Source organism: Pantoea sp. R13S299 (assembly GCF_048515925.1).
In the GTDB taxonomy this organism is placed as follows: Bacteria; Pseudomonadota; Gammaproteobacteria; order Enterobacterales; family Enterobacteriaceae; genus Pantoea.
In genome coordinates, this window is sequence record NZ_JBLYEF010000003.1 from 113,336 (window position 1) to 170,377 (window position 57,042).

At 54.8% G+C, this 57,042-nt stretch carries 51 protein-coding genes, 2 pseudogenes and 1 riboswitch (1 of these 54 running past the window's edge); of the genes and pseudogenes, 24 read left to right on the forward strand and 29 right to left on the reverse strand.

Translation table 11 applies throughout. From position 1 onward, the window contains the following. The 4 genes in view from ACN1CO_RS14925 to ACN1CO_RS14940 are tightly spaced (at most 9 nt apart) and all read right to left on the reverse strand, a layout consistent with a single transcriptional unit that may run on beyond the window. A protein-coding gene (locus tag ACN1CO_RS14925; protein ID WP_419139607.1) for a carbohydrate kinase family protein crosses the window boundary here: on the reverse strand, window positions 1-433 show its 5' end (the start). It extends 515 nt beyond the left edge of the window; the window shows 433 of its 948 coding nt (coding positions 1-433); it begins with the start codon at window positions 431-433; its stop codon lies off the left edge, out of view. Between the two features lie 2 nt (window positions 434-435). After that, window positions 436-1,275 carry a carbohydrate ABC transporter permease gene (locus ACN1CO_RS14930; RefSeq protein ID WP_135910781.1) on the reverse strand — a complete coding sequence of 280 codons (840 nt, stop codon included), beginning with the start codon at window positions 1,273-1,275 and terminating at the stop codon, window positions 436-438. Further along, the gene (locus tag ACN1CO_RS14935; protein WP_419139980.1) at window positions 1,265-2,173 is read right to left on the reverse strand and encodes a carbohydrate ABC transporter permease; all 909 of its coding nucleotides are present in this window, start codon (window positions 2,171-2,173) and stop codon (window positions 1,265-1,267) included. The genes ACN1CO_RS14930 and ACN1CO_RS14935 overlap by 11 nt, the downstream gene beginning before the upstream one ends. A gap of 9 nt (window positions 2,174-2,182) precedes the next feature. After that, window positions 2,183-3,430: an extracellular solute-binding protein gene (locus ACN1CO_RS14940; protein ID WP_419139608.1), complete on the reverse strand. Its 1,248-nt coding sequence runs from the start codon at window positions 3,428-3,430 to the stop codon at window positions 2,183-2,185. A 295-nt stretch (window positions 3,431-3,725) separates the two neighbouring features. On the opposite strand from ACN1CO_RS14940, the gene ACN1CO_RS14945 reads away from it, so the two are divergent. Continuing rightward, a complete protein-coding gene (locus ACN1CO_RS14945; RefSeq protein WP_419139609.1) occupies window positions 3,726-4,895 on the forward strand; it encodes an ROK family transcriptional regulator in 1,170 nt (389 codons plus the stop codon). Window positions 4,896-4,937: 42 nt separating this feature from the next. On the opposite strand, the gene ACN1CO_RS14950 is transcribed toward ACN1CO_RS14945, so the two are convergent. The 3 genes from ACN1CO_RS14950 to ACN1CO_RS14960 form a co-directional block, all read right to left on the reverse strand. After that, window positions 4,938-6,212: a Glu/Leu/Phe/Val family dehydrogenase gene (locus ACN1CO_RS14950; protein ID WP_419139610.1), complete on the reverse strand. Its 1,275-nt coding sequence runs from the start codon at window positions 6,210-6,212 to the stop codon at window positions 4,938-4,940. Window positions 6,213-6,677: 465 nt separating this feature from the next. Beyond that, window positions 6,678-7,067 carry a DUF1090 domain-containing protein gene (locus ACN1CO_RS14955; RefSeq protein WP_419139611.1) on the reverse strand — a complete coding sequence of 130 codons (390 nt, stop codon included), beginning with the start codon at window positions 7,065-7,067 and terminating at the stop codon, window positions 6,678-6,680. A 122-nt stretch (window positions 7,068-7,189) separates the two neighbouring features. Next, the gene (locus ACN1CO_RS14960; protein ID WP_419139612.1) at window positions 7,190-7,960 is read right to left on the reverse strand and encodes a MerR family transcriptional regulator; all 771 of its coding nucleotides are present in this window, start codon (window positions 7,958-7,960) and stop codon (window positions 7,190-7,192) included. 359 nt (window positions 7,961-8,319) lie between these two features. On the opposite strand from ACN1CO_RS14960, the gene ACN1CO_RS14965 reads away from it, so the two are divergent. Then, window positions 8,320-8,718, forward strand: a complete 399-nt coding sequence (locus tag ACN1CO_RS14965) for a hypothetical protein (protein ID WP_419139613.1) — start codon at window positions 8,320-8,322, stop codon at window positions 8,716-8,718. 45 nt (window positions 8,719-8,763) lie between these two features. Here the strand turns inward: ACN1CO_RS14965 and ACN1CO_RS14970 are convergent, their stop codons facing one another. Together ACN1CO_RS14970 and ACN1CO_RS14975 are read right to left on the reverse strand one after the other, a co-directional pair. After that, a complete protein-coding gene (locus ACN1CO_RS14970; RefSeq protein WP_419139614.1) occupies window positions 8,764-9,237 on the reverse strand; it encodes a DUF1348 family protein in 474 nt (157 codons plus the stop codon). Window positions 9,238-9,288: 51 nt separating this feature from the next. Continuing rightward, window positions 9,289-9,723, reverse strand: coding sequence for a 6,7-dimethyl-8-ribityllumazine synthase (locus ACN1CO_RS14975; protein WP_419139615.1), 435 nt, complete (start codon window positions 9,721-9,723; stop codon window positions 9,289-9,291). Between the two features lie 390 nt (window positions 9,724-10,113). Here ACN1CO_RS14975 and ACN1CO_RS14980 point away from each other — a divergent pair, with 390 nt between their 5' ends. After that, complete coding sequence (locus tag ACN1CO_RS14980; RefSeq protein ID WP_419139616.1) at window positions 10,114-10,821, forward strand: phage antirepressor KilAC domain-containing protein; 708 nt, start codon at window positions 10,114-10,116, stop codon at window positions 10,819-10,821. Between the two features lie 120 nt (window positions 10,822-10,941). Here ACN1CO_RS14980 and ACN1CO_RS14985 read toward each other — a convergent pair whose 3' ends face one another. Then, a complete protein-coding gene (locus ACN1CO_RS14985; RefSeq protein ID WP_419139617.1) occupies window positions 10,942-11,739 on the reverse strand; it encodes a MetQ/NlpA family ABC transporter substrate-binding protein in 798 nt (265 codons plus the stop codon). 272 nt (window positions 11,740-12,011) lie between these two features. On the opposite strand from ACN1CO_RS14985, the gene ACN1CO_RS14990 reads away from it, so the two are divergent. After that, entirely contained in the window at window positions 12,012-12,395 is a 384-nt protein-coding gene (locus ACN1CO_RS14990) for a cupin domain-containing protein (RefSeq protein ID WP_419139618.1), read from the forward strand. A gap of 153 nt (window positions 12,396-12,548) precedes the next feature. Next, window positions 12,549-13,130, forward strand: a complete 582-nt coding sequence (locus ACN1CO_RS14995; protein WP_419139619.1) for a DJ-1/PfpI family protein — start codon at window positions 12,549-12,551, stop codon at window positions 13,128-13,130. A 46-nt stretch (window positions 13,131-13,176) separates the two neighbouring features. Here the strand turns inward: ACN1CO_RS14995 and ACN1CO_RS15000 are convergent, their stop codons facing one another. Both ACN1CO_RS15000 and ACN1CO_RS15005 read right to left on the reverse strand, forming a co-directional pair. Continuing rightward, window positions 13,177-13,866: a molybdate ABC transporter substrate-binding protein gene (locus ACN1CO_RS15000; RefSeq protein WP_419139981.1), complete on the reverse strand. Its 690-nt coding sequence runs from the start codon at window positions 13,864-13,866 to the stop codon at window positions 13,177-13,179. Next, window positions 13,866-14,915: an ABC transporter substrate-binding protein gene (locus ACN1CO_RS15005; protein ID WP_419139620.1), complete on the reverse strand. Its 1,050-nt coding sequence runs from the start codon at window positions 14,913-14,915 to the stop codon at window positions 13,866-13,868. The genes ACN1CO_RS15000 and ACN1CO_RS15005 overlap by 1 nt, the downstream gene beginning before the upstream one ends. Window positions 14,916-15,190: 275 nt before the next feature. Here ACN1CO_RS15005 and ACN1CO_RS15010 point away from each other — a divergent pair. From ACN1CO_RS15010 to uca, 9 genes and pseudogenes are all read left to right on the forward strand, one after another. After that, window positions 15,191-17,404: pseudogene (locus tag ACN1CO_RS15010) on the forward strand (M23 family peptidase). Next, entirely contained in the window at window positions 17,404-18,507 is a 1,104-nt protein-coding gene (locus ACN1CO_RS15015) for a hypothetical protein (protein WP_419139621.1), read from the forward strand. The pseudogene ACN1CO_RS15010 and the gene ACN1CO_RS15015 overlap by 1 nt, the downstream one beginning before the upstream one ends. 615 nt (window positions 18,508-19,122) lie before the next feature. After that, complete coding sequence (locus ACN1CO_RS15020) at window positions 19,123-19,542, forward strand: hypothetical protein (protein WP_419139622.1); 420 nt, start codon at window positions 19,123-19,125, stop codon at window positions 19,540-19,542. A gap of 557 nt (window positions 19,543-20,099) precedes the next feature. Next, window positions 20,100-20,198: riboswitch (guanidine-I (ykkC/yxkD leader) on the forward strand. Between the two features lie 60 nt (window positions 20,199-20,258). After that, window positions 20,259-21,314: a putative urea ABC transporter substrate-binding protein gene (locus tag ACN1CO_RS15025; protein ID WP_419139623.1), complete on the forward strand. Its 1,056-nt coding sequence runs from the start codon at window positions 20,259-20,261 to the stop codon at window positions 21,312-21,314. A gap of 24 nt (window positions 21,315-21,338) precedes the next feature. Further along, window positions 21,339-22,154, forward strand: a complete 816-nt coding sequence (locus ACN1CO_RS15030; RefSeq protein WP_419139624.1) for an ABC transporter permease — start codon at window positions 21,339-21,341, stop codon at window positions 22,152-22,154. Next, window positions 22,151-22,936, forward strand: coding sequence for an ABC transporter ATP-binding protein (locus ACN1CO_RS15035; RefSeq protein WP_419139625.1), 786 nt, complete (start codon window positions 22,151-22,153; stop codon window positions 22,934-22,936). The genes ACN1CO_RS15030 and ACN1CO_RS15035 overlap by 4 nt, the downstream gene beginning before the upstream one ends. After that, window positions 22,933-23,661: an urea amidolyase associated protein UAAP1 gene (locus ACN1CO_RS15040; protein WP_419139626.1), complete on the forward strand. Its 729-nt coding sequence runs from the start codon at window positions 22,933-22,935 to the stop codon at window positions 23,659-23,661. Before ACN1CO_RS15035 ends, ACN1CO_RS15040 begins: the two co-directional genes overlap by 4 nt. Window positions 23,662-23,671: 10 nt before the next feature. Then, window positions 23,672-24,307, forward strand: a complete 636-nt coding sequence (locus ACN1CO_RS15045; protein WP_419139627.1) for an urea amidolyase associated protein UAAP2 — start codon at window positions 23,672-23,674, stop codon at window positions 24,305-24,307. 110 nt (window positions 24,308-24,417) lie between these two features. Next, the gene (gene uca, locus ACN1CO_RS15050; RefSeq protein ID WP_419139628.1) at window positions 24,418-28,023 is read left to right on the forward strand and encodes an urea carboxylase; all 3,606 of its coding nucleotides are present in this window, start codon (window positions 24,418-24,420) and stop codon (window positions 28,021-28,023) included. 71 nt (window positions 28,024-28,094) lie between these two features. Here uca and ACN1CO_RS15055 read toward each other — a convergent pair whose 3' ends face one another. Further along, window positions 28,095-29,000, reverse strand: a complete 906-nt coding sequence (locus tag ACN1CO_RS15055) for a LysR substrate-binding domain-containing protein (RefSeq protein ID WP_419139629.1) — start codon at window positions 28,998-29,000, stop codon at window positions 28,095-28,097. 99 nt (window positions 29,001-29,099) lie between these two features. Between ACN1CO_RS15055 and ACN1CO_RS15060 the strand changes: the two genes are divergently transcribed. Further along, on the forward strand, window positions 29,100-29,873 hold the full coding sequence (locus tag ACN1CO_RS15060; RefSeq protein WP_419139630.1) for a 2OG-Fe(II) oxygenase: 774 nt from the start codon (window positions 29,100-29,102) through the stop codon (window positions 29,871-29,873). A gap of 2 nt (window positions 29,874-29,875) precedes the next feature. Here the strand turns inward: ACN1CO_RS15060 and ACN1CO_RS15065 are convergent. From ACN1CO_RS15065 to ACN1CO_RS15075, 3 genes and pseudogenes are all read right to left on the reverse strand, one after another. Continuing rightward, window positions 29,876-30,948: pseudogene (locus ACN1CO_RS15065) on the reverse strand (DUF2817 domain-containing protein). A gap of 37 nt (window positions 30,949-30,985) precedes the next feature. Further along, a complete protein-coding gene (locus tag ACN1CO_RS15070; protein WP_419139631.1) occupies window positions 30,986-31,756 on the reverse strand; it encodes an ABC transporter substrate-binding protein in 771 nt (256 codons plus the stop codon). Between the two features lie 362 nt (window positions 31,757-32,118). Continuing rightward, window positions 32,119-33,030, reverse strand: coding sequence for a LysR family transcriptional regulator (locus ACN1CO_RS15075; RefSeq protein ID WP_419139632.1), 912 nt, complete (start codon window positions 33,028-33,030; stop codon window positions 32,119-32,121). A gap of 125 nt (window positions 33,031-33,155) precedes the next feature. On the opposite strand from ACN1CO_RS15075, the gene ACN1CO_RS15080 reads away from it, so the two are divergent. Together ACN1CO_RS15080 and ACN1CO_RS15085 are read left to right on the forward strand one after the other, a co-directional pair. Continuing rightward, entirely contained in the window at window positions 33,156-34,532 is a 1,377-nt protein-coding gene (locus ACN1CO_RS15080) for an MFS transporter (protein WP_419139633.1), read from the forward strand. Beyond that, window positions 34,532-34,927 (forward strand): DUF4440 domain-containing protein, encoded by a 396-nt coding sequence (locus ACN1CO_RS15085; RefSeq protein WP_419139634.1) that lies wholly within the window; start codon window positions 34,532-34,534, stop codon window positions 34,925-34,927. The genes ACN1CO_RS15080 and ACN1CO_RS15085 overlap by 1 nt, the downstream gene beginning before the upstream one ends. A 331-nt stretch (window positions 34,928-35,258) precedes the next feature. Here ACN1CO_RS15085 and ACN1CO_RS15090 read toward each other — a convergent pair whose 3' ends face one another. The 3 genes from ACN1CO_RS15090 to ACN1CO_RS15100 form a co-directional block, all read right to left on the reverse strand. Continuing rightward, on the reverse strand, window positions 35,259-35,573 hold the full coding sequence (locus ACN1CO_RS15090) for a type II toxin-antitoxin system RelE/ParE family toxin (protein ID WP_419139635.1): 315 nt from the start codon (window positions 35,571-35,573) through the stop codon (window positions 35,259-35,261). Beyond that, complete coding sequence (locus ACN1CO_RS15095; protein WP_419139636.1) at window positions 35,573-35,833, reverse strand: type II toxin-antitoxin system ParD family antitoxin; 261 nt, start codon at window positions 35,831-35,833, stop codon at window positions 35,573-35,575. The genes ACN1CO_RS15090 and ACN1CO_RS15095 overlap by 1 nt, the downstream gene beginning before the upstream one ends. A gap of 180 nt (window positions 35,834-36,013) precedes the next feature. Beyond that, the gene (locus tag ACN1CO_RS15100) at window positions 36,014-37,222 is read right to left on the reverse strand and encodes an aldose 1-epimerase family protein (protein WP_419139982.1); all 1,209 of its coding nucleotides are present in this window, start codon (window positions 37,220-37,222) and stop codon (window positions 36,014-36,016) included. Window positions 37,223-37,583: 361 nt separating this feature from the next. On the opposite strand from ACN1CO_RS15100, the gene ACN1CO_RS15105 reads away from it, so the two are divergent. The 4 genes from ACN1CO_RS15105 (at window position 37,584) to ACN1CO_RS15120 (ending at window position 40,667) form a co-directional block, all read left to right on the forward strand. Further along, window positions 37,584-38,147, forward strand: coding sequence for a peroxiredoxin (locus ACN1CO_RS15105; protein ID WP_283544788.1), 564 nt, complete (start codon window positions 37,584-37,586; stop codon window positions 38,145-38,147). 24 nt (window positions 38,148-38,171) lie between these two features. After that, entirely contained in the window at window positions 38,172-39,413 is a 1,242-nt protein-coding gene (locus tag ACN1CO_RS15110) for a protein-disulfide reductase DsbD family protein (protein WP_419139637.1), read from the forward strand. 71 nt (window positions 39,414-39,484) lie between these two features. Beyond that, entirely contained in the window at window positions 39,485-40,039 is a 555-nt protein-coding gene (locus ACN1CO_RS15115; RefSeq protein ID WP_419139638.1) for a sigma-70 family RNA polymerase sigma factor, read from the forward strand. Beyond that, the gene (locus ACN1CO_RS15120) at window positions 40,026-40,667 is read left to right on the forward strand and encodes a DUF1109 domain-containing protein (protein ID WP_419139639.1); all 642 of its coding nucleotides are present in this window, start codon (window positions 40,026-40,028) and stop codon (window positions 40,665-40,667) included. The genes ACN1CO_RS15115 and ACN1CO_RS15120 overlap by 14 nt, the downstream gene beginning before the upstream one ends. A 12-nt stretch (window positions 40,668-40,679) precedes the next feature. Here ACN1CO_RS15120 and ACN1CO_RS15125 read toward each other — a convergent pair whose 3' ends face one another. Both ACN1CO_RS15125 and ACN1CO_RS15130 read right to left on the reverse strand, forming a co-directional pair. Continuing rightward, window positions 40,680-41,066 carry a VOC family protein gene (locus tag ACN1CO_RS15125; RefSeq protein ID WP_419139640.1) on the reverse strand — a complete coding sequence of 129 codons (387 nt, stop codon included), beginning with the start codon at window positions 41,064-41,066 and terminating at the stop codon, window positions 40,680-40,682. Then, window positions 41,063-42,217 (reverse strand): MFS transporter, encoded by a 1,155-nt coding sequence (locus tag ACN1CO_RS15130; RefSeq protein WP_419139641.1) that lies wholly within the window; start codon window positions 42,215-42,217, stop codon window positions 41,063-41,065. The genes ACN1CO_RS15125 and ACN1CO_RS15130 overlap by 4 nt, the downstream gene beginning before the upstream one ends. A 119-nt stretch (window positions 42,218-42,336) precedes the next feature. On the opposite strand from ACN1CO_RS15130, the gene ACN1CO_RS15135 reads away from it, so the two are divergent. After that, window positions 42,337-43,107, forward strand: a complete 771-nt coding sequence (locus tag ACN1CO_RS15135; protein ID WP_419139642.1) for a DeoR/GlpR family DNA-binding transcription regulator — start codon at window positions 42,337-42,339, stop codon at window positions 43,105-43,107. A 108-nt stretch (window positions 43,108-43,215) separates the two neighbouring features. Here the strand turns inward: ACN1CO_RS15135 and uilS are convergent, their stop codons facing one another. Further along, window positions 43,216-44,076: a UilS family quorum-quenching N-acyl-homoserine lactonase gene (gene uilS / locus ACN1CO_RS15140; protein ID WP_419139643.1), complete on the reverse strand. Its 861-nt coding sequence runs from the start codon at window positions 44,074-44,076 to the stop codon at window positions 43,216-43,218. Between the two features lie 201 nt (window positions 44,077-44,277). On the opposite strand from uilS, the gene ACN1CO_RS15145 reads away from it, so the two are divergent. Then, a complete protein-coding gene (locus tag ACN1CO_RS15145; protein WP_419139644.1) occupies window positions 44,278-44,688 on the forward strand; it encodes a GFA family protein in 411 nt (136 codons plus the stop codon). 16 nt (window positions 44,689-44,704) lie between these two features. On the opposite strand, the gene ACN1CO_RS15150 is transcribed toward ACN1CO_RS15145, so the two are convergent. Together ACN1CO_RS15150 and fdhF are read right to left on the reverse strand one after the other, a co-directional pair. Then, window positions 44,705-45,190: a DUF1641 domain-containing protein gene (locus ACN1CO_RS15150; protein WP_419139645.1), complete on the reverse strand. Its 486-nt coding sequence runs from the start codon at window positions 45,188-45,190 to the stop codon at window positions 44,705-44,707. After that, window positions 45,190-48,162 (reverse strand): formate dehydrogenase subunit alpha, encoded by a 2,973-nt coding sequence (gene fdhF, locus ACN1CO_RS15155; protein ID WP_419139646.1) that lies wholly within the window; start codon window positions 48,160-48,162, stop codon window positions 45,190-45,192. The genes ACN1CO_RS15150 and fdhF overlap by 1 nt, the downstream gene beginning before the upstream one ends. Window positions 48,163-48,987: 825 nt before the next feature. Here fdhF and ACN1CO_RS15160 point away from each other — a divergent pair. Then, window positions 48,988-49,608, forward strand: coding sequence for a response regulator transcription factor (locus ACN1CO_RS15160; protein ID WP_419139647.1), 621 nt, complete (start codon window positions 48,988-48,990; stop codon window positions 49,606-49,608). Between the two features lie 28 nt (window positions 49,609-49,636). Here the strand turns inward: ACN1CO_RS15160 and ACN1CO_RS15165 are convergent, their stop codons facing one another. The 5 genes from ACN1CO_RS15165 to ACN1CO_RS15185 all read right to left on the reverse strand — a co-directional run bounded on the left by ACN1CO_RS15165 (window position 49,637) and on the right by ACN1CO_RS15185 (window position 56,838). Next, complete coding sequence (locus tag ACN1CO_RS15165; RefSeq protein WP_419139648.1) at window positions 49,637-55,177, reverse strand: AAA family ATPase; 5,541 nt, start codon at window positions 55,175-55,177, stop codon at window positions 49,637-49,639. After that, the gene (locus tag ACN1CO_RS15170; protein WP_419139649.1) at window positions 55,177-55,560 is read right to left on the reverse strand and encodes a response regulator transcription factor; all 384 of its coding nucleotides are present in this window, start codon (window positions 55,558-55,560) and stop codon (window positions 55,177-55,179) included. Before ACN1CO_RS15170 ends, ACN1CO_RS15165 begins: the two co-directional genes overlap by 1 nt. 42 nt (window positions 55,561-55,602) lie before the next feature. Continuing rightward, window positions 55,603-55,857, reverse strand: coding sequence for a XapX domain-containing protein (locus ACN1CO_RS15175; RefSeq protein WP_419139650.1), 255 nt, complete (start codon window positions 55,855-55,857; stop codon window positions 55,603-55,605). A 2-nt stretch (window positions 55,858-55,859) separates the two neighbouring features. After that, on the reverse strand, window positions 55,860-56,084 hold the full coding sequence (locus ACN1CO_RS15180; protein ID WP_419139651.1) for a XapX domain-containing protein: 225 nt from the start codon (window positions 56,082-56,084) through the stop codon (window positions 55,860-55,862). 61 nt (window positions 56,085-56,145) lie between these two features. Beyond that, a complete protein-coding gene (locus ACN1CO_RS15185) occupies window positions 56,146-56,838 on the reverse strand; it encodes a hydrolase (RefSeq protein WP_031374440.1) in 693 nt (230 codons plus the stop codon). Window positions 56,839-57,042 lie beyond the last annotated feature (204 nt).

Genomic DNA, 57,042 nt, shown 5'->3' on the forward strand with positions numbered 1-57,042 from the left:
GAAAGGTGCCGCACAGCAGCACAATGTCGCCCGGCGTCGCCTGCAATGGCAGCTGCGCCAGCACATCGTCAGCGGTCAGCACGGTGATATGGCCATGATTGCTGAGAAACGATCGTTCGTTGTCGGGATGAGTCACGCCCACCGTCAGTGAGGTTTCACAGGCATAGCGCGGCCAGTGTGCGGCACTGTGAGGAAAATGACTGGCGAGCCAGTGGCTGAAGCCGTCGTCGCCCTGATTAGCGATGGCCCGATGCGGCACCTGCATCGCCTCCAGCGCCAGCGCGCAGTTACCCGCCGATCCGCCGGGACGTAACTCGCTGTGCTGCAGCATCACTTCTGTGCCGCGCTTCGGCCAGTCGCTGAGCGTACTCATGATTAAATCGACATTAATATTGCCCACCACATAAAGCGTGGACGCGATGGTCTTGTCCATAATTATCCCTTACTTCCGCCGCTGGTGAGACCGCTGACCAGCGTCTTCTGCAACCAGATGGCAATAAACAGAGGCGGCACCGAAGCCAGAATGCCAATCGCCGCGATCAGCCCGTCATCGGTCGCGCGCCCGGCGGTAAAACCGGCAATCGCGACCGGCAGGGTCTGAGCCGAAATATTGCTGGTGAACAGCAGCGCGTAGAAAAACTCATCCCAGGCGAGCAGCCAGCCAAACAGGGCAGCAGCGCCCAGTACCGGTTTCGCCAGCGGCAGTGTGATGCGCAGCAGGACCTGCCAGAAGCGCAGGCCATCCAGTCGCGCCGCCTGTTCGATATCGCGCGGCAGCGAGTCGAACTGATTTTTGAGCATCCAGGTCAGGAACGGCAGGATCAGCGAGCAGTAGACCATCACCAGGCCGGGACGGGTGTTGAGCAGCCCCAGTTGTTGCAGCAGGAAATAGAGCGGCAGCACAAACGCCACCGGCGGCACCATGTAGATCGCCAGTGCGCCGGAAAGCCAGGCATCGCGACCGCTGTAGCGTGAGAAGCTGAACGCCGCCGGTATCGCCAGCAGCAGCGAGATTGCCGTGGCCACCGTCGCGACCAGCAAGCTGTTACCCAGCGCATGCAGGAAAATGTTGCCCGGCTGGTTCGGTGCCAGCGAAACCAGCCCCTGATAGCGGCTGAAATCCCACTGGCGCGGCAACCACTCAAGCGGCACGCGTGAAAGATCGCTGGCAGAGCTGACGCTCATCAGAAACAGCCAGCCCATCGGGGCCAGAATGCTGATGGCGACCAGCAGTGCAGCCCCATAGCGCAGCACCCGTCGTAGTTTAGTTTTCATAAGCGGAACTCCGGCGGCGCTGATGCCACAACATCAGCAGATAAAGCGTGATCAGCAGGGCGCACATCAGCGTCATCAGTATCGCGTACGCCGCACCGCTGCCGGCACGCAGATAGCTGAACGACTCCTGATAGACGAAAAAGCTCAGGGTTTTGGTGCTGTCTACCGGGCCGCCGCGCGTCATCACGTAGATGATGTCGAAGATCTTAAAGGCATCGATGGTGCGTAACACCAGCGCGACGCCGAGCGGAGCGACGATCGCCGGGAAGGTAATGGCGCGGAAACGACGCCAGGCAGACGCGCCATCCAGCCGTGCCGCCTCAAACAGATCTTCAGGGATCGACTGCAGCGCCGCCAGCACCAGCAGGGTGACCAGCGGATAGTTTTTCCAGATATCCGCGAACATCACCGCATTGAGCGCTGAATCCGGCGATCCCAGCCAGCTGCGATAGCCATCAATAATACCGAGCTGGCTGAGCAGGGCGTTGATGCTGCCGTAATCGGGGTTGAAGTTGAGCCGCCACATCATCGCGTTGACGATGGTCGGCAGCGCCCACGGCAGAATCACCAGCACCCGCAGCACATTGCGACCCACGAACTTCTGATTAAGCAACAGCGCCACCAGCACGCCGATGATTCCTTCAAAGGTGACCGAGACCAGGGTGAAGTAGAGCGTGCGCCAGATCGATGCCCGAAAGTCGGGATCGCTGAGCGCATAGAGATAGTTTTCCAGCCCAATCCAGGCAGGCGTTTCACCGCTGCCAATCAGCGCAGCGTCGGTAAAACTCAGCCAGATGGTACGTAGCAGGGGCCAGGCGGTAAGCAGCAGCATCACCAGCAGCATGGGTGCCAGTAGCACCCATGCCTGACGCTGTTCGCGTTGACGCAAACTCAGCATCATGACTCCTTAACGCAACCGGGCGGCGCTTTTATCAACCGTCGCCATCGCGTCCTGTGCCGGGACTTTACCCAGCAAGACCTGCTGTAACTGCTGCTGCAGCTGGTTTGACAGGCGCGAATAGTCAGCGGTCTCCGGACGTGACAGCATCACGTTTAGTGACTTGTCTGCTGCCGCAATCAGGCTCTCCTGATCCTTTTTCACTGCCTCATCCTGGTAAGAGGATTTCCAGATCGGCAGGCTGAGCTTCGCATACTGGTTCTGAACCGGCTGTGAGGTCATGTACTGAATGTACTGCCACGCCTCACTGGCATGGGTGCTGCCTTTGGTGATCCCCAGACCCATTGACCCGTTCACCGCACCCACTTTGCCCGGCGCATCGCCAGGCGCTGGCATGATGCCAACATCGCCCGCCACTTTGCTCTGCTTAGAATCGTTCGCCATGTTGTACATGTAGGTCCAGTTCAGCGCGAAAGCCGCATCGCCATTAGAGAACGATTTGCGTACATCCTCTTCCAGATATTCGCGGGAAGCCGGATTACTCAGCCCATCATCGAGCGAGCTTTTCATCAGGTTCAGCGCCTTGAGTGAAGCCGGGCTGGAGAAGTCGAGCTTGCCGTTCTGATAGAACTGTCCACCAAAGCCTGACACCAGCGTGGTGTAGTCACACACCAGCGCTTCCGCCTGAGACCAGCTCCAGACCAGCGGGTAAGTCACAATCTTCTTATCCTTGATGATCTTCGCGTCATCCAGCACCTGCTGCCAGGTCTGCGGCGGGGTGGTGATGCCCGCTTTAGCCAGCATTGCTTTGTTGTAGTAGAGGTATTTGGTATCGAGGATCCACGGCATACCCAGGGTTTTGCCTTTGTAGACCACCGTATTCATCGCGCCGGGGAAGACCTTCTCTTTCTCGTCCGGTGTAATGCGGGCGCTGACATCCTGCAACAGATCAAAGCGGGCAAATTCCGCTGGCCAGATGGCGTCGAACAGCACCACATCATAGCCATTACCGCCCGCGCCACGCGCCGCCACGATTTTGTCGTGCAGCGCTTCATAAGGAACAAATTCCAGATTGACGGTAACATCCGGATGCTGCTTCTGAAAATTTTGCGTCATCGCGCGGATATCATTTTCGCTATAGGCCGCCTGGGTCATAAACAGGGCATTGATCTGGCTGGCCGCGGCCGCGCTGCCTGCGCTTAACATCAGTAAGGCGGCAAACCCGGCTTTCAGTTTGGGGGTATAACGCTGTGACATGGTCTTCTCCACTATGCAGCAACAGGCTGTCGGTTAATTAAATCAATTTGATTGATTTAATCAGGGGCAAAATTCTGGTCAGTGAGTAACTGACCTGCAGGAACTAAGCAAACGGCGTGCCACAAGTATCAAAGGGCAAGTAACAAAGCCGTAACAACGCTGAAACTCAGACTGCACTTTTATGGCAAAATTGCCTATCCTGATGCGCGAGAATTGCGTGCAGCATCAAAGATATTATTTGCCGGAACGCCCCTGGGGACGAATACTGTCGGGTCCCGCTGTAATGGAAAACAACATGAAAACCTCGGGTACTAACCTTGAACATGCGCGGGCGCATAACCGGCGTGTGGTGATTGAAGCCATTCGCCTGCACGGTGAACTGACCCGTGCCGAACTGGCCCGCATGACGGCGCTGACGCCGCAGACCGTCTCGAATATCGTGGCGGAACTGGAGCAGGCCGAACTGCTGACCAGCCGCCAGCCGCGCCGCAGCGGGCGCGGTCAGCCATCGATTCCGGTTACGCTCAATCCCACCAGTGCCTGGTCGATCGGCATTCATCTTGATCATCAGACGCTGATGCTGGTGCTGGTCGATCTCAGCGGCGAAGTGCATTTCCGCCGCCTCGTTCTGGTGCAAAAACCCCAGCCTGCTGCCACCCTGGCGTGCATTGCCGGTGTGCTGGAGGAGATGCGCGCCTTTCTCGGCGCTCAGTGGCAGAAGGTGCTAGGGATTGGCGTGGTGATGCCTGGGCCTTTTGGCGTCGAGGGCATTTCATCTGTCGGGCCGACCACGCTCAACGGCTGGGAGCAGGTCAATATCGAGGCGGAACTCGCTGCCATCAGCGGCCTGCCGGTGACGCTGGAAAACGACGCCACCGTCGCTGCTATTGGCGAACGTTTTCACGGTACGGCGCGTCACCTTAACTCCTTTATCTATCTCTATATCGGCACCGGCCTGGGCGCGGGGATCTTCACCGATGGCCATATCTATACCGGCCACGCTCATAATGCCGGTGAAATTGGTCACATCGTGGTGGAGCCGGGTGGTCGCGACTGCTACTGCGGTAATCAGGGCTGTCTGGAGCGTTATGTCTCGTTACAGGCCGCCTATGAATTCTGTGGACTCGATCCGATGCGGGCGCTGCCTGAAGATCTGCTGCAGATTGAACCCGCGCGTTTCACTGCATGGATAGAAAGCGTCATGACGCCGTTGCGCCAGGCGATCAATATTCTGGAGTCGGTGTTTGATGCAGAGGCGGTGATTATTGGCGGGATGATGCCTGCGCCGTTACTGGAGCAGATGGTTGAACGGTTGCCGCCGCTCTATCAGTCGGTGCGGGGACGGTATCTAAATGATATGCGACTCAAGATCGGCATGACCGGAAGCGATACCGCTGCGCTGGGTGCGGCCGCCTTACCGATATTTGATGAGTTTAACCCGAAGTTTCAGGTGCTGATGAAATAGGTGAGGGAAAGGGCGCTGTTGCAGGCAACAGCGCCCAAAGCATTAACCCGGATAGATACCGCGATCTTTACGCGCCATCAGGATTCGCTCACAGGCCACGATGTAAGCCGCGGTGCGCAGCGAGCAATCTTTCTCCTTCGACTTGTCCCAGATATGAACCATCGCTTCGGTCATAATTTTATCTGAGCGACGATTGATCTCATCTTCGCTCCAGAAGAAGCTGGCCATGTCCTGAACCCATTCGAAGTAGCTGACGGTCACGCCGCCAGCATTACAGACCACGTCCGGCACCACGATAATGCCGCGCGTTGCCAGCATGTCATCGGCCTCCGGATAGGTCGGGCCGTTTGCGCCTTCCAGCACGATTTTGCAGCTGAGGATCTCAGCGCGCTCACGGGTAATCTGACCTTCCAGCGCAGCCGGGATCAGGATATCCATCTCAGTGGTCCAGAACGCCTCTTTATCAATGCTCTGCGCACCAGGGAAGCCGGCAATCTGCTTGTGGGCGATCTGCCATTCGCTCAGCGCGGCCATATCAATGCCATCTGAATTATAAATTGTCGCCGTGTGATCCTGAATCACTACCACACGAGCGCCCGCCTCATCAAACAGGCGTGCTGCTTCGCTGCCGACGTTACCGAAGCCCTGAACCGCCACGCGGGCGCCTTCGATTTCAATCCCTGAACGACGAGCCACTTCACGGCCGGTGATAAATACCCCACGGCCGGTCGCTTTTTCGCGGCCCAGTGAACCGCCCAGATGAATCGGTTTGCCGGTCACCACGCCGGTAATCGTTGTGCCGTGGTTCATGGAGTAGGTGTCCATCATCCACGCCATCACTTTGCTGTTAGTGCCGACGTCTGGCGCGGGAATATCTTTTTGAGGCCCGATGATGATGCCGATCTCGCTGGTATAACGACGGGTCAGCCGCTCAAGTTCACCCTCGGAGAGTTTGAACGGATCGACACGGATACCACCCTTGGCACCCCCGTAAGGCAGGTTAACCGCCGCACATTTGATGGTCATCCACGCGGAGAGCGCCATGACTTCATTCAGGTCAACAGCCGGATGATAGCGAATACCGCCTTTACCAGGGCCGCGCGAAAGGTTGTGCTGAACGCGATAGCCTTCGAAATGGCGAATCGTGCCATCATCCATCTGAAGAGGAATATCAACAATCAACGCACGTTTTGGATGACGCAAAGTATCTATCCAACGTGAAAGATCGCCCAGATAAGGCGCAACCCGGTCAATTTGCTGTAAGTAGGTAGACCAGGCAGATGTGCTGCTTTCAGACGCATAAGATAACTTATCCATAAAAAACCTTTCTTAATGAAGTCATTTATTGGGTGGAGCCGTGGAGGGTGAGCGCATTATCTTGCGCGGACATAATCTAACACTTCTGAAACAAATAAGATGGGGTGAATGCTCCAATAAAGTGCAGGCCTGCCCTGTTTTGGGGCAATATAAGTGAATAGATCTGGCGTGATGACCCCATTATCGCGAATAAAGATGCGACTGAAGTGCGTAGCGACTGCATATCACGGAAATATCGCTATCTTTCAATTCTTTGAGGATGTTCAAAAAGTTAAATAATTGATCGTAAGCCGATTGACTTTACCGGCCCTGTTCAGTGCATGAGAATAAGTAATGAAAGGATTACCTTAAGTAATGGATTGAACAGAAATTGTGCAGGTTAATCAGCGTTTTAGAACAGAGGGAGGGTTAAGAAGAGGGAAGTGAAGAAATAGCGGGCCAGCGCAGCGGGCTGGCCCGGAACGATTACTGATGAAGCGCCTGTTCGGCTTCTTTCAGCTCCTGGCGAGCGTCTGCCAGTTTATCTTCGCGCTTCTGGATTTTGCTGGCGCTGCGTCCTTCCGCTTTCGCTTTTGCCAGTTCCTGTTCGCGTTCCTGCACCTTAAACTTTTTCTCAGCTACTTTTTCCTGGCGCTGCTTTAACAGGCTGCCTTCGGTGCAGTTCTGATCCACTTCGCGCAGGGCGGTCTCAAGGCCGGCAATCTGATGAGTATTATTGTGCTGGCGGGCATAAGAGAGCTGGGTCTCAATCTCCTGCTTTTTGGCGGCACAACCGGTCAGGGCAGACGCCGCATGAGCAGCAGTGAAAGTCAGTGGCAACAGGCAAAGGCTGAGGGTCAGTAAAGTTTTTTTCATCGTAGTCTCGTCAATGAGTCAGGGTTGAGCCGCCAGTATACGCAGCCACCTTAAGAGATTCTTAACGGAAAAAAATATTTACCGGAGCGGAAAAGCGGGGGAAAAGAAGAAGCTGCCTGCTATCAGGCAGCGCTGGAGGCGTCAGCGTGTGAATAACGCAGGTTTCGATCAGGACCACTCAGCATTACCGGGTGACCATCCTGACTCTGCTGTTCGAAATAGTCCTGCATCAGATAACTGATCCCGGCACCACACCACATCACGTGATGCTGATGGAGTTCAGTTTTAATGGCAGGCTGTCCAGTTGCACGTGAGTCAACCGCAACATCAAAGCCCATCGCAGTAAGACGAATCGCTTCCAGCCAGATTTCCGTTTTATCGAGCACGCTCACCGCTTCCAGGAACAGAGGAATCGCGGATTCGTTACGCGATGAAACGCGCATCACTTTATCAGCCTGCTGCTGAACGGAGTGCTCAAAACGATCAAGGCGTCGCGACGCTCCCCGACGGTGATCGGCATTCAGCCATACACTCAGCGGTCGCAGCAGATTAATGATGAAATCATCACCGCTGTAGTTGCTGGACATATTATGCATCTGACGTGAAAGCGACAGCGGTGTGCCGAATTCCAGTTGCCAGAGCATGTCGCCTTTGCGCGCCGCCCAGCCATAGGTTGTAACTGCTGATGCAGCCTGCTGGCCCGCTTTGATCTCGTCCAGCGTTGCGCCTGTGGCCGTTAAGCCCACCAGGATGCGAATTTCGCTGAGGTGATCATCACTCCAGTCTTCCGGATTCTGCTGTGGCGTCAGTAAACCCTGCTTCATCCAGCGCTTCAGGTTCGCGGGATGGGTGCCGGTTATCGCACAGACCGTGTCGGTATTATGAATTTGCATTTCGTGCCCTCTGTAGAGGGAATAGCCGCCGGGGTTAACCGGGGATGAACAACCACTATGAACCTTATAATCGCCAATTAACAGGGTAAAAGACTGCTAAAAGCCCTGAACAGCTCGCGTGACGCTACGCTTATTCGCGAATTTAATTGTTTAAACTGATGCTGATCAGGAGGTTAACGGTTTGTAACGGGCCAATAAAAAGACTGTGTATTTATTCAGTAAAGATTCTTTACGCAAACCGACACGGAAAACCGCACTGTTTTACCCTTTTTAAGAGCATGCCGACTCGTCTCCCTCTTACATCCGCCCGACAAATCGCTAAAATAGCGGGTTCTGATGATCAGGAGAAAGAGTGCCCAATGCGTTATCGTTATACTCTCGCCGTTGTGACGGTTGCTGCTGTGCTGACCGGCTGCGCGAAGAAAAATGCCGCCGCCGATGCACAAAATGAATTTGCTGCTGGCCCGACACAGATTGATGTCTCGCATATCAAGACCCGCGCAGATGATGGCTCCAGTGTGTTCCTGACTGTAGATGGTAAAGACGCCGGCAGGCTGCCCAACGGCGAAAGCATGCTGCTGCATGTTCCTGCCGGAAAGCATCAGATTGGTGGCTATGTGCCAACCCTGTTTGGCATGGGTCGGGTGACCATAGCGCCGGTTGAAGTGACCACGTCACCGGAAGATGTCAAAAAAGTGGCTTATACAGTCACGCGTAATAAAGCGACCTTTGTTGAGAACAAGGGTGAGCAGGGCTGAGTTGATGACGGCGGAGAGTCGCACTCTCCGCTGAATACGCCTGCGCTATAAGCCGAGTTCGCTCAGTGAAGGATGGTCGTCAGGGCGCCGTCCCTGTGGCCAGTGAAACAGCCGCTGTTCGTCACTGATTTTCAGATCGTTGATGCTGGCATAGCGCTGCATCATTAATCCCCGCTCATCAAACGCCCAGTTCTCGTTGCCATAAGAGCGATACCACTGCAGTTGTTCATCGTGCCATTCATAGGCAAACCGCACCGCAATCCGGTTCTGGTCATAACTCCACAACTCTTTGATCAGCCGATACTGCTGCTCCCGCTGCCATTTTTGCTGCAGGAAAGCGACAATGGCTGCCCGGCCGGTCAGAAACGTATCGCGATTACGCCACTGGCTATCCGCTGAATAGGCCAGCGCGACGCGCTCAGGATCCCGGCTGTTCCAGGCATCCTCGGCCAGACGGACTTTTTCAATCGCCTGTTCAGGCCGGGTAAACGGCGGCAAAGGCGGACGTGATTGTTCCAACTTTCTCTCCTTATACAGCACTGGCAGATGCATGAGCCGCATCTGCGATAATCAGAGTTCCAGTGCGTGGATCTGGCAGACGGCACGCGCCGCTTCCTGACCTTTCTTCACGAAGTGCTGGGTATAGAAGTCGATAAACTCTGCCGATGGCTGGAAATTATGTGGCGTCAGGGAAACCGAGAACACCGGTACGTTGGTCGCCAGTTGCGCCTGCATCAAACCAGTGACCACCGCCTGCGCGACGAAATCATGGCGATAGATGCCACCATCGACGACCAGTGCTGCACAGACAATCGCATCATAGTTGCCGGTCTGAGCCAGACGTTGCGCCAGCAGCGGCATTTCAAAAGCGCCCGGCACGTCCCATGTTTTAATCTCATATGCCGTACCACGGCTTTCCAGTTCCTGTTCGAAACCGGTCAGAACCTGAGAAACGATTTCGCTGTGCCAGTTGGCTTTAATAAAGGCGACTTTCAACGGCTGCATGACTTACTCCTGTAAAAAGTGAGATCCAGTGGTAACGGGCCAGATTGCGCCTCTGCACCCCGAATCAAAAATAGTGAGCCTGGCAGGTCAGTAACCTGCTGACAGCCTTCACTATACTGTAATGTAAAGAGTCTGTGTCCATCATTGTGATTATATGTAAATAACCGATGCAGTGATTACCCCTATATGCTGCTGCAAAAGCCTGCAACGCCTGCTGTGCGGCGTTCAGCATGCACTCTCCAGCCCGGAAAATCGCCTCTCACCAGCCTGTTTGCGTAACCGCTTCCAGTTACGTCACTGCTTAAATAAAATACTGGATATTTGAACAGTTGTTTGTATAATAAATGGACTGCCCGCCGGGTATTGGTAGCGTAAGTGAGGGGTGAACCCATGATGATTTCGACTGAAAGCCTCAGGTCTCTGGAACAATCGGTCACAATGAGCAGCCGTGAGCTGGCTCAGATGACCGGTATTACACACGGAGAAGTGAAGCGGTTAATCAAAAGTCTGGAGACGGCTCAGCGTCTCTCCCAGCCACTCATCGTGAATGACTATGAGCGGGAAGGGGAAGTGCGTCAGGAGTATCGCCTGAACAAGCGCGACTCGCTGCTGGCTGTAGCTCGCCTGTCGCCGGGCTTCACTGCTGAAGTGCTGGATCGCTGGCAGGATCGCGAGAAGACCACTCACCTGCCTGACTTTACCAACCCGGCTGAAGCGGCTCGCGCCTGGGCTGAGCAGTTTGAACAGCGTCAGGCGGCAGAGCAGCAGCTGGCTCTCTCGGCGCCCAAGGCCGCGTTCTTCGATAACTTTGTCGAGGTCGATGATTGTCTTGGCTTTCGCCAGCTCTGTAAAATGCTGAAAGTGAAAGAGCCGGAGTTCCGCCAGTTCCTGCTGGAGCGCAACATCATGTATCGCGCCAAAGGAACCCTGACGCCGCAGCACTACCATCTGCAGGCCGGCTACTTTACGCTGCTCACCGGTACGGGCGAAAACCAGCATGCCTTCTCTCAGGCGCGCTTCACGTCAAAAGGGGTGAAATGGGTCGCCAGCCTGTGGGCAGGGCATCTTTCTGCTCAGCCCAAAGGTGCAGCCGCGTAATGGTGCCTCTGGAATTTTAGGGGAGGCTGATGGGTAAGCGCAGGCATTAAACGCAGAGATAAGAAAGGCCGCAACTGAGTGCGGCCTTTCTTGATCGTTCAGGATCAATTAACGGGCGAATTACCAGCCTTTAATTGCATCCCCTTTATAGACTTCTTCCGCTTTCGCGGCGACTTCCGGTGACTGCAGCGCAGCTTTCAGCTTCTGAATTTTATCGCTGTCTTTATTATCTTCACGGGATACCAGTGCATTCACGTAAGGCGACGAGGCACTTTCCATAAATAAGCCATCACGGTGTGCTGATAATCCAGCCTGAGCCGAGAAGTTGGTATTAATGATCGACAGGCTGACGTTTGGATCGTCTAACGTGCGGGTCAGCTGTGGCGTGTCCACTTCAACCAGCTTGAGATTTTTTGGATTCGCGACGATATCCAGTGAGGTCGGTAAATAACCCACACCGTCTTTCAGTTTAATCAGACCCTGCGCCTGCAGCAGCAGCAGGCTGCGTCCCAGCGTTGTGGCTTCGTTAGAGATGGTGATAGTGGCACCATTCTGCAGTTCACTGATGTTCTTGATTTTGTGCGAATAAGCCGCAATCGGGAAAACGAAGGTTTTACCCACTACCGCAAACTTATAGCCGCGCTCTTTAGACTGTGACTCAAGATACGGCAAGCTCTGGAAGGCGTTGGCATCGACTTCTTTGTTATTCAGCGCTTCATTAGGCAGCACGTAATCATTGAAGTTAAGCACTTCAACATCGAGCTTATATTTATCTTTAGCAACCTGCTGAACCACCTGCCAGATCGCTTCATCAGGCCCGGTATTAATCGCAACTTTAACTTTGTTATCGTCGTCTTTTGAACAGGCGGATAATAATAAAACAGAACTGGCGAGTAATGCCGTAAACAGACCTTTCATTATCAGAAATCCCTCAGGTGGTTGATGGCTTTAAAGATAATACAGAACGCACAGGTTGCGTACTGACTGAGGAATATATCTTATAACCACAACGCTGATTTCGAACATTAATTAACCAGCAACCCGGTCTGGTCAATAATTCCATGCACCTCATTCCGGATTTGCTGGCGGATATTTCCGGTCAATAAGCTCATTAAGCAGCAACGTGATTTTCTTCTACGCTTACTAATCAGTCATTACTGGATTCTATTGAATATTTACAGGGATTAACCATGTCGAAGCAAGATAGCGGGATCAAAGCAGTTGAAGTGATGCGCAGCAGCCAGGCCTGGAATGGTGAAGTTATCGAAGCCTATCCCACTGGCGAACCAGAAATCACCGTTATGCGCCTGTCACTGCCTGCCCACACCTCATTGCCCTGGCACACCCATCCGATGCCGAATGCGGCGTTTATTCTCTCCGGCACCCTGATCGTTGAGGATAAAGAGAGCGGCGAGCAGCGCACTTTCCAGACGGGTGAAGCGCTCAATGAGACGGTTAATAGCGCACATAGAGGCTTTACGCTGGATGAGCCTGCCGAACTGGTGATTACCTATGCCGGTGTGAAAGGGCAGGAACTGACCGAGCCGTTGCCGGGCGAACCCGAAGAGTTTTAAATCACGATGCCTCACGGCAGTGTCTCCCGCTGCCGTGATCCAGCCCTTCAGTAAACCCCGCCGGATTTGATTCTGATCAGTAACACGCGAGCGAGCACAGCCCAGGATTAAAGGTCCTCTGCTTCATCCACATCACTATAAAAAGGATTTTTCATGGATAAGAACGTTGCCTTACTGCTCGCACCTGGCTTTGAAGAAGCTGAAGCCATCATTACGCTTGATATCCTTTCACGGCTGGGCGTTCGCGTGACGACCCTGGCCTGCCAGCCATACAGGGAGGTGACCAGTTATCATCAGGTAAAGCTGGTCGCCGATGAGCTGCTTGAAACGAATCGCGAGAGGCTGTTTGATGCGGTGATTGTGCCGGGCGGCCCCGACGGCAGTAAGAATCTGTCGCTGAATGCTGCGGTCATCGATTTCATTCGCCGTCATGATGAGGCGGGTCGCCTGATCTGCCCCATCTGCTCCGCAGCAGCACGCGTGCTGGCTCCTCATGGGCTATTAAAAGGGCGTCGCTATGTCAGTTCCGGCACCTCATCAGAAGGCATTACCGATGGTGTTTACGTCAATGCGTCCGTGGTGAAAGAGGGCAATTTGCTGAGCGGGCAGGATCTGGGCGCGGCGTTTGATTTTGCCTTTGCGATTGCTGTTGTTCTGACAGGTGAAGGTGACAAAGCCCTCGAACAGGCGGAACACATCAGTCATAAGCTGAACGTCGATTTCACTCAGCTTTAGTCCGCTTTTCTGCGCCCCGGAATAGCGGGGCGCACATTATTCTTGACTAAAAATCACAACCAAATCCCGCTTCCCGCAGCACCGCTTTTGCCTGTTCTGATCTTAAAAACGTTGCGAGCCGTCCTGCCTCTGGCGTGATAACCGCACAGGCATAGCGGGCAACAGGGTTAACAGCCTCCGGGATATCAATGACCGTCAGTCCGGCAATCTGGCTCAGGGCTGCCCGATAGCTGGCATAGCCGATAAATAGATCCGCCTGATCCGTGTGAATAATCCATTCCGCCGCGAGCCTGCCTGCGGGAATCGCTGCTGAGTCACGCCCGCCCACCAGCGGGATTGCGCGCTTGCGTACCACTTCACCAACATGGCCCATCCGGGTGAAAAGTATCTGCGCGTAATCTCCCGATGGATCGGCGGCTGGCGTGGAGGTTGCGATTCGCAGTGAGTCACGGGTGAGCAGCTGATACCAGTCGTCTCCCGCCTGTAACCGATCGCTGCGCACCGTGATGCAGAGTTTATTGGTCGCAAAGGACATGATCGCCAGTGCCTGACGGGCAGCCAGCAGTTTCTGCGGATGCGCCTCACTGGCGGAAGCAAAGAGATCGCAGGGTTCACCGGCTTCAATCTGTTCGCGCAGCAGACCTGCGGGGCCAAACCGGGTATCGACCGGCTCCGGGAAGTGCGCCATCAGCGCGGGCCAGACCGTTTTCAGGCTACCCGCCGCCAGCACGCGCATCATTCGGGCCCCTGATAAGTGGTGCGATAGAAGCGCTGATACCAGCGGTTAGCCAGTTTGTTCATGTCCACATCCTGAAACTTCTGCGGATAGAGCTTTTTCGCCATCCACAATTCGCCAATCCCCATCGCTTCCGGCATCGGATAACCCCAGGCTTTGGCGTAGTCCGGCATCAACCAGACGCGATGATGTTTGACCGCATCGATCGTCTGCCATTGCGGTGAACTGTTGATTTCATTGACCACAGAGGGATAGCGATCCTGCACAAAAATCACCTGCGGATCCCAGGCGATCACCTGCTCCATCGACACGGTTTTAAATCCCTGCACGGTCGCTGCGGCAACGTTGAGCGCGCCCGCATGCCGCATCATCAGGCCAGTGTATTTTCCTGAGCCATACGTGGTCAGTTGGGGATTGGCCATGTAGGCGCGAATACGTTTCTCCGCCGGAATATCCTTCAGGCGGTCGCTGACCATTTTGCGCCCCTGATCGGTGGCCTCAATCAGCGCTTTTGCTTCTGCGGGTTTATTGACGATCTCGCCAATCAGCGTAATGCCTTCCCGCAGCCCTTTGTCGTAAGCCATCTCCTCGTCATCCAGGGTCGGATTCATTTTGGCCTTTTCACCCGGCTGGTCATGACGCAGCGAGATAGCCACCACCGGAATCCCCAGCGCGGTAATGCTGTCGATCATCTCATGCGGCGCATAATTGGTGACAAACACCACCTGCGGATGCAGCGCCACCAGTTTTTCAGGATCGACATGCGTCAGATCGCCCAGCGTGGTTTTCTGATTCAGCTCGGGAGCCAGACGGGCATAGCCGTCGCCGAGCTGCTGCTTCCAGTTCGCCATCACACCGACGATTTTATCTGTGGCATTCATCTGCACCAGCAGGTTCAGCGTCTGATGCTGAAGCACCACAATGCGATCGACATGGTCTGGAATCGTCACCTGACGGCCAATCTGATCGGTAATCTGGCGTGATGCCTGGGAAGAGAGCGGAAGGAGTATCAGTAAACCGAATATGCATATCTGCCAGAAGCGCTTCATTAACTATCCTCGAAAGTCGTTATGCATTAGATTATATAGCGATAGGTGATGTGCGTCACGATTTGGGTCATTATTTTGGGAAAGCAGGACGAAGGTAAACCATATTGTTACCGATAAGACTCTTGGTAGTTCAGCATTTTAACTCCACGGTCAATAAAATCCTGAGCGACTCATAATGATTTGCCGCTTTCCCTGTCTGTGATCAACGTTCGTATAAATAAAAGTGCGTTACTCTGCGACCTCTAAGATTTCAGACCTGACAGGAAGTCAACTGCATGATAATCAGCCCGCCGTTTGTCCGTACCCGTAACACCGGAGAAAATGACCCGTCATGGGTCAGCAGAATGATGCCCGTGGATATAAACCGGGATTTCCCGCTCAACCGGCACGCATCATGGCACGGGGGCGTGCACGTCCTCCACACCGACCGCACTGAGGAAGGCTACGACCGCGTTGAGTTTGTCCGCGCGATTGCGGATGGGGAAGTTGTTTCTTTTCGGTCTCCGTCTTCCACACACAAACGTGATACTTTTCCGCTGAATTATGATGGCAGAACCGATGATGGGTATGTGCTGTTAAAGCATCAGACCGATATCGGTGAAAACTGCCGTGTCGTTTATTACTCCCTGTATATGCATCTCATGGACCGGCTGGACCCGGCAATCAGAGCCTGAGCAAAAGTCTGGCGCAAGGACCGTATCGGGCAGAGTGGTATGGTTAGCGAAACTAATGCCTTTCACTTTGAGGTGTTCTGTGACAACGAAAACATGCTGAAGCTGACCGGACGCATCACTCCTGAACTCGATATCACCCGTGACGGCAGAACCGACACCCTTTATGGCGATATCCATTTTTATCTGCCGCCCGGTACACGCTTTTATGAATCGGTGACTGATGCTGCCTCACCGGACACGGGCCGCCTGAATTCAGTTCATACCACCACGGAACCGTTATTCGTCAGCATGACCTTCGAAAAAGGCGACTGCACGATGGTAACCCGCAGGCAGAACACCACCACGGCGGCACATTTCGACACGGTGGGGGAGCCGCTGGTGAATGCAGATGCCAGTCCGGCAGACAATTCCATTGCCGAGACATATCTGAAATATGAATATAATCTGTACCGGACAGCCTGCCGTCTGTATCCGCAGAATCCGTCTGCCGGGCTCGAACTGCTCCGTTTCGGGCGGGTCATCAGCACTGAACATGAAACCCTTACGCCTGCTGATGCCCCGTTATGGCGTACCGTCAGCTTCCCCGGCGGAACGGGCATGGTCAATCTGGCCAGCCCTGACATCAAAAAATTCAGCGATGCCGACTTCCCGCACTGGACAGGGTGGCGGATGGTGGACGATGACACGGACAACAACAGTCAGTGTAATTCTCCCCTTATCGCCGGATTGCAGGACAGCGGGCATTTCGGCGACCTGAGCAGCCGTCTGGTCTGCCATTTTCCGCTGGAGTGGAATGCTGCTACCTTTGACCAGCGCTATACCTGGCTCAGAAGCGGCTCTGACAATGTGCCGGCCATGTCAGAAGAAGACTATGAACAGCTGAAAAGCCATGCCTCAGCGCTGTGTTTTGACACGGGCGAACACGGCACCGGTCGGTTATGGCATTTCCATCCAACGGCTTTTATTGCCCATTTCCGTAAGTGCTGTTGGATAAGTAAGCAGGAGCTAAAACAACTTATCCCCCTGAACGTGATAAGAATGGCTCGTCGTAATAGTTATCTCTGGGAACCAATAGTCTATAGAGATGGTACTGGAAGTATGGCTGATAGTATTCGTATTCATCTGAATAAGGGAATGCAAAAATATCTGATTAATACACCTCTGCGTATTGCCTGCTTCCTTGGGAATGCCATACAGGAAACGCAGTGGTTATCCCAAAGAGAAGAGGTTGGAAACCGGCAAGTTTGGTATTATCCATGGCATGGGCGTGGGTTATTGCAACTAACTAGCCCAAGCAACTACTTTGATTACTTTAGTTTTCGAGGCCTCCAATACACTAATGATATAAAAAATAGATTATCTGCAGAATACAATCGTCTGTATGCAAACAGAAATATCAGACAAACAGACAATCATCTGTCAGATACAGAAAATGATATTCCTTATGATATTATCATGTGGAGAAGTAACGTTAGTGGTAACGATCATGACGTCGTTGACAGTGCCGGTTTTTATTGGATTTCGGCTTATATGGCTTATCATTCAGATGCAGAACATGAGCTTGAAAGATGTAGCGTAAATACAAATTCCAGAGTAAAAGTATACTACCGCAGCCCTGCCTTCTGGAAGGCCAGTGCTTCAGTTAATCTACCCGGGAGAATAAACACTCTATACTCAACTGCCCTCAATGGATTCAATGATCGCTGCTGCGTATACGGCAGTGCTATTTCAGTACTCACTGAGCAAAAATTCCCAGATAACAATGGCAATGCAATAGTCGAAAAACCTGAATCAAACCAGTTAAGGAGAGGGTAATGAACAGAGTGCTATTATTTCCAATTTTAATTTTCTTTATTACACCTCCACTTTTCGCTGATCAACTACACAGCCAGCATGATGTAGAGTCTGACAATTCTGCATTGACATTACTTCATAATACCCTGGCAGAGATGCTTCAAAACGAACCAGGGCAAAAGCTGGAAAAAATAGCAGATAAATTTCCATTAACAAACTACACTGACTTTACAATCAACACTGAAACATCAATAAAAACAATCAAAAAGCCTTCCGCTAAAATTAGTAATGATGAATGGCAGGCTTTTATCAACACAGCCTTCAGTGCTGACTCGGAAAATGGAGAGGTTAATTGCAAACTTGTTGATCTTGATGGTGACGGAGAGCGAGATCTCATTATTAGTAGCTACTCAGGAGGAACTGGATTATTTAGTTACACAGGGGTCCTAAAACGGATTGGTGACAAATTCTTCGATATAAATAACAATGCTGAAAATGACACTCAGACTATAACAGGTGCACTATATTCAGAAAATGGGCGCGGGGCCAATCAGTGGGGGCAGTGGGTTCGCATTAATGACCAAGTCTATGCACTTTGGTTTAATGGTGAATATGATGAAGATACCTTTTATTTGTTGCGGCCATTTAATACAGACAATAAAATACCGAGTATAACCATTTATTATCAGTACGAATACGATAACTCCTCGATTGAACCGCAAGACGAAGGAAAAGAGTTAAATCCAGCATTAAACGATCGTGACAAAAAACAGTTAATTAAATCGCTCAATTCTAAGAAGTATTATTTCAATAAACAAAAAGAAGAACAGGAACAAGAGCCTGTTTGCCCAATCCCAGCAGGTACATCATCTGAAGATGCAGCGCATTATAGAACTGAAATTGCTGGAAGTTATGTCACTCAACCTGTCGCAGTTATCCCTGTTTGGTTGAACGGGACGTGTTTCATCGGTTCTGTTGAAAGCTATTTTGGTCGTGGTGAGCTAATGACTATTAGTTCACCGAAAGATTTGAATATACTTGGCACTTACTCGATTACGGGGTTACGCCATTTAAAATCAATAAAAAGTGGATGGAAATCCAGAGAGGAAAACATTCTCTTATAATCGGAACTTTTAAAGATTCAGAGGAACCGGTTGTGCATAACATCCTCTGTCAGCGACGGTAGTAAGGCAATGCGGCGTTGATGGAGGCCCTCCTGTTAAATTAAAATTCAATATAAACAACGAATTATATTCTTAGCGTACGTTTTCGTTCCATTAGCCCTCAAACCCCGATAAGGGAATACAGTCGTCTTTATTTACACCGCGGCATTCGCTATACCGACAATCACCTGTCTGACACCGAAAACCACGTCCCGGAAAATGTTATTCGCTGGCGGAATAACGTCAGCAGCGACCTGCATGAGGCAGCCAGCAGCGCCGGGTTTTACTGGGTGGCAAGGGGTATGTCAATTTACGCCGACAACCCACATTTACTGGAGCGATGCAGCGTTAACGCTCGTGGGAGCGGAATAAAAGCCAAGCCTTCTGGCGGGCCAGTGCCACCGTCAACCTGCCGGGTCAGATCGATAACGACCGATATCAGGGGCTGAATGGCTTTGATACCCGCTGCTGTGTTTACGGTAGTGCAATAGCTGTCTTCACCGAGCAGAAATTCCCGGACGGCCATAACAACCCTGTCAACGAAAAAACCGAATCAGACCAGCTAAGGAGAGGCTGATGAAGAAATTATTATTGCTGATGGCAATCCCGTATTTTACATCCGGAAAAATAACGCCTGAAATAACTATTCCAGACAGCTTCAGTGAGTTGTCTTTCGACCAGCTATCATTACACAGAAGTAACTACCTGGCGAATACAGCTAGCTGCGAAATTGTTTCATTAAAACTATTCCATCCGATAGAGCATAATAAATACCCGCCATCAGCATCCTGGCTTTGCCTGTTTCCTGTTGATGTCATCAATGACGGATATGGCCCAAACAGATCGCTTGCTGAAAAGGTCTATCTTGATAAAAAAACGGATCGGTGGAAAAAGAAAAAATATATCAGAAACAGAAAAGAAACCCAGCGTTCTCTGGATGTTTATGGCATTAAAAGCCTGAGCGAGTTACAGCCTCTGAAGCTGTTTAATATTTAGTCAGTCAATGCCCGTGGCTATGCGGTTATCGACAGCAATATTCCCCTGGAGGAAAAGCAGAAAGGAGTGAAGAAAAGGCTATCATTCTGCCTGATACAAAACCATAGCTATTCTGCTTTTTGTGGTTTTGGCTCAATGATTAATGTCGTCGACGGCAAAGAGATTGATTTCACTCCCTATATGCTCAAATCTCTTGAGACCGTGGAAATGGGATTACCGGAAAAATCAACTAATTGACAGTAATTAAATTCGCCATATGACTGATTCAAATTCATATAAACAGCTAAGATGCTCACAAGCAAAAGGATCTGATAAGGATTCTTTTGCTTGTCCAGGTCTATCCTGAATTCTTACTCTAAGTTTACATTCTACAGAGCGTCAGCCGCCCTCATAGCTTCCCCAACACAGCACTGATTATGTGCAATGCCCGTTGCTGGTTCACCATCCCGGTGCCTTCTGTGCCGAAACTCGTCTATCTTGCTGATATTTGTGGCTTTAATTTCTGGCACGCCATTTGCTGAAGTCTTAGCAGTAAGCAGCGTATGACACATTGATAGCAAATAGCTGGCTAGGGTTCCGGTTCACGCAGGTGAATGTCTGGTCCGAGAGCTGGCGACCTCTGCGAGGTTACACGGCGGGACAAAAGCCCGGGAGACAGCGGCACCATCTGGTGTCTTGCGCTGCTCCCGTTTTTTTGTGCCAACCAGAGGTCAACCATGAAGAAATCACCACTCCTGACGCTTGTTATGTCTCTGGCGCTGCTGGTCAGCGCGCCGTCTTCCGCCGCAGTCAAAAAAGAGTTCAACATCTGCTGGACCATCTACGCAGGCTGGATGCCGTGGGGCACCATCAGCAATGAGAAGATCATTGATAAATGGGCCAGCAAATATGGCATTAAAATTCATATCACCCAGCTCAATGACTATATCGAGTCGATCAACCAGTACACCGCCGGGCAGTTCGATGGCTGCACCATGACCAATATGGATGCGCTGACGATTCCTGCGGCAGGCGGCGTTGACACCACGGCGCTGATCACCGGCAGCTACTCCGAGGGTAACGACGGCGTGGTACTGAAAGGGGAAAATAAGAAACTCAGCGATCTGAAAGGGATGTCGGTCTATCTGCCTGCGCTGTCAGTTTCTCACTACCTGCTTGTGCGAGGTCTTGAGAAGGCCGGACTGCAGGAAAAAGATGTCAAAGTCGTAAACACCTCCGATGCCGATATCGTCTCAGCCTTCGGGACCAGCAACGTTAAAGCGGCCGTCGCCTGGAACCCGCAGCTTTCGGTCATCAAAAAGACCCCACAAGCCACCGAAGTGTTCAGTTCATCGGCCGTGCCGGGCGAGCTGATTGACATGATGGTGGTGAATACCGACACCCTGAAAGACAACCCCGCACTCGGCAAGGCGCTGACCGGTGCCTGGTTTGAGATTATGGCGAAAATGCAGGCCGGAGACGCGCAGGCGCTGAACGCGATGGCAGCCGATTCCGGTACTGACCTCGCCGGTTACAAAGCGCAGCTGAAAACCACCCATCTGTTCTGGACGCCCGCCGAAACCCAGACCTTTGTCGCTTCCCCCGATATTGCGAAAACCATGCAGCGCGTCGCCACGTTCTCCTTTGATAAAGGATTACTGGGCGATGGCGCGCAAAGCGCTGACTTCATCGGCATGAGCTTCCCTGGCAACGTCACCGTCGGCGATAAAGCCAACATCAAACTGCGCTTTGACGATAGCTATCTGAAGATGGCCGCTGCGGGCAAGCTCTAATCACCGATCTCAGGAGTTTTTGCTATGCGCCACATCAACCGCTACCCCCGGCAGGGAATGCGCCTGACGCTGATGCTGTTACCGTTTGTGTTGCTGATCGCCGTCTGGTTTATCAGTTCGGCGGTGCGTCTGGAGGCAAACCCTCAGGACAAACTGCTGCCCGGCCTGTCGCAGATGATCGCGGCCATCGACCGGATGGCGTTTACGCCGGACAAGCGCAGCGGGGAGTATCTGCTGTGGGCGGATACGTGGATTAGCTTAAGCCGTCTGCTGACCGGCCTCGTGATCTCTTCGCTGATTGGTCTCTGCATCGGTGTGGCTGCGGGCGTCTTCCCGATGAGCCGCGCCGCGCTGTCGCCGTTCATGACCGTGGTGTCGATGATTCCGCCGCTGTCGCTGCTGCCGATGCTGTTTATCGTCTTTGGGCTGGATGAGCTGTCAAAAGTGATGCTGATCGTCATCGGCATTACGCCGATGCTGGCGCGCGATCTGGAACATCGGGCGCGGGAGATCCCCGCGGAACTGTTTATCAAAGCGCAAACCCTGGGGGCGAACAGTTGGACGGTGGTGCTACGGGTAGTCCTTCCGCAGCTCTTATCGCGGCTGATCACCTCGCTGCGTCTGCTGCTTGGCTCCGCATGGCTCTTTATGATCTCTGCCGAAGCCATTTCCGCAACCGCCGGGTTGGGTTATCGCATCTTCCTGGTCCGCCGCTATATGGCGATGGATGTGATCATTCCTTATGTCATCTGGATCACGCTGCTGGCGTGGCTGATGGATCTCGCGCTGCGTCAGCTGCACAAAGCCTGTTTCCCCTGGGCGGAAGGAGGCCGGGAATGAGTTTTATCGATATCAAAAATATCTGGCAGGAGTATGGCGACCACGTGGTGCTGGAACGCATCAATCTGCAGGTGAAAGAGGGCGAGTTCTGCTCGCTGGTCGGTGCATCGGGCTGCGGTAAGTCGACGTTTTTACGCCTGCTGCTCGGTCAGGAGAAGCCAACGCGGGGAACGATCACGCTGGATGGCGAGCAGCTGCCCGGAGAGCCGGATCGCAGCCGTGGCGTGGTGTTTCAGCGCTACTCCGTTTTCCCCCATCTCAACGTGCTGGATAACGTCGCCATTGGCCTCGAACTTCCGGCGTCACCCTTTACCGGGCGGCTGTTTGGCGCCAGGAAACGCCAGGCCCGGGAACAGGCAAAACAGATGCTGGAGAAAGTCGGTCTGGGTCATTCGCTGAATAAATATCCGGCGCAGCTTTCCGGCGGGATGCAGCAACGGCTTGCGATTGCTCAGGCGTTTGTGATGCAGCCGCGCGTGCTGCTGCTGGATGAACCGTTTGGCGCGCTGGACCCCGGCATCCGCAAAGATATGCATGCGCTGCTGCTCCAGCTGTGGAGCGAAACCCGGATGACGGTGTTTATGGTCACGCACGACCTGGCCGAAGGCTTCAATCTGGGTACCCGGCTGCTGGTGTTCGACAAAGTACGCATCGACCCGCAGGCCCCCAATGCCTGGGGCGCGCGTATCACTTACGACATTCCACTTAATGAAACGCGGCTGTCTCAGCTGGCGACCGGCAGTAAAAACAACATTTATCCCTTAAAGGAGACCGCTCAATGACAGAACGTTTTCATTCAGCCCAAAGCCTGCGCGAAGAGCAGTTGCCAGGCGGAGCGCATACCTCGCTGATTCTGCGTAAAGGGCAGATTCTGCGCCTGACCGACATCGGGGGCGGCGCGAACGTCAGCATGATGATGCTCAATCCGCACGAGAAAAGTGAACGACTGAATCTGCCGGACACCCTGAAAGGCCAGCACACCGCACGCCTGACCACCGGCCACTGCTTCTACTCCGATATGGGGCGTGTGATGGCCGCGATCGTGGCGGACAAATGTGGCTGGCACGATCCGTTTGGCGGCGTACTCAACGCGGCGGAAACACAGGAGAAGTATGGCGCCGGGCGCTATCAGGAGCTGCGCAACGGCTTCTACCGTAACGGCGTGGATAATCTGTTGGTTGAAATGGGCAAATGGGATCTGGGCCTGGAAGACCTGCTGATGGTCGTCAACTTTTTCAGCAAGGTGACGGTTGATGAGACTGGCCGCTTCGGCTTCAGCACCGGCAACAGCCGCGCAGGGGATTACGTTGAGCTGTACGCGCCCATGGACGTGCTGATGGTGCTGACCGCGCTGCCACATCCGCAGGATCCCGCCACTGACTATCTCCCACGTCCGGTCCAGCTGAGCTGGTATCAGGCCGACGATATGCAGGCCGTCAGCGAAGCGATGGTGACTCGCGGTGAAAACCAGCGCGCGTTGCATAACACCCAACTTTTTGCCCTGTAAGGAGGCTGTGATGACCCTTATCCACTCTGATCGTCGTCCTGAAGATGCTGTCTATCGCCACGTGATTCCGGCTGGCGAGCCGTGGCTGTTCGAAGTGAAAAAAGGGCAAACGCTGCGCCTGCTGGACCTCGAAGGTAATCAGGCGATTGATACCCTGTTTTACAACACCGATAATCCGCGCGAACGCTACGATCCTCAGCGCACGCTGCGTCGTCAGGGCAAAGTCTATCTGACCACCGGCAGCGTGCTCTATTCGAATCTCGGTAATCCGCTGCTGACGATCGTCGCCGATACCTGCGGCCGCCACGATACGCTGGGCGGTGCCTGCTCGCAGGAGAGCAACACCGTGCGCTATGCCCACGATAAGCGTTATATGCACAGCTGTCGGGATAACTTCCTCTGCGCCTGCCTGCACGATGGCCGCCTGCATAAGCGCGATATCGGCGCCAACATCAACTTTTTCATGAACGTTCCGGTCACGCCTGAAGGCGGTCTGACCTTTGAGGACGGATTATCTGCACCCGGCAAATACGTCGAACTGGTGGCGGCTTGTAACGTGATGGTGCTGATCTCTAACTGTCCGCAGCTGAATAACCCCTGCAACGGCTGGAACCCGACACCCGCCGAAGTGCTGGTGTGGAACTGAGCCAGCCCGCTGAACCTCTCCGGCCACCTTTTTAGTGCCGGTCAGCCCCGGGGACGGCCCCAGGGAATATCGAATTTTGCGGGACGGCCCGCATCCCTGAGAATTCGCTTATGTTTGATACCTTACTGATTGCCAATCGCGGCGCGATCGCCTGTCGCATCCTGCGCACGCTGCGTGCCATGCAGGTGAAAGGCGTCGCTGTTTATTCTGAAGCCGACCTGAGCAGTTTACATATCCGTGAGGCGGATGTAGCGCTGAGCCTGGGTGAGGGTCCGGCCGCCCAGACCTATCTGGTGACCGAAAAAATCATCGCCGCCGCGCTGGAGAGCGGGGCGAAAGCGATCCATCCCGGTTACGGCTTTCTTTCTGAAAACGCGGCCTTTGCCGAGGCGTGCGAGGCTGCCGGTCTTGTTTTTGTCGGACCCACACCTCAGCAGTTACGGACCTTTGGCCTGAAGCACACGGCCCGCGCGCTGGCGAAAGCCAGAGGGGTGCCATTGCTGGAAGGCAGTGAGCTGCTGGCCGATGTCAGCGAAGCGCAAAGCGCCGCAGAGAGCGTTGGCTTTCCGGTGATGCTCAAGAGCACGGCGGGCGGCGGCGGCATCGGAATGCGCGTCTGTCTTGACGCGCAGGAGTTGTCGGACGCGTTTGAAACCGTGCAGCGCCTGGGTCAGAACAACTTCAGCGACGCCGGGGTGTTTCTCGAAAAATACATCGAACGCGCCCGTCATCTCGAAGTGCAGATTTTCGGTGACGGGAAGGGCGAGGTTATCGCACTGGGTGTCCGCGACTGCTCGATTCAGCGACGTAATCAGAAAGTGATCGAAGAGACGCCTGCGCCGAATCTGCCAGCAGGCATGGCCGACGCACTGTGCGCAGCGGCTATCGCTCTGGGAAAAGCGGTGAACTATCGCAGTGCCGGAACGGTGGAATTTGTTTATGACAGTACGGCGCAACAGTTCTATTTCCTCGAAGTGAATACCCGTCTGCAGGTTGAACATGGCGTGACGGAGCAGGTCTGGGGCGTAGATCTGGTGCAGTGGATGATTGAGCTGGCGGCAGGCGATCTCCCCGCGCTTACCACGTTAGCCGCCATGCTGAATCCGCAGGGCCATGCCGTGCAGGCGCGCATCTATGCGGAAGATCCGGGTCGGCAGTTCCAGCCTTCACCCGGACTGTTAACCGAGGTCCATTTTCCGGCGGCCGACGGTAAAAACCTGCGCATTGACCGCTGGGTGGAAGCGGGATGTGAAGTCCCGCCATTCTTTGACCCGATGCTGGCAAAAGCGATTGCCTTCAGTTCCACACGCGATGAAGCCATCGCCACCCTGGCACAGGCACTGGCGGAAACCCGCCTCTATGGCGTTGAAACTAACCGTCTCTATCTGTTGCAGATCTTAGCCTTTGCGCCTTTTACCGCTGGCGAACCCTGGACCCGCTGCCTGGAGCAGCTCGGCTATCAGGCGGCAACGGTTGAGGTGCTGATTGCCGGAACCCAGACCAGCGTTCAGGATTACCCTGGACGTCTGGGATACTGGGCGGTCGGTGTGCCGCCGTCAGGGCCGATGGATGACCGCGCCCTGCGTCTCGGTAACCGTCTGCTGGGCAATGCAGAGGGTGACGCCGCGCTGGAGATCACCCTCAACGGACCCACCCTGAAATTTAACACTGAAATTCAGGCAGTGATCTGTGGCGCGCCGCTGAGTGTCACGCTGGATGGCGCTGAACAGGCGATGGACGCTGTGTTTACCATTCCGGCGGGAGCAACGCTAAAGCTGGGCGCGATGATTGGCGCGGGCGTCAGAAGTTATCTCTGCCTGAGTGGCGGCATCCAGTTGCCGGACTATTTAGGCAGTAAAAGTACCTTTACGCTCGGCCAGTTTGGCGGACACGCCGGACGCGCGCTGCGCAGCGGTGATGTGCTGCATCTCGCTCCGCAGGCCGCGAGCGCAGCCGGAACAGAACTACCCGCAGCACTGCGCACAAACCTCGCCAAAATCCGCATGTTGCGCGTGATTTATGGTCCCCACGGTGCGCCGGAATTCTTTGCGCCGGACTATATTGCGACATTCTTTACCACAGAGTGGGAAGTGCACTTCAACTCCAGCCGCACTGGCGTGCGTCTGGTTGGGCCAAAGCCCATCTGGACCCGTGACAGCGGCGGCGAAGCGGGACTGCATCCTTCGAATATTCATGACAACCCTTACGCCATCGGCGCGGTCGATTTTACCGGCGATATGCCAGTGATCCTGGGACCGGATGGGCCGAGCCTTGGCGGGTTTGTCTGCCCGGTGACGGTCATCGAGGCCGATCTCTGGCAACTGGGCCAGCTCAAAGCCGGTGACAAAGTGCAGTTTGTGGCGGTGGATATCCCGACGGCTCGGCGACTGGCAGAGAGCAGACGCAGCGAGCTGAATACACTCCAGCCACAGGGGACTGAGTGGCAGCCTGCGCCGCTGACTTCGCCCATCGTGATGACCTGCGGCGAAGCGGATAAACGCCTTCTCGCGCGTCTCTCGGGCGATACCCATCTGCTGCTGGAAGCAGGCGAGCCGGAGCTGGATCTGGTGCTGCGTTTTCGCATTCACGCATTAATGCAGGCGCTGGAAGCGCAATCCCGCAACGGCATTATTGATATCACGCCGGGGATCCGCTCGCTGCAAATCCACTTCCAGCCAGAAACCGTGACGCTTGACGTGCTGCTGGCGTGGGTGCGCGGTGAGTGGGAGACGGTCTGCATGAGTGATGACCTGCAGGTGCCCACACGCGTGGTGCATCTGCCGCTCTCGTGGGACGATCCGGCCTGTCAGAAGGCCATCGAAAAATATATGACCACCGTGCGTCCGGATGCGCCGTGGTGCCCGAGTAATCTTGAGTTTATCCGCCGGATAAACGATCTGCCGGATGAGCAGGCCGTCTGGAACACCGTGTTTGAGGCCAGCTATCTGGTCATGGGATTGGGCGATGTCTATCTCGGTGCGCCGGTCGCCACGCCGCTGGATCCCCGCCATCGGCTGGTGACGACGAAATATAATCCGGCCCGCACCTGGACGGCGGAAAACTCGGTGGGCATCGGCGGCGCTTATCTGTGTGTCTATGGCATGGAGGGGCCAGGCGGTTATCAGTTTGTGGGTCGCACGCTGCAGATGTGGAATCGCTATCACGAAGTGGCCGATTTTGGCGGAAAACCCTGGCTGCTGCGCTTTTTCGATCAGATCCGTTTTTATCCGGTTTCAGCGGAGGAACTGTTACAGATTCGCCGCGATTTTCCACTCGGTCGCTATCCGCTGCGCATTGAGCACAGCACACTGCGGCTGGCGGAATACCAGGATTTCCTCGTTCGTGAAGCGGAGAGTATCGGCGAGTTTCGGCATCATCAGCAAACCTCGTTCAATGCTGAACGTGACCGCTGGATAGCCAGCGGCCAGGCGCATTTCGACAGTCAGGAAAGTGTGGCGGATGAAGGCGGCGATGCGCCGCTGCAGCCGGGCGAGCAGGGCGTTGAAAGTCCGGTTTCCGGCAACTTGTGGCAGGTGCAGGTGACCGCAGGCAGCCGGGTGCGGGAAGGCGATATCCTGGTGGTGCTGGAGTCGATGAAGATGGAGATCCCGCTTCTGGCTCCGTGCGACGGCATTATTCAGCAGGTCAGCGTGCAGCCAGGCAGCGCAGTCCGTGCCGGTCAACGCGTGGCGGTGATTGTTGAGGATAATGCATGAGGATGTTCAGGGCTGATGGGGCAGTGAAAGTCTGACGCTGCGCCCATTGGCTGAGAACCGGGTGCGGGCTATTAGCAGCTCGCGCCCAGCTCACTTAACCAGCCGATCATCGCCTCACTGCCAGGCTGGCTCAGCGTACGTTGCGGCCAGGCCAGGAAGTAGGGCTTGCTCAGCGGCAGGCAAAGATCATCCACTACCACCAGATCGCCACGCGCCAGTTCTGGTGCGATAAGGCGTCGCTGTCCCAGCAGCAGTCCCACACCCGCAACCGCCGCATCAATCGCCAGCGAGGTCAGGTTAAAGCTGAATGCGGGCTGCGGCAGGGGTTCATCCATGCCTTTGGCCTGAAACCAGCTTTGCCAGTCCGGCAGGAACCGGCCTTCATTACCCCAGTCGAGGTGGATTAGCGGAGCCTGGCTTAAGCTCGTTTCCGGTGTGAAGCGTTGCAGCAGAGCCGGGCTGGCTACCGGCAGCACGTCATCATGAAACAGCTTCAGCTTGTCTAACTGCGGGTAACGATCTTCACCAAAACAAATCACAAAATCGGCAGGCATCGCGGTGAAATCAACCTGAGAATGCGTGCCGTGTAACGAGAGATCGATATCCGGGCAATGGTCGCGCCAGCTCGCCAGCCGGGGCAACAGCCATTTAGACGCCAGCGCCGGTAATGCGTAAACCGTGAGTTTTGGCGCGCTGGCCGCATGGCGGATGTTTTGCTGGCCAAGGTGCAGAATATCAAAGGCCTCGGTGACGTAGCGCAGATACTCTTTACCGGTTTCGGTCAGCATCACACCGCTTTGGGTGCGCAGAAACAGGGCGCTGCCGAGTTGCTCCTCCAGCTGGCGAATCTGCTGACTGACTGCCGCCGGGGTTAAGGCCAGCTGGGCGGCGGCTTTTGCCAGGCTGCCCAGTTCGGCGGCCACTTTAAAGGACTGTATGACGCTGATTTTTGGCAAGCGGGGCAACTGGACAGGCATTAACTCTTCCTTATCAGGGCAGTAAGTTTTTATCGTTACGCAGCGTGGCAGGCGACAGGTAGAGTAACATCACACCTGCCCATCGTGAGAATTGTTGCTATGTCTGGTTCCCTTGTTCGTCTCGATCATCATCCGCTGGCCGATCATGACTGGCGTCAGCGCTGTCGTGAGCAGTTAAATCAGTCCGGCGCGCTGGTACTGCGTCAGTTTTTAAAACCTCATGCTCTGGATGCGATCATTGAAGAGGGCAATGCGCAGCGTCATCTGGCGTATCACACCCGCAGCAAACACAATGTCTATCTGATGAAGCCTGATGACGCGTTCCCTGCCGATCACCCGCGTAATCGGGATGTGCTCAGCACCAAAGGCTGTATCACAGATGATGTGATCGCTGCCGATTCGCCGCTGCGCCAGCTTTATAATGACGATCTGTTCCAGCGTTTCCTGTGCGATGTACTGGGTGAGAAAGCGCTCTATCCCTACGCGGACCCGCTTTCGTCGATCAACCTGCACTATGCGCCGCACGGACAGGAGCTGGGCTGGCACTTCGACAATTCCTCCTTTGCTATCACTTTGCTGGTACAAAAACCGCTGGCGGGCGGGGTGTTTCAGTATGTGAAAGATCTGCGGGATGCTGATGCCGGCGAGATGAACTTTGCAGGCGTCGAAGCAGTGCTGGACGAGCGTCAGCCGGTTGACGCGCTGGAGATTGATGCCGGAGATCTGGTGCTGTTTCGCGGCCGAAATTCCCTGCATCGTGTGACCCCGACTGAAGGCGAGGTCACCCGGATGCTGGCCGTGCTGGCTTACAATACTCAGCCGGATATCGCGCTGTCAGAAACCGCCCGCATGACCTTTTACGGCAAACTATAAATTCAGGGCGTGTCTGCAAGGGCACGCCAGCCACGCTGAAAGATTTGCTGCGTGCGGAAAGCCACTAACGCACGCCAGTCCGCATCTTCGGGCCAGAATCCCTCGACCAGTTGCTGCTTTGACGTCTGGCCAGCCGCACTGGCCGGATCGCCATAGAGATGCAGCCAGTGATCTTCACGGACCCGCTGATGCATATCCTGTCCCTCGTAAGTCCCACACTCCACGACCAACGGCAATATTTGGGTGTCCGCCAGCGACGTCAGCAGAAATTGCGAGAGATATCCCGTCGCGGTTGCAGTCACGCCCGTTACGCTGTCACGTCCGGTTCCTGTAAACAACAACGTCAACCATTCGCTGTAAATGGCTTTGCCCCACTCATGGGCCGGATAACGCTGCTCTGCGATAGAGAGCAGCATCGGATGCCCCACGCGCCGGCTCCGGTATGCAGGTCGAAGCTGATAATGGTTTTCGCAACCGAGAGATGCTGTTCGATGATCGTTTTCATCGTTTGATGTGACCAACTGGGCTGATGCCCGCCGAAGAAAAAACCATCCGCAAACGTATACTGTCCGGCTTCCACCACACGTTTCATTGCCTGCCAGCCTGCGTTCTCCAGCGCCTCAGTCAGTTGCCGATCCGCGCTGGCACGGTCACCATGATAAATACCGTGCCACTGCACATAATCCGGGTTAGCAGGAACCGGCTGGCTGAAGTCGATAAAGTTACGGTTGAGGTCGATGTTATCTTCGTTCACGCGCCGTAAATGCGCCGCGCCCCAGGGATTGAGCAGATGAACCAGCAGCAGGGCGGTGTCAGCCGGTAAGGCTTTTTCATCCAGCGAATCGAGCCAGGCGATCTGACAATCCGAACCGTAATAGCCTTCGACGCCATGCGTGCCGGAGACGAGCAGCATCAGACGCGATGCGCTGACTGGCCCTGAACGTGCCACATCCGTATACAGCGCTTCACCCTGAGGACCAGACAAAGGATGCCGATACGAGGTTATCTCAGCACCTTTGCGCTCCGCAGCGGCCAGAAAGCGTTCGCGCTGAGCGCGGTAGTCGGGCAATGCCATAAGCTTCAGACTCCTGCAATTCTTCGCACAGAAATAATCAGGGATAAACCTTGAATTTAAAGTACTTTTTCGTCAGCTGGTCATAAGTGCCATTTTTGTGAATCTCAGCCAGCGCCGTGTTGATCATCTTCAGGTTTGCCTCATCGCCTTTGCGTAATGCGATACCCACACCATCACCAAAGATCACTTTATCCACCAGTGTGCCTTTGATGGCGTACGGCTTGCCTTCAGGTGTGGTCAGGAAGCCCTGTTCAGCGGAGACCGCATTCGCCAGGCTGCCATCAAGACGCCCGGCGACCAGATCCGGATAGACTTCCATCTGGTTAGGATAAGAGACGATTTTAACGCCCTGCGACTCCCATTTGGTTTTGGCGTAGGTTTCCTGGATGGTGCCCTGAGCCACACCAATGGTCTTACCGCGCAATGAGGCCACGTCGGTCGTCAGTTTGCTGTCAGCCGGTGCCAGCAGGGCACTTGGCGTGTTGTACAACATATCGCTGAACGCCACCTGCTGACGGCGCTTATCGGTCATCGACATCGCAGACAGAATGGCATCAAATTTCTTCGCCTGAAGGGCAGGGATGCTGCTATCAAAACCCATCTGCACCCACTGACACTTCACCTTTGCCTGAGCGCAGATGGCATTGCCAATATCGATATCAAAACCCTGCAATGTGCCATCAGCTGCCTTAGATTCAAACGGCGGGAACGTAGGATCAACGCCAAAGCGCAGCGTCTGCTGCGCCAGTGCACCCTGAGCAAACGCAGTAAGCGAAAACAGTAACGCAATAGATAAGCTTTTTTTCATATTTATTTCCCGAAGGCAGGTGAATTTAAGCACGACATTCAAATTTAATAACATGCGGCCTGTTTTCCTGCCAGCGAATAAACCGTGTTCTGCCAGAGTAAAATCTTATGTTATTAAGGGGCTGTGCGAATTATTTATGCGGCGTTAAATTTTGCTTAATACTGAAACCCGGGGAGAGATGCGGAGAGTGTTTCAGGGCAGGGGCTGGAGCCGGGGCAGCATGATTAAGCAATGCATCTGGATTTAAAAGGATTGCAAAAATCAGGCATTAAATATTTTTCTTCCCGAAACTAAATATGCATTTCAGAAAAATGCAACCAGCTTAAATAAATCCATTTCCACCTCATCAGAATAATATGAACTTATATTCTGTTAGCGATCGATAAACGATCATGCAGGAAATCTATAAACGCCCGCACTTTTTCTGGCACATGACGGGTATTAGGATAAAGCGCATAAATTCCCTGTCGGGGAAATTGATGATCGGGCAGCAAGCGGACTAACCCTCCTTTCTCAATCTCATCCTGCACCAGCCAGACGGGGAGAATGGCCACCCCAGAACCGGCTAAAGCAAAAGCCAGCAATGAGGACGCACTGTCAGCCGTGACCATGGCGGGCTTGATTGCGCTCATCAGAACAGATTCGCCCTCAGGCGTGGTCACCTGCCAGCTGAGCGGTGTCGATAATCGGCTATGCGCAATCCATTTTGCTGACGCGAGTTGTGAAAGATCACTGATAGAGGCCGCTTTCAGGGTGTTGAGATAGCAGGGTGCAGCGACCGCGAAAATATCAAATTGATCAATGAGGCGGGCGTGGTGACTGGAATCGGCAAGATGGCCAAGTCGTATCGCCACATCAAAGCGGCCGGCAATCAGATCATCGTTTTTTGATGACGACACGTGATGGATGCTTAACTGCGGATGTTTTACTGCAAAGTCCGCCAGGGCAGGGACGATCACACGAGCGCCATATTCCAGAGTGGTTGTAATCCTGAGTGAGCCGCTTAATCCTGAGTGATCACTTCGCACATCCTCTAAAGCGCTCTCGGCATCCTGAAGCAGTTGCAGGCAGCGATGATAAAATCTTTCACCCGTATCCGTGGCTGAAACGCGTCTGGTGCTTCTGATGAGCAGCGAGACACCCAGCTCCTCTTCCAGCTGTTTAATATTAAAACTCACAACGGCTTTAGTTAATCCGAGCGTCTGAGCTGCACCGGTAAAACTGCCTGCTTCGACTACCGCCACGAAGATACCCAATCGTTGCATATTGATCATAATGAACCCTTAACTGACCGCTTACTGTCAAAATATTTTTGACAGTGTAACAACGGTAAGTGAATTTATCCTGACAATTTAAGTCCTTATACTGCGCGCCTGATGCTGAACTGCCAGGAACAAAAATGACCTATCGAGTGCGCGTAGCCAGTGTTTATTTACTGGGATTTTTTATTGATTTAGTAAACATGTTTATCGCCAATGTGGCTTACCCCGAAATTGGCAGACAGTTTGATGCGCCCGTTACCCGGCTGGCATGGATCAGTAATGGTTACATCTTAGGACTGACGCTGGTCATACCGCTCAGTGGCTGGCTGGTGAGGCGCATGGGCGCAAAACGCCTGTTCATACTTTCACTGCTTATTTTCATTGTGGGCACCTGTGGTGTGGGTGCATCAACGTCGGTTACTCAGCTCATTACGTGGCGCTGGATACAGGGCATCGGTGGCGGACTATTGATCCCCATCGGCCAGACGATGACCTATGCCTTATACAGGAGCAATGAGCGTGCGAAGTTATCGTCAGTGGTGATGTTAATTGCATTACTGGCTCCCGCCTTATCGCCCGCTGTGGGTGGAATACTGGTTCAGAACCTTAGCTGGCGCTGGGTGTTTCTCGTGAGCCTGCCACTCGCGGTTGGGGCATTGGTGCTGGCAGGGTGCTGGCTCAAGGCTGACAGTCCGGCGAACTCATCCGAGCCGCTGGACCTGGCAGGTTTGATCAGCGGTTGTGCTGCGCTCACGCTGATCCTTCTGGGACTGACCTGGATGGGCGATACTGACCGGCTTTATCAGGGAGCGTGGATGCTGCTGGCGGGGGTTATCACTCTGGTGGGCTATGTGTGGGACGCGCTTCGAAAAAACCAGCCACTGATTAACCTGCATCTGGTCAAAGATCCGCTCTTACAAACCGCAATGCTGATTTATCAGTTTATCCCCGGTGTGTTTACCGGCGTCAGTCTGCTCACTGTGCTTTATCTGCAAAATCAATTAAGTATGTCCGCAAGTTATGTTGGCGCGCTCATGCTGCCCTGGGCTCTGGCATCCTTTGCTGCAATCAGCCTGACAGGCAAGAAGTTCAACCGCATGGGACCACGCCCGCTATTTATAACCGGCTGCCTTGTGCAGGCAGTGGGTATTGGCCTGCTGGCGCTAACTGGCCAGACAGAGGACATCATTCTCTGTGTAATGGCTTTCGCCTTTATGGGGTTTGGCGGCAGTCTGTGTAGCAGCACGGCTCAGAGTTCTGCTTTTATTCAGATCGCCGATAACCAACTTGCCGATGCCAGCGCACTGTGGAATATCAATCGCCAGCTTAGTTTTTGTCTCGGCGTTACGCTGGTCAGCCTGCTATTCAACCTGATTGCAGATACCGGCATAGCAAAAGAACACGCATACCACCTCTGTTTTGTTATAGCGGCATGCAGCGCGGTGATTCCGGTTTTGTGCTGTTTACGCATTTCAAATCAGCAAGTTATCTCTGTGCTTAATAAGGAGCAATAATGAATCGTCATTTTAAGGAAGTTCTGGACGCCCATGAATTGATTCGCAGCTGGCTGGGCCATAAAGATGCACATGATGACGTTTGCGAGGAGCTTCTCGCGCGTTTTAGTCCTGCATATTCCATGGTGACACCAGGCGGTACCATGCTGGATTTCACTGCATTAAACACATTTTTCCGCACTCAGCGAGGGGTACGTCCTGGCTTAGATATTGATATCTGCGATATGCAGATTGTTGCTGAGAGTGAACGAAATGCCACGGTAGTTTACAAAGAGAGTCAGCAACTTCCAGGACAAAGCGCCACGCTGCGGTTTTCTACGGTGGTGTTCGAGGTAAATGATGCTGGCAACGTGATGTGGCGTCATCTGCATGAGACTTCGTTACCTCAGTCATAGATGCTGCAGATTCGTAGTGCGTAGAGACGCGACGAGTCGGGAGCGTTGGTGTGCAAGACTCAGCACCAGAAGCTGTGTCTAAGTGTCACCGGCAGGTTGCGTGCAGAAGCCAGATGAGGTTTGATTAGAAGGTTAACCTCTGTCTGGCCTCTGATCTTTGGGTGCGCATAATCTATCTTATGTTAAATAAGATACCAGGATCGAACCCAGTAACTTAATAAACTCCCCCTTTCGGCTTTTTACTTAAAACACCGAGTATATATTGCAACTAGTCTGCATGATTATACCTCTCAGGCATTTCCATATCTTTCTGGAATAGCCTTTACTCCGCTCACAGAGGGCTTTTCGGCGTTTCCTGCTCAGAGAACATTGTGATGATATCCCGCGAACCATGAAGGAGCCTCTCTACACGGACTTCCGTGTCCAGCACCCTGAACACAATGAGATAGCGCCCGTAAGCACAAGTTCTGACGCTTTGTCCAAGCTCAGGTCTTTCTTTATAGATAACCGGCGATTCTGCTATCAGCAGACACTGCTGGTATAGTTCTTCCGTGAAACTCACCGCACGCACCGGGTTATCCTGAGCGATATAGTCACCGATCGACTCTATATCCTGTTCTGCCAGAGGCGATATACCCAGTTTCATTATGATTTACCACCTTCGGCCTGCCGCCGATATTTTTGCGACAGCCGTCCAAAAACCTCTTCCGCGTTTTTGCTCTCGCCGCTGTTTATACCTGCATTGACCGCTTTTTGCAGAGCATCAAGTTTCATCTGCTGCTCCCGCTCTTCCAGAGCCCTGAGTCCCGCACGGATCACTTCACTGGTGTTGTTATATCGCCCGCTTTCAATCTGTTCACGGATGAAAGCTTCGAAATAAGGACTGAGTGCTACGCTGGTAGGCATAATTTCTCTCCGTCAGAATTACTATCAGTTAATAACTGTTAGTATTTCAGAGTTACTCTTCTCCATCAACTTTCAGCTTAATGATCCGCTAATGCTTTGTCTGTTTATCGTAGAAAAGAAACAGAAAACTGTCTGAAATGTAAAGCAAAAACCCCGAAAATGCCGGGGTTTTTAGGCCAGTTACTCTTTCGCTATCGGCGTCTCGCTCACATCAATCTTCGTCTCACCCTGAATGCCCTTAATGCGTTTCTCAACGTCATTAACCTGCTCGCTGCTGTGCAGCAAAGTGTACGTCAGATCAAAGGCCGTACTGGCGCCCGGTTCCAGTTGCTTCACGCGCTTTTGCTCGCGTTCAATGGTGACCGGATAGGCATAGCTGGTGCCTGGTTCGATGCCGGTCACGTAACCCTGTTTCAGAGTGTCGGTGTTTTTCCATAAGGTCAGCATCGGGAGCTGACGGGTATCGAACTGAATCGACGCACCGCTGTTTCCGGCTTTGTTTATCACGGCAGCGACGGTCTGATGGTTACTGTCGGAAAGCGGTTTGATGTTAAACACCATCTCATCAAAGTCTTTGGTCGGACCTTTGTAGGTCTGCCAGTCCTTTAATCCGGCTTTCGCGTAGTCATTGAACGGGCTGATGCCAGACATCGGGGCCAGGAAGCGCGCGCCCTCTTCCAGAATAGGTTTGCCAAAGTTGCTGTGATAGATGATCTGGTAATCGTGCGGATAGTCACCGTGGTTGGTTAACACATCATGCAGGCTGAAACTGTTGCTGCCCGGCACGTAGCGCAGTTCGGTCATGGTCTGCAAATCGGTTTTCTTAAAGGTGCTCTCTTTAATCAGACCGCGAATGCGAATCTCATGCGGTGCGGCATCGGCCACTTCTACTTCCAGTTGTGAAACCGGCGTGTTACCCGCTTTACCGTGCAGCGTATAGATTCGGCCCTGATCGGTCACCGGATGACCGGTCCATTCGTAACCGCAACGCACCATCATCTCGTTGAAGCCGTCCAGCCAGCCCAGACCGTTGCGGCTTTCCAGGTTGATGTAAGCAGGATTGACCACCTCTTTGACCGGTGAATCCCAGCCCATACGCGTACCAAAACCTTCAACGCGCAGCAGGTTCATGCCGCGGGTCGGGCTAAGCGTGATGGTCAGGCCATCCTGACTGTGGATGGTGATGATTTTACTGCCTTCCTGCTTGCCGCCATGCAGGACTTTTTGCTCGATGCTGAACGGCTTGCCCTGGAACTTCAGCTGACTGCTGGAAATCTGCCAGTTTCCCTGCTCTGTGCCCTGTTCAGCACTCGTCAGCACCCAGGTTTTCGCCGCTGCGGAACCTGAAACCAGAACTGCCAATACCGTTAACGCCAGTTTAATATTCATCATTTACCCCATTTGCTGAATCGTTTTTTCATTCCATAAGCGGAATTTACTGGTTGAGGCTCAACAGAAACGTGACGATGCTCACCTGACGATAAATCGGCGCTTTTTAGCGGCATTATTGAGAGTTAAGTCACATAGAAAACGACATGCAAAGAATAATCACGACTGATTATGTCAGACGAAAAGGCATAAGCCTTATTCGATTCAGCCAGCAATGAGACAGGCGGAAATTTAACCGGCTGATAACGCGCCAGAAAAAAACCGTAAAATAATTTCAAAACCGCGCAACTTTTTCCATTTTTGAACGAACCTTTTATCAGAGACGTCAGACAACCCCGTCTGTTCGTCAATGGAGAGAGTAATGCCAATGAAAAACACCCTGAAAACCCTGGCCGTCGCTACGCTGCTGGCACTGAGTGTTCCGGCAACATCCGCCTTTGCGGCGTTACAGGTCGGTGAAAAAGCCCCGGACTTCAAACTTGACGCCGCGCTGGCGGGTAAATCAACCACCTTCTCTTTGCAGCAGGCCCTGAAAAAAGGCCCGGTTGTTCTCTACTTCTTCCCGGCTGCGTTCAGTGCGGGCTGTACCCTTGAAGCACATGACTTTGCTGAAGCGACCGATGAATTCAAAAAACAGGGTGCGACCGTCATCGGTGTCACCGCAGGCAATACCGATCAGATTGCTAAATTCTCGCAGCTGGAATGTCGTGACAAATTTACCGTAGCAGCCGATCCGGGTGCCAAAGTCGCCTCAGAATATAAGAGCACGATGGAGATGAAGGGTCAGAAAGTCTCAGACCGCACCTCTTATGTGATTGCGCCCGACGGCAAGATTCTGCTGAGCTTCACCGATAAAAATCCTGATACGCATATCCAGAAAGCGATGGATGCCGTTAAAAAATATCGTCAGGCCAATCCGGCATAACTTCATCTTCTGAGCAGGTATATCATGCTGACTGCGATTGCAGCCGCCTTCCTGGGCGGCATTATTCTGAACCTCATGCCCTGCGTGTTTCCGGTGATCTCACTGAAAGCACTGAGCCTGATCCGCCATCGCGAATCGCCATCGCACGCGCGTGCTGAGGGCCTGGCCTTCCTGCTGGGCGTCGTGGTGACGATGGTTGCCCTGGCCGCGGTATTATTGCTGGCAAGAGCGGGTGGCGCTTCGGTGGGCTGGGGGTTCCAGCTGCAATCGCCGCTGGTCATCGCCGCGCTGATTCTGGTGATGCTCGGTTCAGCACTGAACCTGCTCGGTCTGTTTGAAGTTGGATTATCGGTACAGCGGGTGGGCGAAGTGGGCGGCGATCGCGGAGGCCTGGTCGGTTCAGCACTGACCGGCGCGCTGGCCATCATTGTCGCCACTCCCTGCAGCGCACCTTTCATGGCCAGCGCAGTGGGATATGCCCTGACTCAGCCTCCGCTGGTGAGTCTGGTGATCTTTATTTCACTGGCGCTGGGCTTTGCGGCGCCCTTTACCCTGATCTCTTTCTTCCCGGTGCTGGCGCGGATATTGCCAAAGCCGGGTGCCTGGATGATTACCTTAAAACAGGGTCTGGCGTTTCCGATGCTGGGCGCGGTCGGCTGGCTGATCTGGGTACTGGAACGTCAGGCGGGATCCGCGGCACTGGCTGCGATTCTGGCCTGCTGCCTGCTGTTTAGTTTTGCCGCCTGGCTGTATGGCATGGCGCAGAAACGCCGTATGATGGGACAGCGCCATGTGGTGCTGCATGTTGCAACCGCGTTCTTCCTGGCGCTGGTCGTGGTGCCGTTACTGAATCTGAACAGCTTTGCCAGCGCGCCCGCTGAGACGGAAACCGCGTCACAGGCTGCCGCTGCTGTAGCCTGGTCGCCGCAGAATGTTGATGCGATTAAAGGCCAGGGCAAGCCGATCCTGGTGAACTTTACCGCGTCATGGTGTATTACCTGCCAGGTGAACGATCGCACCTCGCTTTCAACGCAGGCGGTAAAAGCCGCAATGGTGCGTACCAGTACCATTTACATGGTCGCGGATTCCACCAAATACAATCCCGATGTTGAACAGGCGCTGAGTGATTTCGGTCGCGGTGGATTGCCTCTCTACGTGGTCTACCCGGCTGACGGCGGCAAACCGGTGGTGCTGCCGCAGGTACTGACGCCCGGTATTGTGATTTCAGCGCTGGATCAGGCGACAGAAAAAGGAAAGAAAACCTGAGAGGATTGATGAAACGATTTCCTGACGCGTTGTCAGGCCACTGCGAACGTGTGCTGAACTGCTGATGATCGATGTCAGAGACTGATCCACGCGCGCAGCAGTGGCCAGCCCTGATGGCCCGTGCACAGGCGGGTGACAGAGCAGCCTATAACCAGTTACTCAAAGCGATGGTTCCGGCCATCCGGGCACTGGTGTGCAAAAAAATCCGTGACGAGGTGCTGGTTGAAGATGTAATTCAGGAGACGCTGCTGGCGATTCATAGGGTGCGGCATACCTATGATCCGCAGCGCCCGATACTGCCCTGGGTTGCCGCCATCGCCTCTGCGCGGACCATTGATGCGCTGCGTCAGCATGGCCGTCGTCAGGAAGTTCAGGATGATGAGGAACTGCAACAGCGGCCTGCTGAAAACGCAGAGTCTCCAGCGGATACGGATGTCCTCTCCGGCTATCTGGAAACCCTTCCGCTGCGTCAGCGGGAGATTGTCGAATCTGTGCATCTGCGCGAGCAGAGCCTGGCGCAGGCAGCCGCTGAAACCCATCAGTCACTCTCTGCCGTTAAATCTCTGTTGCATCGCGCAATGGTTAATCTTCGTAAATATGGACGGGGTCATCATGAGAAATCATGACCAGTTAATTAATCAGCTCAGCGCATCTGCGCAGCCGGTGCAGCGCGTCTGGCCCACTGGCTGGCGCGTCGCGGGCTGGATCGCGCTTGCCCTGCCTTGCGGTGCACTGACCAGCTGGGCATTTCACAGCCGTCTGACGGACTGGTCTCAGCCTGGCGCAGTGTTTGCCCTGGTTGCCCTACTGCTGTCGCTCGTCATCGCGGGCAGCACCCTGGCAGCCGCCTTTACGCTGAGTATTGCAGGACGAAAACCGATCAGCCTGCGCTGGCCGCTGCTGATGGCGTTGATGTGGCTGGGGCTGAATCTGATCAATATGTCATCTGAAACCCCGCCAGCGGGCGCGAGCCGGTTGGGTGAAGGGATACACTGCTACATGTTCATGTTGTCAGCCAGCGTGCCGATGGTGCTGATGTCGGTGATCGCCCTGAAACGTACCCGGTCACTCTATCCCGCCCGCAGTCTCGCGCTGAGCGGCTGCGGCAGTGCGTTTACCTCATCAATGCTGCTGTCGCTGTGCCATGAGACCCATCTGCATATGATCGATTTCTCCATGCATCTGGCGGCAGGCATCACCATCGTGGTGATGACAGTGGTCGCGGGACGCCGCTGGGTCCGGCTGGGAGAGTAATGACTTTGTTCATTACTCGGCGACCAACTCAATCAGATTGCCGTCCGGATCGCGAATAATCGCCTCATAAAACCCGTCGCCCGTGCGGCGCGGTGCCGCTACCAGAATCCCCGTCTCTGCTGCACTGGCAGCCATCTTATCGACCTGCTGCTCATCACCGACGCCGATCGCGATGTGCGCCCAGCCTGCTACTTCCCTGCCCGGCTGGCCGTCATTCAGATCTGGCAGAGTCATCAGTTCGAGGGTCGCGCCCTGCTCCAGTCGCAGGAAGTAGGAGGCGAAGCCCGGCCGGTTCTGACTCTGATACAACTCACCGCTCTGCGCGTTAAACATCTCGTACCAGAATTGCTTTTGCGCCTCTGGATGACGCTTCCAGAGTGCGACGTGGGCGATTTTCATGCGTTTTCCTTTGTTGAGATGCTACGGCCTAAATCCAGCGTCAGCGAGACCGCGCCGACGATCAGCATCAGTGCCATGATCAGTGAAAATGAGAAAGAGAGATGGGTGTAATGCGCCACGTAGCCAATGACCGCTGGACCGCTCAGCACGCCCAGGTAACCCAGCGTAGTAATGGCGGGAACGGCCAAAGCCTGTGGCATCGCCGTCTGACGTCCGGCAGCGGAAAACATCACCGGCACGATATTGGCGCAGCCTGCGCCGACCAGGGTATATCCCATCAACGCAAGCGGCCAGGAATCGATAAACGTGACCATCGCCATACCTGCAGCAGCAATCACTGCGCCGCCCAGCACCACCGGCAAACGTCCCAGCGACGAGATGATACGATCGCCGGTCAGCCGCGCTACAGTCATCGCAATGGCAAAGCAGGTGTAACCCAGCCCGCCCAGTGACGCCGGAATGGCCCGGACATCAGTCAGGTAGACCGCACTCCAGTCCAGCACGGTACCTTCCGTCAGGAAGACGGCAAAACAGATGATGCCGATAATCAGCACGCTGCCACGCGGAACCGCAAATACCGTGCCTTCAGCGGGATTGGCGTAAGTCAGTAGGCCCCGAGCGCTGAACAGCGTCATGATAATCACCGCTACGACCGCGAGTAAGCAGCCGGTCAGCACGCTGAAGCCCATCGCCAGTATCAGCGTCATAAAGCCTGCACCCGCTATCCCACCTACGCTGTACATGCCATGAAAACCGGACATCACCGGCTTTTCAGCCTGCTTCTCCACCAGAATGGCCTGAATGTTCATGGCGCAGTCGGTAACGCCGATGCCAACGCCAAACAGCAACAATGCCAGCGCCAGCAGCAGTGGATCGCTGAGCACCGACAGCCACGGTGTGCTGATGATGATCAGCGCGACGGCAACCAGAATTACCCGGCGGCAGCCAAATCGGCTGGTGAGCCAGCCCGTCACCGGCATGGCTATGAGCGCGCCGACACCCAGACAGAGCAACAGCGTGCCCAGCTGAGCTTCATTTACGCCGGTATTGGCACGCGCGAAAGGCACCATCACAGCCCAGGTCGCGGTAATGAATCCGGCCAGAAAAAAGATAATGCGCGTTGCCTGCGCGGAAGAGACGTTATTAGCCATTGCAATCCTTTATTGGATGACGGAGAGCCGGGAAAGGAGGATGAGATTCTGTTGACACCCTGCCCGTCAGTGAACGATCATGCTCACTATAGCTCGATTATGAACACTCTGGAGTAGTTATGCTCGATTATGCAGCTTTCCCGCAGCAGCGACAAGCACTGATTCGTGAGATCCTGCAGCAGAACGGTCGCGTCGTCTGTGTGGATCTGGCACGGCAAATGGCGGTGTCGGAGCATACGATCCGGCGCGATCTGCACGAACTCAGTAAAGAGGGATTGTGCAAGAAGGTTTACGGCGGTGCGGTATTACAGCTGCCGGATGCGGGCAGTTTTGTCAGCAGAAAAGAGCACGATCACGCAGCAAAAGCCCTGATCGCGCAGCGCTGTGCCAGTCTGGTGAAAGCCAATAGCTGCATCTTTATTGATGCCGGTACCACCAATCTGGCGCTGGCACAGGCACTGTCACCGGATATGCGTCTGACCGTCGTCACCAATGCGCCCGATATCGCCGCGCTATTGATCAACCATCCTGTCGCGGAGGTGATCATGCTGGGTGGTCAGGTACAAAAGAGTACCGGCGGTGCGGTCGGGCAATCCGCGATTAACCAGATTCAGGGAATACTGTTCGATCAGGCGTTTATTGGCGGCTGCGCCATGAGTCCGGAGGCCGGGCTGACCGGTTTCGATTATGCCGATTGCGAATTCAAGAAAGTCGCGATGGCGCAGAGCAGTCAGGTGATTGTCGGGCTGACGGCAGACAAAATTCCCGCCGTGGCGCGATTCAGCGTGGCGAAATGCCGCGATATCTCAACGCTGGTGGTGGAAGAGAAGCTCGATAAAACGCTGCTGGATGCGTTTGAAGCTGAAGAGATAACGCTTATCACGGTCTGAGTCTGCGCAATGTGCAGCACGAAATAAATTAGCTCGCTCTTACCCGGTTCGCGACACAGATCAGCGCAGACCACATAAGAGCGAGCCTGTTATTTTATTAAAAGCGGGTTACAGATGCGCCGCGAACCACGCCGTCTGCTCCTTAATGACTGATGCGAAGTGCTGACCGCTGTAGATATCATAATGACGCGCCTCTTCGGCCACAAAGAACTGCTTGTCCTTCGCAGCGACAGCCTCAAACAGCGCGCGACCCTGCTCAGGCGGATTCACGCTATCCTTACCCGCGACCACCACCAGTGTCGGACAGGTGACTTTCGCGGCATTCACGGCGGGTTTGTAGAGCAGCGTTTCCCGGACGGTTAAAAACGGGATTTTGATGTCCATTTTCGGGTGCTGATGCCGGTTCTCTTCGAAGAAGGCTTTCGACTCTTCGTCGTTCAGCACGCGGGTGATAGCAACAAACATCTCCTTGCCGCTGTTCTGCTGCTTTTGATCCATCTTCTCCAGCGTGGCGATAAAGCCCGCCTTCTCCGTCGCGTCCAGTTGCCCGGTGACAATCTCTTCCCCGTCTGCAAAGGCCAGCTGGCTGACAACACATTTCACATCCGGGTTATTCGCCGCTGCACCAAAGATGTGACATCCGCCAAACGACGTCCCCCATAAACCTATTCTGTCTGCGTCCAGCGACGGTTGCTGTTTTACCCACGCGATGACCGAGAGGATGTCAGCGATCTGCATCGCAGGCACCAGACGTCCCCGCTCGCCCTGGCTGTCACCAAATCCGCGGTAGTCAAAAGTCACGGTGGCGTAACCCGCCTGGGTAAACGCTTCCGCGAACGCAGGCAGTAACATCTCACGAATTCCGCAAAAGCCGTGACACAGAATAATGACCGGGGATGGGGAGGCTGCTGTGGGCTGACGCAGCGTCAGCTCGATGCCTTCCGGCAATTGGTGGGTGGATAATTCCATTGTGGGTCATGCTCCTTGCTGAGGTTGAAGGTCAGAAAAATCAGCCCACACCCTTTCATATTTCATCCTTTCTTACGTCGATCCAGATCAGTCGGTTGACACCTTTTGTCTGAAATGCGGACAAATTCGTACCCGATGCTGCCAAAAGGCGGGCTTTGGCGTAGGCTGAAAGCTGGGTGTTTCACTACACAGGAGATCAGGATGCAAAATGAAATGACAGCACAATGCCACTGTGGTGCGGTGGCGTATCGGGTGACGCTGAAGGATGGATTTAATACGGTGCGCCGCTGCAACTGCTCGTTTTGCCGGATGCGCGGCGCGGTAGTGGTGTTTGCGACCAACGTTGAGCTGACGCAGGGTGAAGCGCAGCTTACGGAATATCGCTTCAACAGCAAAGCGGTGGGCCACTACTTCTGCTCCGTCTGCGGCATTTACACCTTTCATCAGAGCCGCTCGCAGCCCGATCAGTTTGGGGTGAATGTCGCCTGTCTTGAGGGTGTTTCACCGTTCGATTTCACGGATGTGCCGGTCTCTGATGGCATCAATCACCCTAAAGATGGCGGCGCGGGCGGTGTTGCCGGTCATCTGGTCTACACCCCCACGCAATCCTGAACAATCGCGGGCTGAATTACTCCCGGGTGGGCTTGCCACTGAAGCGGGTAATCGGCTTCTCCTCTGCACGGTCGATCTGCTGAGAGAAGACCTCCAGCGCCGCGAAGATGGGTCGCAGTCCGCGCCACAGATCCTCATCATTCAATAACCGGATGATACCGCGGATGCCCGGCGCGGCTTTTTCCCTTTGGGCTTCATCGCGCGCCGGTTTAACGGCCATCGCAGCATCACGCACCGCCAGCAGCAAGTGATTAAAACGCTCTGGCGGCACGCTGCCCAGCGTCATCATCAGCAGCGACAGATTCTGAAGCGCATTCTGGGTGCCGGGCTGATTAAGGCCCGAGACCAGAATTTTCCCCACTTCGTTGTTTGACTTAACCAGGTCGTTGGCCAGCCGCAGAAAGCCGTGCTGGTGAAGATTTTCGAGCAACTCATCCATCTCTTCCCGGGCGGTCGGCTCGGTACGTGTCGGCGGGACCTGATACTTCATCCGTTCTGCCATTAGAATTTCTCCGGTTTTTCGACATGTTCAGGCGGTTCGCGATAGCCAGCCTGCTGCCATTTTTGTTCAATCGGCAGGTGATCCAGTGGCGTTCGGTTACCGTGGCGGAAATTGTGTAACGGCACTGGATTGGGCTGTGGACGGCGATCAACCCGCTTCATGTTGACGGCGATCTCTTTATAAGCGGGCGTATTCACGTCGGGATCGTGATGCTCACCGGTCAGCGCATTGACGCCATCTTTGCCATGATGAATCGGCATAAACAGCACGTTACCCGCCACACGTTCGGTGATAACTACCGGCACATCAAGCGAACCGCGCCGCGAGGTGATGCGCACCCATTCTCCTTCAGTCAGAGCGCGCGAGGCGGCCAGCTCCGGTGAGATCTCGACAAAAGCATTGGGCGACAGTGACATCATGCGTCCACCCTGCCCGGTCTGATTCATCGACTGGAAATGCTCCAGCATCCGGCCATTATTCAGCAGCAGGTTATATTCGGCATCTTCCTGCTCGGCGGGCGGCTGCCAGCTCAGCGGATAGAGGCGCGCTTTACCATCCGGGAAATTAAACCGTTCCGTATAGAGACGCGGTGTGCTTTCACCTTCAGCGCTGACCGGCCAGAGCTGTGACTGCCATCCAACCAGTTGCTCATAGCTGACGCCTGCGAAAATATCTGCAATGCCCGCCGCTTCCGCCATAATCGCGCCAGGATTGGGGTAATGCCACGGATGACCCAGGCGCGCGGCAAGTTCGGTAAAGATCTGCCAGTCGGGACGACTATCGCCCAGCGGCTTCATGGCCGGAGAAAAGTGCTGGATGCGCCGCTCGGTGTTCACAAACGTGCCCTCTTTCTCCACGCTCGGCGCACCGGGCAGTACGACATCGGCAAATTCGGCGGTGCGCGACATGAAGATGTCCTGAACCACCATAAATTCCAGTTTGCTGAAGGCGGCATGCACCGAAGCGGCGTCGGCATCTGCAAACGCCGTCTCTTCTCCGGTGATGTACATCGCGCGGATTTTGCCTTCCCCGGCCTCCTGCACCATTTTGAAGTTATCGGCTCCAGGCTTGTCGGAGAGTGCCTCAGGCGCGACGCCCCAGGCGCGCGCCCATTTCTCCCGCACCGCAGGGTCAGTGACTTTTTCATAGCCCGGGTAGAGATTGCTGAGGCAGCCGAAATCACTGGCACCCTGCACATTGTTATGACCGCGCATCGGGTAGCCGCCGGTGCCAGGCCGGCCATAGTTGCCCGTGACCAGCAGCAGGTTCGATAGCGCAGTGCTGGTATCCGCTCCGTGGCTGTGCTGAGTAATCCCCATCGCCCATAATATGCAGGCGCTGCCCGCCTGACCGATCATCTCCGCCGCCTCTGTCAGCTCTGCCTCGCCGAGGCCACAGATCTCGCTGGCATATTCCAGCGTAAAGGGGTCGAGTGAGGCGCGATACTCTTCAACCTGATTCACCCGCTGCGCCAGAAACGCGTCATCGGCATAACCGTGATCGAACATATACTTCGCCATCGCCGAGGCCCAGACCAGGTCGGTGCCGGGCCGGATGCGCAGATAGCAGTCCGCCCGTTCCGCCATTTCATGACGGCGGGGATCAACGACCAGTAATTTCTGGCCGCGATGTTTGTGGCTCTGTTTGATGTGCGACGCAATGACCGGATGGTTCTCGGAGAGGTTGCTGCCGACCAGCACAATCAGATCCGTTTCCTGCAAATCTTTTATCGTTCCGGCATCGCCGCCGTAACCTACTGTGCGGAATAGCCCTTCTGTCGCCGGGTTCTGACAATAGCGCGAGGAGTTATCGACGTTGTTGGTGCCGAAGATTAAACGGGCGATTTTTTGAGTGAGATAGGCCTCTTCATTGCTGGCCTTGCTGGAGCCGATAAAGCCTATCGCATCGCCACCATAGTTCTGCGCGATGCCCTGTAAGCCTTCGGCAACGCGCTGCAGCGCTTCGTCCCAGCTGGCAGGCCGAAAGCGGCCGTTCTCGCGGATTAATGGGGTCGTCAGGCGCTCCGGGCTGTTAACAAAATCCCAGCCGAATTTACCCTTAACGCAGGTAGAGATGCCATTAGCGGGCGCTTCCGCGACCGGCTGAATTTTCAGGATGTGACGATCGCGGGTCCAGATTTCAAAGCTACAGCCTACGCCGCAATAGGTGCAGACGGTTTTAGTGCGTTTGATCTCCGACTGGCGCAGCGCCACGTCAATGTTGGAGACACCGGTAATCGGTCCCATGCCGATACTGTTTTCCAGCGTTTTCACAAAGTCGATCAGTGGGCGCTTCAGCCCCTCATCCATTGCGGTAAACGGACCCGCATCGGGCTGCATGGTTTTTTCCAGCAAGGCATTACACGGGCAAACCGTGACGCAGTGTCCGCAGCTGACACAGCTGGAACCGGCGATTTCTGTGGCGCCATCCCACAGCACACGCGGATGTGCCTGGGTGTAGTCAATCGACAGCGTCTCATTGACCTCGACATTCTGGCACGCCTCGACACAGCGCCCGCACAGGATGCACTGGTCGGGATCGTAGGTGTAAAACGGGTTGGAGTGATCTTTCGCGTAAGGCTTGGGCTGATGAGGATAGTACTGAATCGGAATGTGCATATCGGCCACGGCATTATGCAGCGTGCAGTCACCGGTATTATGCTCGCAGACTGTGCAGTAAAGCTCATGCCGGTTGAGCAGCCGATCCATGCCCTCCTGCTGTGCGGCCTTGAGCGCACTGCCTTCACTTTGCACCGCCAGCCCCTCTTCAGTGCGAAGCGTGCAGCCGCGAACCCGCTCGCCATTGGCATCTACCCAACAGACATCGCAGCTTTGCAGCGGCGGCAGCGCCGGGTGATAGCAGACATGAGGTAATTTTTTCCCATGAGCGTCCAGAAAGTCGATCAGCGGTTGATCGGCTAACCCTTTCAACCGTTCACCATTGAAGAGAATGGTGCAGTAATTTTCACTCATATAAGCCTCATGACAACAGTGCGAAAAGATTCCGGCTGGAAAAATATCCCTGTATTTAAGGGGTTGCCTCACAAGCTTAGTGAGGATTAGCCGCCGCGCCATGAATACCGCTACGCTTATTAAGGTTAATCGCTGACAGTTAAGGGTTTTTTAAATGTAATGACTTCTTACCGCGTGAAGTCCGTCGTCTTTTTCTGGTGTGTCAGCTTTGAATCTGAGCGGGACTTTTTGTGGTGTGAAGCGAGAACTGCTCGGTGTCTGAAGTTGCAACATACTATCCAGTGATTTTGTATGTTGTAACTAGATTAAAGAACAACCCCATCTTCTTTCGGAGAGAGGTGAAATCATCACCAATCTGCACATTCTGCCGCATTTAACCTGGGGTAATTATCAGCCACGCCCCTATCTGCCGTACCGCTTAATACCTGAATTAATTTCGCACCGTCACTTTTTTATTGCGTATTCAGTCATGCTGAAACGGTTTCATCAGATTAACCGGCTTATGGACTATTTCCCCGCCTGTTCAGCACTATTCTCCTGGCCGTTATTAATTAACTCATGCATGGCACGAATATGGCGTTTAAATGACAATGCACGACATCCGCAATCGCAATGCCGTCTCATATTTCACGACCAGATGCTCATGATTTAACCATATCTATCAGTAATTTATCCGAATTTTAACAGGCTGTTAATTATAAGATGATAATGATTGCCGTTATGGTAATATCCTGTTAACCCTGCCCGACAGACTCCTTTCAGGGCCTCTTTGCGCGTCTTGCTTAATTAAATCATCAGTAAAACTCTGGCTGAAATGAGGTCCTTATGAATCCCATCGTATATATCGTTGACGACGACGCGGCTGTGACTTCTGCACTGCGTAATCTGCTCACCGCCGACGATTACACGGTTGTCTCTTTCTCTTCCGCTGATGATTTCCTGGCTCACGCGTTAACTCCCCTTCCCTGTTGCCTGATTCTGGATATTAATCTGCCCGGCGCAGATGGGTTTGATGTCGCCCAGGAGTTGATCGACCGGGGTTATGCTATTCCCACGATCTTCCTGACCGGCTTCGGCACCATTCCGGTCACGGTGCGGGCGATGAAAACCGGCGCTTATGAGTTTCTGACTAAGCCTGTCGATCCTGAGCGTATTTTGCAGGCCGTCTCGGAAGCCTTACAGATTGCAAAGCAGAATCTGGCCTCTTCTGAAGAGCGGCGGGAAATAGTGCAGCGACATCAGACACTAACGCCGCGTGAAACCGAGGTGATGATGCTGGCGATTAGCGGCCTGCTGAATAAGCAGATCGCCGCCGAAATGGGCGTCAGTGAAATTACGGCTAAAGTCCACAAGCGGCGGGTAATGGAGAAGATGAATGCGCGCTCGCTAACCGATCTGGTGCGGGCGGCAGAGCGACTCAACATAGATCATAGCCGACGCCGCTGAGGCCAGGCATTCAGCCTGGCCCACTTGCTTACCCCAGCGGCAGCGTAAACCAGAAACGGCTACCGCCTTCCGCCCGGTTCTCTGCTCCCAGCTCACCGCAATGCTTTTTGATAATCCCTTTGCTGATGGTTAATCCCATGCCCATGCCGCTTTTTTTCGTGGTGTAGAACGACTCAAAAATGCGTTCCCGCACGTCATCAGGCAATCCACAGCCGTTATCCAGCACCTCAACGCGCAACGTATCAGGTGTCGGATTCTCTGACGTGAGGCGCAACAGCGCCGCACGCGGCAGATCACCGGACATGGCATCGATCGCATTGATCACCAGATTCAACAACACCTGCTGAATCTGAACGCGATCGCAGTAAATATCTGCCTTCGCGGCCCGTAGTTTCAGCTCCAGCGAAATCCCGCGTCGTTCCAGCTCAATGCGGGAGAGCGCCAGAATATCACGGGCAATCAGATGCAGGTTCTCCGAAGCAAAGCTCGACTCATGATTGCGGGTCAGCGCCTGAAGACCACGAATTATCTCCCCGGCACGTTGTCCCTCTTTGATAATCTCGTTCAGACCGCTGCTGGCATTTTCCAGCATCAGCGGCTCACGCTTCAGCCAGCGCAGGCTGGCACCCGCATTGGCAACGATAGACATCAGTGGCTGGCTGATTTCATGGGCGATGGATGCGGTCAGCTGCCCGACGGTGGTGGCGCGCGTGACCCTAGCCAGATCCGCCTGCGCCATGCGCGCGCTGTCTTCCGCCAGACGCTGCGAGGTGATATCGGAAATGGTGCCGAAGTACTCTTTCACCTCAGGGAAATTGTCTGTCGGTTCCCCGATGCCTTTAATGTAGCGGCATTCCCCATCCGGTCTCAGCACCCTGAACTCAGCCTGCATGCTGCGTCCCTGACTGACGCTGTGCGTCACCAGTTCGCGAATGCACTCATAATCATCGGGATGAACGCGGGTCAGGAAGTCTGCCATCGACAGCCCCTTCTGTTCGGCTGGCAGCCCCAGAATCCGGCCATACTCTTCAGAGACCATCATCATGTCCTCGGTCACTTCCCAGCGCCAGGTGCCGGTATGACTGATCTTCTCACCCAGCATCAGCGAGGTTTTACTGGCACGCAGCTGCTTCTCAACCCGACGCCGATGGTTGTTCTCCTCCAGCAATTCCGCGTAGAGTCGTGCCGTCTCCAGCGAGACCGCCGCCTGCGCACTCAGGGTTTTCACGATGTGGGAGTGCTCAGCGGTGAACGCATCGGGCATCAGGCGATTTTCCAGGTAGAGCACGCCGACCATGTTGGCCTGTCTGAACATCGGCACACAGAGCACCGCCGCGCCCGAGGCGACCAGATAGGGATCCTGACTGAATGGACTGAACGCCTCCGGTTTGCCAGTGCGAATCTCCTGACCGGAGCGGATCACCGCCGACAGTACCGATAGCGGCAGGTCGGTCGCATCGGGTCGCTGTTTGACAATCTGCACCCGCACGCCATCGGCCGTGCTTTCCGCCCAGGCCTGCGTCTCTGGCAGATTGCCATCCAGAATACGGATAAGCCGACAGCGCTGGGCACCGGCCCGTTCCAGCAGCATCCGCATCAGGGTATGAATCAGTCGATCCAGGTTGATCTCCTCCGTCAGCGCACGGACGGCGGTCAGGACACTTTCCAGATCGTAGAAAGCCGCGTCCTGAGTAAAAGGAATGGTCGCCAGCGCGCTGTTCTGCACCGGTGCGGCCAGATGCGGATAGTGCTGCTCAAGCTGGCGCACCATCGCCTGGGCGCCCCAGTTCTCCCAGCCTGTCATTGCCGCTTTAATCCAGGCATCTGCGGCGGTATCCAGCTGCAAGGCTTTGCAGCAGCGCCCCGCCAGCTGATTCGCCAGCGCATGAATATGTAGATATCCCGCCTGACGGGAAAGACGAATCGCATTTTCATACTGCTTCAGCGCCTCGCCCGTGTCGCCCTTAAGGCGGGCACACTCTGCCCTCAGCAGGGCATATTTGTCCGCAAACAGACCGGGATTGAGGTCATTCCAGGCAGCAAACTTATCCAGATGGCTTCGCAGCACGTCGCTGTCAGCGGCTTCAGGCTGGTGGCTCAGGGACAATGCACTGTAAAAATGCCAATCCATCAGGTAGATGTAAGCGGGCACTGCGCTGATCAGTGGCTGGATGTCGGCCAGGCAGCGCAGCGCATCACCATATTCACCGGCATAGAAATGGGCCATTCCCCGATACAGTCCTGCCCAGAACCGCACCATCGCTTTGGGTCCGGAGATCGGCCCTGGCTCACTGCCGGCCACCAGCGGCAAAACCTCGTCGCGCTCGCCTGCTCTGAACCCATTACTGTTACGCAGCTGCATGACCAGCTGCTTCTGCATCAGCAGCACATTCTCGACGTCGGGATAAACCGTTTTGCGGGTAAAGGCGAGCCCGCGCTCAATAGACGTCATCACCGACTCCAGGTGATCGCCGCGCGTCAGCGTGTTCATGATCTGATGGCGTAACGAGAGGCAGGCAAAGGAGCGATCGCCGTGCCTGACCGCGACGCGAAAAGTTTCACGGGCGCATTCGACGGCGACATCCAGCGGCTGTGTCCAGATCCCCACCTGATCCAGCGGCAGCAGCGTGCGCGCTTTGTAGCGGATAAAGTTATGCCGCTCCACCAGCTCTCGTGCTACCTGTCCACAGGCATAACTCAAATGCCAGGCCTGATAGCGTTCGCCCGTCAGCACGCTGAACCAGGCCAGACCAAACGCAGAAGCGCCGGTCATGCCGTGCTCCAGCGTCATCTCCAGCATCCGGCAGACCAGAATCAGATGCAGCTGCGGGCAGTCGTAAGCAGAGACAAAAATGGTGCTGGCCATCAGGTTGAGGATCGACTCAATTTCGGGATCGCTGTTCAGCGGCAGCCCGGCAAAAGCGGCCTGCGGCGAATCGCCAATGTGCGCCCTGAGCGCCAGCCAGGCGGCGTCGATCTCCGCGTCATCCGGATCACGGTTGAGATGCACACCAAACACCGCCAGCCAGGCCAGCGCGGTTTCCAGCGCCAGATGATTGTCCGACTGCCGCATGTGAATTTCCGCAGAGAGACAGGCGGCCATCGATTTTTCACTCAGCGTGCCCGGTTCATTCAGCAGTCGGGTACAGAGCGTTTGCGCTGTCGTGAGATTACCGTGCAGAAACTCGCACTCCGCCTCATCAAAGCCGAGCATAAAGTCATTGCCGGTCACCATCCTCAGGCTAAGGCGCTGGGCGGTGCGCAGATAGCGCAGCGCCGAAAGATAATCTCCGGCACGTTTCGCCGCCTGCGCAGTGCGCAGACAGAGGGGATAGTAACGTTCACGTTCTGCAACACTGAGCGGCAGTTCAGCAATCATGCCAATGTGATAAACCGCGCGGAACAGCGTCTCACTGTTATCCGCAGTCGCAACCGCTGCTGACAGCCAGGCCGCCGCCTGCTGGTGAAGATGCTGTTGCTGTCGCAGGTCGGGCAGCAATAGCGCCGCGTTATGCACGCGATCGTGAGTAAACGCGTAGTGCCCGCCGGTCAGAGTGATGAAACGACTGCTGACAGCCGGTTCGAGTTGCTGCTGTATCAGCGTTACGGGCGTCGCGCTGAGATGACCTGACAGCGACAACTCGCCGCTGGCTCCCAGGCAGGCCAGCGATCCCAGTAGCTGACGTGTGCTCTCCGGCATCCGCGCCAGCTGATTTAACACCAGCGAGGCCACATTGTCGGTGTAGTGACGCGCAGTCAGCGCCTGCCTGTCGTAATGCCATTTCGGCGGGTTCTGACGAAAGTTAATCACGCCGTCATCCACCGCCTGCCGGAAGAACTCCTGCATCGAGAGCGGATTACCCCCGGTTTTTTCAAAGAGTATCTGTGCCAGCTCGCGATTGCCGCCGGGACGGGTATGCATCATCCCCGCCAGCCAGCGGCCAATGCTTTTAACACTCAGCGGCTGCGGCGTCAGCGCGACCACCCGCGGTGCGGCGGCTCTGATGCGCAGCAGGAATCCGGCAATCATCGGACAGGGCATCGATTCGCCCTCCCGGAAGGCGAGCACCAGCATAAACGGCAGATGCTCATTACGGGTGATCAGGTTTTCCAGCAGTTGCAGCGTGGCATTATCTGCCCAGTGAACATCATCAATCAGCATCACCAGCGGTCGGCCCGGCGTGGCAAAAGCCTGAATCAGCGCTGAAGCCATCTGATTAAACTGCTCGCGGGCGTCCGGGGCATGCCGCACCACCGGCTGTAAGGCCTGAATATTCAGCAGCTGTTTTAACTCAGGCACCAGCTCAATGGCTAAATCGGTGTATCCGCCCAGCAGCCGCAACAGTCGTCCCCGCCATTTGCTGACTTCCAGGGCTGACAATCCCAGCAGATAGAGCGTGACCGTGCGAAACGCGGAGGCCACAGCGGCATAGGGTGCGGCGGGCGAATGTTGATCGGCCTTGCTGGCGGCCAGCAGAATCTGTCGGTGCTGCAGGGTTTTCAGGGCGGAAGCGATAATGGCGGATTTACCCGAGCCGGGCGCTCCGCTCAGCATCACCAGGCTCTGTGTTCCGGTGCGGTTGACCGACTCCAGCGTCGTCAGCAACACGCGGGCCTGCGGGTGCTGAGTGAACAGCGTTTCAGCCCGGAAGCTGGTGCTGAACCGCTCCTGCAGACCGGGCGTAAAGGGTGCGATGGTATTCTCCGCTGTCAGCGTCGCCTGGCAGCGGCGCAGATCGGCCATCAGCCCCTGCACGCTCTGATAGCCGTCAGCGGGTGACTTGGCCAGCAGACGCAGCAGAATCACCGAGAGCATCGGCGGCACATCCTCTCTGACCTGTTCAGCTGGCCGGGGCGCACTGGCGATGTGATGATGGATCCACTCTGCTTCGCCCGCATCCGGTGAGCCAAACGGCAGCTTACCGGTCAGGTATTCATATAACACCACGCCCAGGCTGTAGAGATCGCTGAGACTGCTGACTGGATGCGGCGTGCGGCCGGTATGCTCAGGTGACATATAGGCCAGCGTGCCGCCTGAGGCGCGCAGGTTATTTTTCTCCGCCGACTGCGCTGCCAGCGAGGTGAGTCCAAACCCGCCCAGCCGGAACCGTCCATCATCAGTGATAAAAAAATGGCCTGGCTTGATATCGCCATGCACGATGCCCTGATGATGCGCCTGACCGAGCGTGTAGCAAAGTTGCAAAGCAACCTGCAGGAAGTCGGCGATGTTATTGGGAGGTGTCGCGAGATTGTTTGCCAGTGTTCGAAACGGAAATGTGGGATAAATCAGCGCATAACGGTTGAGATAACGTGTCGTGCCGGTGGCGGTAATGGCCCAGCGCGGAGAGAGATAAGCGGCCAGCGCGCGCTCATTTTTGAGCCGCTGCGTCGCCAGAAACGTGACGTCGTCACTATTGCCGGTAGCAATAATTACTGACTCGCCAGACGGACGGCGCGCCAGCATCCAGAGCAGACAGCCCTCCTGTGCCAGCGGCATCAGTGTGTCGAAATCTTCAATCGCGTTCCCTGCGTCGTCACTCTCCTGGAAATTAACCGAAAGAAGGCTCATCAGCGCACATCTCCCTGAGATAACTCGCAACGGATCAGTGTCAGCAGCGTATCAATATCAATCGGCTTTCGCAAAAAAGTCACGGCGCCCAGCGCAATGGCATACCACAGGGTGGTTTCTTCCAGATCCGCCGAGATAAAAATCACCGGCGGCAGAGCGGCCCGCTGCTTCAGGATTGTGAACAGCTCAAAGCCCGACATGCCCCTGAGTCCGACATCAATGATCAACATGCCCGCCTCAGAAAGCGCATCGTCATCATCCAGCAGCGCCTCACCGGATTCAAATAATCGGGTTGAGTAGCCGTCTGAATGCAACAGATTGCTCAGTCCACTACGGACTGAACGTTCATCATCAACAATGACAATACGCTGGTAGAGCGCCATGCCTTATCCTCTGAAACGCCTCACCGTGCGGCACGCGAGGACTTAAGGGGGGTTATCGCCATCGGGTGGCGGTGTCCCGCTGATTTTTGGCACACACTCATGGCGGAACCACTTCAGCGTCACCGGCTGTCGCCGGAACAGACGTTTAGCCAGCGGAATTAACTGTTCGCCCACCAGCATGCCAAACAGCCCCACCAGCGCAATAATCGGCGGTGCCGGAGAGTGGACGTTGATCAGGGCATAGATTACCCCGGCGAGCAGCCCCACCGCGAGAGAAATAATGTACGATTTCAACATGTTCAGCTTATCCGTGATGAGGATGGAACGGGCGGAACATCGGACTGATGCAGGGCGGCCGCGAGCTTTTCAGCGGGTAATACTGCCTGCACCAGCGCCCCACCCAGCAGCATGCCCAGCAGGCCCACCAGCGCAATCGCGGGCGGAGCCGGGGAGCGCACCTTAAGCAGGCCATAAAGCAGGCCAATCAACATCCCGGCAGCCAGCGAAACAAGTAGAGGATTCATGACCAGCTCCTGTTATGCCACTCTGCTGACCGGCAACCGCTGCCGATCAGCAGGACGCCGCTTAGCGTACCGGTGCGTGAACCGGCGCCAGGGTACGGTGTTCACTTTTCTGACGTGATGGCGCTTTATGCACCATGGTGTAGGCGTAATCGACACCAATGCCGTAAGCACCTGAATGCTCTTTGGCGATGTTCATCACGGCATCGTAGGTGTCACGGTTGGCCCAGTCACGCTGCCATTCCAGCATGACCTGCTGCCAGGTGACCGGCACCACACCCGCCTGAATCATGCGCTGCATCGCGTAGTCGTGTGCTTCTTTGGTCGTGCCGCCTGATGCATCCGCCACCATATAGATTTCGTAGCCGCCTTCCAGCATCGCGCAGAGCGCAAAGCTGTTGTTGCACACTTCAGTCCAGAGGCCAGACACCACCACTTTTTTCTTCCCGTTCGCCGCCAGCGCATCACGTACTTTCTGGTCATCCCAGGAGTTCATTGAACTGCGCTCCAGAATGTCCTGCCCCGGGAACACATCCAGCAGCTCCGGATAGGTGTGACCTGAGAAGCTTTCGGTTTCGACTGTGGTGATGATGGTCGGGATATTGAAGACCTTCGCCGCCTTCGCCAGCGCAACGGTGTTGTTTTTCAGCACCTGGCGGTCAATGGATTGCACACCAAAGGCCATCTGCGGCTGCTGGTCGATGAAAATAATCTGGCTGTTATGTGGCGTGAGGACTTCAAGTTTAGCGTTGGACATACGTTCACCCATAGAGGTTATGTAACGGAATTTCCGCCAACCGGCGCGGAGCAAAAAGACGGTCAGTGCAGGTCCCTGCTGCTGGCTGTCTGGTCGCAGTGTAGGGCGACGTGCAACGGCAAACTATTATCTCTGCGTATAACTATACGAAGGTATAGGTATCCCTCTGTATAACTAGACGACCCATTAGCCTGCTCACCATAA

Coding starts and splice junctions, on each gene's coding strand:
- ACN1CO_RS15005 (WP_419139620.1), bottom strand. CDS start 14,915: ATGAAGCGCTTCTGGCAGATATGCATATTCGGTTTACTGATACTCCTT.
- ACN1CO_RS15165 (WP_419139648.1), bottom strand. CDS start 55,177: ATGAGCCTTCTTTCGGTTAATTTCCAGGAGAGTGACGACGCAGGGAAC.
- ACN1CO_RS14985 (WP_419139617.1), bottom strand. CDS start 11,739: ATGAAAGGTCTGTTTACGGCATTACTCGCCAGTTCTGTTTTATTATTA.
- ACN1CO_RS14950 (WP_419139610.1), bottom strand. CDS start 6,212: ATGGATAAGTTATCTTATGCGTCTGAAAGCAGCACATCTGCCTGGTCT.
- ACN1CO_RS14945 (WP_419139609.1), top strand. CDS start 3,726: ATGAAAACCTCGGGTACTAACCTTGAACATGCGCGGGCGCATAACCGG.
- ACN1CO_RS14960 (WP_419139612.1), bottom strand. CDS start 7,960: ATGCAAATTCATAATACCGACACGGTCTGTGCGATAACCGGCACCCAT.
- ACN1CO_RS15185 (WP_031374440.1), bottom strand. CDS start 56,838: ATGTCCAACGCTAAACTTGAAGTCCTCACGCCACATAACAGCCAGATT.
- ACN1CO_RS15015 (WP_419139621.1), top strand. CDS start 17,404: ATGAACAGAGTGCTATTATTTCCAATTTTAATTTTCTTTATTACACCT.
- ACN1CO_RS15145 (WP_419139644.1), top strand. CDS start 44,278: ATGCAAAATGAAATGACAGCACAATGCCACTGTGGTGCGGTGGCGTAT.
- ACN1CO_RS15030 (WP_419139624.1), top strand. CDS start 21,339: ATGCGCCACATCAACCGCTACCCCCGGCAGGGAATGCGCCTGACGCTG.
- ACN1CO_RS15100 (WP_419139982.1), bottom strand. CDS start 37,222: ATGAATATTAAACTGGCGTTAACGGTATTGGCAGTTCTGGTTTCAGGT.
- ACN1CO_RS14975 (WP_419139615.1), bottom strand. CDS start 9,723: ATGCAGCCGTTGAAAGTCGCCTTTATTAAAGCCAACTGGCACAGCGAA.
- ACN1CO_RS15025 (WP_419139623.1), top strand. CDS start 20,259: ATGAAGAAATCACCACTCCTGACGCTTGTTATGTCTCTGGCGCTGCTG.
- ACN1CO_RS15110 (WP_419139637.1), top strand. CDS start 38,172: ATGCTGACTGCGATTGCAGCCGCCTTCCTGGGCGGCATTATTCTGAAC.
- ACN1CO_RS14940 (WP_419139608.1), bottom strand. CDS start 3,430: ATGTCACAGCGTTATACCCCCAAACTGAAAGCCGGGTTTGCCGCCTTA.
- ACN1CO_RS15080 (WP_419139633.1), top strand. CDS start 33,156: ATGACCTATCGAGTGCGCGTAGCCAGTGTTTATTTACTGGGATTTTTT.
- ACN1CO_RS15125 (WP_419139640.1), bottom strand. CDS start 41,066: ATGAAAATCGCCCACGTCGCACTCTGGAAGCGTCATCCAGAGGCGCAA.
- ACN1CO_RS15150 (WP_419139645.1), bottom strand. CDS start 45,190: ATGGCAGAACGGATGAAGTATCAGGTCCCGCCGACACGTACCGAGCCG.
- ACN1CO_RS15135 (WP_419139642.1), top strand. CDS start 42,337: ATGCTCGATTATGCAGCTTTCCCGCAGCAGCGACAAGCACTGATTCGT.
- ACN1CO_RS15120 (WP_419139639.1), top strand. CDS start 40,026: ATGAGAAATCATGACCAGTTAATTAATCAGCTCAGCGCATCTGCGCAG.
- ACN1CO_RS15180 (WP_419139651.1), bottom strand. CDS start 56,084: ATGAATCCTCTACTTGTTTCGCTGGCTGCCGGGATGTTGATTGGCCTG.
- uilS (WP_419139643.1), bottom strand. CDS start 44,076: ATGGAATTATCCACCCACCAATTGCCGGAAGGCATCGAGCTGACGCTG.
- ACN1CO_RS14955 (WP_419139611.1), bottom strand. CDS start 7,067: ATGAAAAAAACTTTACTGACCCTCAGCCTTTGCCTGTTGCCACTGACT.
- ACN1CO_RS15105 (WP_283544788.1), top strand. CDS start 37,584: ATGCCAATGAAAAACACCCTGAAAACCCTGGCCGTCGCTACGCTGCTG.
- ACN1CO_RS15035 (WP_419139625.1), top strand. CDS start 22,151: ATGAGTTTTATCGATATCAAAAATATCTGGCAGGAGTATGGCGACCAC.
- fdhF (WP_419139646.1), bottom strand. CDS start 48,162: ATGAGTGAAAATTACTGCACCATTCTCTTCAATGGTGAACGGTTGAAA.
- ACN1CO_RS15070 (WP_419139631.1), bottom strand. CDS start 31,756: ATGAAAAAAAGCTTATCTATTGCGTTACTGTTTTCGCTTACTGCGTTT.
- ACN1CO_RS14990 (WP_419139618.1), top strand. CDS start 12,012: ATGTCGAAGCAAGATAGCGGGATCAAAGCAGTTGAAGTGATGCGCAGC.
- ACN1CO_RS14980 (WP_419139616.1), top strand. CDS start 10,114: ATGATGATTTCGACTGAAAGCCTCAGGTCTCTGGAACAATCGGTCACA.
- ACN1CO_RS14965 (WP_419139613.1), top strand. CDS start 8,320: ATGCGTTATCGTTATACTCTCGCCGTTGTGACGGTTGCTGCTGTGCTG.
- ACN1CO_RS15115 (WP_419139638.1), top strand. CDS start 39,485: ATGTCAGAGACTGATCCACGCGCGCAGCAGTGGCCAGCCCTGATGGCC.
- ACN1CO_RS14935 (WP_419139980.1), bottom strand. CDS start 2,173: ATGCTGAGTTTGCGTCAACGCGAACAGCGTCAGGCATGGGTGCTACTG.
- ACN1CO_RS15000 (WP_419139981.1), bottom strand. CDS start 13,866: ATGCGCGTGCTGGCGGCGGGTAGCCTGAAAACGGTCTGGCCCGCGCTG.
- ACN1CO_RS15085 (WP_419139634.1), top strand. CDS start 34,532: ATGAATCGTCATTTTAAGGAAGTTCTGGACGCCCATGAATTGATTCGC.
- ACN1CO_RS14995 (WP_419139619.1), top strand. CDS start 12,549: ATGGATAAGAACGTTGCCTTACTGCTCGCACCTGGCTTTGAAGAAGCT.
- ACN1CO_RS15170 (WP_419139649.1), bottom strand. CDS start 55,560: ATGGCGCTCTACCAGCGTATTGTCATTGTTGATGATGAACGTTCAGTC.
- ACN1CO_RS15020 (WP_419139622.1), top strand. CDS start 19,123: ATGAAGAAATTATTATTGCTGATGGCAATCCCGTATTTTACATCCGGA.
- ACN1CO_RS15160 (WP_419139647.1), top strand. CDS start 48,988: ATGAATCCCATCGTATATATCGTTGACGACGACGCGGCTGTGACTTCT.
- ACN1CO_RS15055 (WP_419139629.1), bottom strand. CDS start 29,000: ATGCCTGTCCAGTTGCCCCGCTTGCCAAAAATCAGCGTCATACAGTCC.
- ACN1CO_RS15175 (WP_419139650.1), bottom strand. CDS start 55,857: ATGTTGAAATCGTACATTATTTCTCTCGCGGTGGGGCTGCTCGCCGGG.
- ACN1CO_RS15040 (WP_419139626.1), top strand. CDS start 22,933: ATGACAGAACGTTTTCATTCAGCCCAAAGCCTGCGCGAAGAGCAGTTG.
- uca (WP_419139628.1), top strand. CDS start 24,418: ATGTTTGATACCTTACTGATTGCCAATCGCGGCGCGATCGCCTGTCGC.
- ACN1CO_RS15095 (WP_419139636.1), bottom strand. CDS start 35,833: ATGCCTACCAGCGTAGCACTCAGTCCTTATTTCGAAGCTTTCATCCGT.
- ACN1CO_RS15130 (WP_419139641.1), bottom strand. CDS start 42,217: ATGGCTAATAACGTCTCTTCCGCGCAGGCAACGCGCATTATCTTTTTT.
- ACN1CO_RS15090 (WP_419139635.1), bottom strand. CDS start 35,573: ATGAAACTGGGTATATCGCCTCTGGCAGAACAGGATATAGAGTCGATC.
- ACN1CO_RS14930 (WP_135910781.1), bottom strand. CDS start 1,275: ATGAAAACTAAACTACGACGGGTGCTGCGCTATGGGGCTGCACTGCTG.
- ACN1CO_RS15045 (WP_419139627.1), top strand. CDS start 23,672: ATGACCCTTATCCACTCTGATCGTCGTCCTGAAGATGCTGTCTATCGC.
- ACN1CO_RS15060 (WP_419139630.1), top strand. CDS start 29,100: ATGTCTGGTTCCCTTGTTCGTCTCGATCATCATCCGCTGGCCGATCAT.
- ACN1CO_RS15075 (WP_419139632.1), bottom strand. CDS start 33,030: ATGATCAATATGCAACGATTGGGTATCTTCGTGGCGGTAGTCGAAGCA.